Genomic DNA, 57,671 nt, shown 5'->3' on the forward strand with positions numbered 1-57,671 from the left:
CGCTAGGGGTGTTGAAGAAAAACAAAATTCATTTTACGCCTGCACTGCCTGAAAAAACTCAAGAAGCTATTCATCAGTTAGGTTTCGGTGTATTCAACAAGTTATTTGTCACCTTTGAACAGGCTTTTTGGCGTAAAAATTCACTCAACAACGTCAATAGTATGTATATTCATGAGTCTGATTATTGGCTAAATTTTATGGATGTAAGCGCGATTTACCAAAAACCAACGTTGCTGTTTTTATTTGGTGGGTTGTCCGCAAAATGGCTTGAAGAGTGTGATGAATACGCCGCATGGCATGAACTGCAACAATCGCTCAGTAAGGTATTTGATAATGTACCCGCACCTATACAGCTGATAAAAACCGAGTGGGAAAAAGATATTTACGCTTATGGCTCGTTTAGCTACCCCGCACCTAACTATTCAGCGGATCAAATTGCCCAATTAAAACAGCCTATTGATAACAAAGTTTTCTTTGCAGGAGAACATTTAGCACTATCAGGAGCTGGTACCGTACACGGTGCTTATCAATCGGGTATAGATGCCGCCAACAGCCTGCTTAATACGCTTTAATTATCGATTAAGCCTCTAACCCTTACTTTCGTTTTAGGGGCTTAACAATGCTATCTAGCCCTTCTATCTTCAGCCCAAGAGTTATCTCCATCAATTCCCCTAATCGCCCTGCAGGAAACTCCCCTTTTTTATAAAACCACAGCAAGTATTCCTCAGGAAGATCAATCAGGACACAACCTTTATATTTACCAAATGGCATCGATGTATTGGCTATATCGAGTAAGTCTTGTTTTTCCATTTATCCGCTCTTGTTTTAGATATAAAAAAAACGGCATTCACTGAATGCCGTTTCTCACTGTAACACTTTTTATCGTAATGACTACAGGATTAATCCAACCACCGCAGCAGATAAGAAGCTTACCAGCGTTGAACCGTACAGTAATTTCAGACCAAAACGTGCAACGGTATTACCTTGTTTTTCATCTAACCCTTTAATAGCACCAGCAATAATACCGATGGAAGAGAAGTTAGCGAATGACACTAAGAATACAGATAAGATACCCACAGAGCGGTCAGATAAACCCGATGCTACGGCTTTTAAGCCATCCATTGCCACGAATTCGTTGGTCACCATTTTCACTGCCATGATACCGCCAACTTGTAACGCTTCATTCGCAGGGATACCTAACATCCAAGCAAATGGATAGAACACATAGCCCAGCATAGTTTGGAAGCTAACATTGAAAATAGCAGAGCAGATTCCGTTAACCATCGCAATCAGGGCGATAAAACCAATCAGCATCGCAGAAACGATAATCGCAACTTTAAACCCAGCAAGAATATATTCACCCAGCATTTCGAAGAAGCTTTGACCTTCATGCAGGCTGCGCATTTGGATCTCTTTTTCCCCTTCTGGTGGGTACGGGTTGATCAGCGATAACACCACGAATGTACCAAACATGTTTAAGACCAAAGCGGCAACCACATATTTTGGATCTAACATGGTCATGTATGCACCCACGATGGACATTGAAACGGTAGACATCGCCGTTGCCGCCATGGTGTACATTCTTCTTTCTGACATGCTGCCTAATTGGTCTTTATAGGCAATAAAGTTTTCTGACTGACCCAACAGTAATGAACTTACTGCGTTGAATGACTCAAGTTTACCCATGCCGTTTACTTTCGACAGCACCGTACCGATGATGCGGATAACGAAAGGCAGGACTTTAATGTGCTGTAAAATACCAATCAGTGCAGAGATAAAGATAATTGGACACAATACTTGTAGGAAGAAGAATGCTAAGTTGCCTTCAATCATTCCGCCAAAGATAAATTTGGTCCCTTCTGCCGCATAACCCAATAAATGGGTAAATACGCCAGCAACACCAAGAACGAAAGACTCACCGATACCTGATTTTAAGAACAGGTAAGCGAGTGCAATTTGGATCACAAGTAATTGAATAACATAGCGAGGGCGGATCCCTCTACGGTTACTACTCGCTAAAATAGCGAGAGCGCCGATGATGACGATGGATAAAATAAAGTGCAGGATCGAGGTCATATTTGACTCCAACAAAGTTACGAATCAGTCTATGCGCATATTCTATGTAATAGACAACATTTAAATGAGATTAACGTCACATTAATATGAAAACTGACTCAGCCTATCTTTCAAAAGTCACGACCAGATCACGTTTCATGAGTAACACATTAATAACAACTGTAAAAATGTTAGCCAGAAAATAAGAAATGCCATTATCACGACGGACGATAATGGCATTGCGCATTAAATATAGGTCACGATTAGATATTCAGCAAACGAATTAATTCTTCTTCATCAATGACTTTTATCCCCAATTCTGTCGCTTTCGCTAACTTTGAACCCGCCGCTTCACCGGCAATCACCAAGTCAGTTTTTTTCGATACACTACCCGCGACTTTCGCGCCTAAGGCAATCAATCTATCCTTAGCTTCATCGCGAGAAAGCGTTGACATCGATCCAGTAAGTACGATTGTTTTTCCAGCAAATGGGCTATCGATGTCAGCACTGTTAATCACTTTCACTTCAGGCCAGTGGATGTTCGCGATGGTCAGTAAATCATGAATAACTTGGCGATTGTGCTCTTCGCGGAAGAAATGCACCACATGTTTTGCCACCACTTCACCAATATCTTGAACGGTTTTCAGTGATTCTTCATCCGCCGCCATCACCGCATCTAATGATGCATAATGTGCTGCGAGGTTCGCCGCTGTCGCCTCACCCACTTCACGGATCCCTAATGCATAGATAAAGCGAGCCAGTGTCGTTTGTTTGGATTTTTCGAGCGCATCAATGAGTTTTTGTGCAGATTTCGGTCCCATTCGTTCTAGGCCGGTTAATTTACCCGCTGATAATTGATAGAGCTGCGCCGCATTTTTCACATATTCCGCGTCGACCAGCTGCTCAATAATTTTATCCCCCATCCCATCGACATCCATCGCACGGCGAGAAACAAAGTGTTTCAGTGATTCTTTTAATTGAGCGCCACAGGTTAACCCACCTGTACAGCGAGCCACCGCTTCCCCTTCGATACGCTCAATATCTGAATTACAGACTGGGCAATGGGTTGGGAACAGAATTTCACGACTATCCGCAGGGCGTTTATCCAGCACGACACTCACGATTTGAGGAATAACATCCCCTGCTCGGCGGATCACGACAGTATCCCCAATGCGAACACCCAAACGGTCAATTTCATCCGCGTTATGGAGTGTGGCATTACTCACCACAACACCCGCAACTTGCACTGGCTCTAATCGAGCCACGGGCGTAATCGCCCCTGTGCGCCCCACTTGGAACTCGACATCTTTTAGTAATGTGATTTGCTCTTGAGCTGGGAATTTAAACGCCGTTGCCCAGCGTGGTGCCCGGGAAACAAAACCTAATTCTTCTTGAGTGGCAATATCATTCACTTTAATCACGACACCATCGATATCAAAACCGAGCGTCGGGCGAATTTTTTCAACATGGTGATAGAAATCGAGCACTTGCTGGCAACCAACACGTAGCTGTACATGCTCACTCACTGGCAGCCCCCACGCTTTAAATTGCATCAAGCGCTCGTAATGGGTATCTGGCAATGTTTTGCCTTCCACCAGCCCTACACCATAGCAGTAGAAGGTTAATGGGCGTTTAGCTGTAATACGCGGGTCTAACTGGCGAAGGGAACCCGCCGCCGCATTGCGTGGGTTAGCAAAAATCTTACCATCCGTTTTACGCGCTTCTTCGTTCATGGCCTCAAAGCCTTTTTGAGGCATAAAAACTTCACCACGAATTTCAACACGGGCAGGAATATTATCCCCCCGTAAACGCAGCGGAATCGCTTTGATCGTGCGTACGTTAGCCGTGATATTTTCACCAACAGTACCATCACCACGGGTAGCTGCTTGAACTAACTCACCATTTTCATACAGCAAGCTGACGGCTAAACCATCTAATTTGAGTTCGCAGCAAAATGTTAATTCAGTGTGGTTATGCAGTCGGTCTTTCACGCGTTTATCAAATGCGAGATAGCTTTCTTCATCAAACACGTTATCTAAAGAGAGCATGGGAATTTCATGGCGAACTGTATCGAATGCAGCTAATGGTGCTGCACCCACACGCTGGGTTGGAGAATCTGTGGTGATCAGTTCTGGATGCTGCGCTTCCAGGCTTTTAAGTTCCTGCATCAGTTTGTCATATTCCACATCAGGAATTTCTGGCGCATCCATAACATGATAGAGGTATTCGTGATGGCGCAATTGTTGTTTTAGCGCGTCTATTTTTTGCGTGAGTGCGTCTGGGATTTGTTTCGTCGTCATGTTTCACCAATAGATATAAAAAACCCCCTGAGTCGGGGGTTTTAATTAACTTAATGTATTTCGAATTCTTGCATGATACACCTCTATTTTTTGAGGTGTCAGTATTTTTCGTTCATCATCCAACACAACACCACCTGCATCTGATGCAATACGTTGTGCCGCTTGGAGCATTAATTTAAAGTTCTGGCTAGCTTCACCATAAGACGGCACCATCATAAAGATAGAGACGCCCGGTGTGGTGAAATCAGACATAGCTTCTGGGTCAAATGATCCTGGTTTCACCATGTTTGCCAGACTAAATAATACTGGACCAGATCCCGCTGGATGAACGTGACGGTGGAAGATATTCATGGCACCGAACTGGAAGCCCGCTTGAAGAATACTTTGCAGTAATGCTTCACCTTCAAGAACCTGCCCGTGATGCGCTGCAACATGCAGTACCAGAACAATTTCTTTTTCACTTGCAACTGCCGCTTTTTCTACTGATGCACTTGGTGCTTCATGCTCTACTTCACTATGAGGTTGAGCCACAGGTTGTACCGCTTCTTGATGAGCAGAGACTTGTGGTACAGACTCTGGCTGTGCAGAAACATGGATTTTCGGCTCTGTATGAATGCGTACAGGTTCTGAAACATGCTCTTGTAAATCAGCTTCATCTGCCATATTAATCGTCAATTGCTCAGGGGCATGGCGATTATCAACATGTGGAGCAAACACAGGCTCAGAAGCTGTTGGTTTAACTGGCTTTGAAGCAGGCTGTGGTGAGTGCTCCGCAGTTAAATTAAACTCAGGCTCAGCGTCACGTTGAATTGTATGGGGTTGAGAGACAGGCTCAGCACGCGGCTCCTCTTTCACCATATAGATAGGCTGATCTTCAACAGCGGCTTTTTGTACCGGTTGATTTTCAGTAAACAGAGCAGAATCATCATATTCTGATGAACTTTCCTGCGTGTCATTCTTTCTACGTTTTACAGGTCTGTCGCGAAATAACTTAGAGCGCTCTTTACGGCTGGTCCATAAACCATGCAGTAATAAAGCGACAATGGCTATCGCACCTACGACCACTAATATTAGACGCAAATCCTGCATCGCTGCTATCTCTAGTTGATGAATAATGATGCCATCACGGCGGAAACTACCTTAAGATTATTTCTCAATTGCTCTAAGTGCAACCCTCAGAACGATTTTCTTACAAGAAAGAGAATATTCCGCCTTCGTTTGCTGCTTTTTTAAACAAAATTATCACTAGTCAGTGTAATTTCATACCTATATGATACATGCTCACCCGCAAAGGAGATAATAAGAAGTATGACCCAATCGACATTTTCGCCACAAAAAAATCACTCTGGTTTTTATTACTTTTCACAAGGGTGGCGACTAATCACTCGTCCTGGCATTAAGCGTTTTGTTATTTTACCCCTATTAGCAAACATTCTGCTGCTTGGTGGCGCTTTTTGGTGGTTATACAGCAAGCTTGGCGGATGGATTGAGCAGGTTATGAGCTACATCCCTAGCTGGCTACAATGGCTTGACTATCTGATTTGGCCTGTTGCCGTCATTTCTATCTTACTGATTTTCAGCTATTTCTTTAGCACGATTGCCAACATCATCGCGGCTCCGTTTAACGGCTGGCTATCAGAGCATTTAGAAGCTGAATTGACCGGTAAGCCTGCACCTGATACGGGAATGGCAGAATTGCTAAAAGATGTACCGCGCATGATTAAACGCGAATTTGTGCGAATTGCTTACTATTTGCCACGAGCCATCGTGTTATTGGTGCTGTTCTTTATTCCCGGTATTGGACAAACTGTTGCACCCGTTTTATGGTTCCTGTTCGGCGCTTGGATGATGTCTATTCAATATTGCGATTACCCATTTGATAACCATCGAGTTGGGTTTAACGACATGAAGCAAGCACTCTCAAAAGACCGAGTGAATAATGTTCAATTTGGTGGTGCCGTCAGCTTATTAATGATGATCCCAATTTTGAATTTAGTCATCATGCCGGTTGCAGTTTGTGGCGCAACCTTAATGTGGATTGACCGTTATCGCGCTCGTTATGCTCGCTATTAGCCCTCATCAAAACTAACGCTTTCTAGGGATATGCAGGTACCTATCTGCATATCCTTCTCCACTGCTCCTACTCTCAAATTCGCCCGATATCAAACATTCCATCTTAGTTATAATAATGCAATTTTAAATAACCCATGGTTATATTCTAGCGTTAAATCATATTTGCAATAATCAGATGTTCGAGTATGTTGAATTCATATTCAATTTTGAAAACACACCTAATTCTTGGCTAACCGTTAATTTTAAGGATGTCCCATGAGCAAAATTTATGAAGATAATTCGTTGACCATTGGAAATACTCCATTAGTGCGTTTACAGCATTTTGGCAACGGTAATATTTTGGCAAAAGTGGAATCTCGTAACCCAAGCTTCAGCGTGAAATGCCGTGTGGGCGCGAACATGATTTGGGATGCAGAGAAAAAAGGCATCCTGACAAAAGATAAAGAACTGGTTGAGCCAACAAGCGGAAATACGGGGATTGCCCTCGCTTACGTGGCCGCGGCTCGTGGTTATAAACTAACGCTGACCATGCCAGAAACCATGAGCGTAGAACGCCGTAAACTTCTAAAAGCCCTTGGCGCTAATTTAATCCTGACTGAAGGCGCCAAAGGTATGAAAGGCGCTATTGCGAAAGCGGAAGAAATCGTCAACAGCAACCCAAGTAAGTATCTGCTATTACAGCAATTTAGTAACCCAGCCAACCCAGCCATTCACGAGAAAACGACCGGGCCTGAAATATGGAATGATACTGATGGCAACGTGGATGTCGTTGTTTCTGGTGTTGGAACTGGCGGGACTATCACAGGTATTGGACGCTATTTAAAGCAGACAAAAGGGAAAAAAGATGTGGTGATGGTTGCCGTTGAACCCGCAACTTCCCCAGTAATCACTCAAGCTCTTGCGGGTGAAGAAATTAAGCCGGGCCCCCATAAAATCCAAGGAATCGGTGCTGGTTTTATCCCTGGCAACTTAGACCTTTCTATTATTGATAAAGTCCTGCAAATTACTGATGACGAAGCAATTTCAACCGCTCGTGAGTTAATGGAAAAAGAAGGTATTCTGGCGGGTATTTCTTCGGGTGCTGCGATTGCGGCAGCCGCTAAACTTGCTGCACTACCAGAATATAAAGACAAAAATATTGTGGTCATTCTTCCATCTTCAGGAGAGCGTTACTTATCCACCGCACTGTTTGCAGATATTAATGCCGAATAATGATTGTTAGGTTAACATTACGTTAAAAAAGCACCAATTAGGTGCTTTTTTTGTGGGTGAGATCATAGATTAGCACGGATTGGGATGATTTATTATCCGGCATTTAGTATTAAACATAGTAATTATTTCACACCTCGAAATTAATCATTTTTTAGTCACTCATCTATTGAATGGCAAAATACCCACTAAAAGCGTTGTGTGAAATTTAAGCTAAATAAATGATAATTTGGTTGATACCAAACAAAGTAGAAAACCAAATGAATCGTTGATAATCTAAATTATACGCATGCTCAGCATATTTCATCTACAATAGGCTGTGTCATCATAAAAATCTTAAAATCACTGAGGAAATATTATGTTCCAGCAAGAAGTTACTATTACAGCACCTAACGGTTTACATACTCGTCCTGCGGCTCAATTCGTTAAAGAAGCAAAAGCGTTCACTTCAGACATTACTCTGAGTTCAGGCGGCAAGTCAGCTAGCGCAAAAAGCCTGTTCAAACTACAAACATTAGGTTTAACCCAAGGCACCGTAGTCACCATTTCTGCTGAAGGTGAAGATGAGCAACAAGCAGTTGAATTTTTAGTTAAACTGATGGGCGAATTAGAATAACGTTTCACTTTGCCATCTTGTTTTAACGTAATAATTCCCTGTCCCTGAATAATTTATTCGGGGACACCTGCTTAATCACTTATATCTACTGTTGTCTCTGCAACATCAAATCTCCTATCAGTAGTAAGGTAATATTATGATTTCAGGAATTTTAGTATCCCCAGGTTTTGCTTTTGGTCAGGCTCTCATCCTCAAAGAAGATCCTATTGTTGTCAGCACCCGTAAAATCACTGACGAGCAAATTGATAAAGAGATCCAAAACTTCATTGATGGACGTAACAAATCAGCTGAGCAGCTTAGCCTTATCAAAGATAAAGCAGAAAAAAATCTTGGTGCGGAAAAAGCTGAGATTTTTGAAGGTCATATCATGCTGCTGGAAGATGAAGAATTAGAGCAAGAAATTATTTCTCTCATCAAAGGCGATAAAAAAACCGCGGATGCGGCGGTTTACTCAGTCATTGAAGACCAAGCTCAAGCATTAGAAGCATTAGATGACGAATATCTGAAAGAGCGTGCCGCTGACGTACGTGACATTGGTAAACGCCTGCTCAGAAATATTCTTAATATGCCGATTGTCGATTTAAGCGCAATCACCGAAGAAGTTATTTTAGTTGCCCCTGATTTAACTCCATCCGAAACTGCTCAGTTAAACTTAGACAAAGTATTAGGTTTTATCACTGACCTCGGTGGTCGTACTTCCCATACCTCTATCATGGCTCGTTCACTGGAAATTCCTGCGATTGTCGGTACCACCGATGCGACCAGCAAAGTGAAAAGCGGTGATTTTATTGTATTAGATGGCGTGAACAACACCATTTACCTCAATCCATCTGAAAGCGAAATTGATAAGCTGAAAGCCTTCAGAAATGAATACCTACAAGAAAAAGAAGAGCTGGCGAAATTAAAAGATTTACCAGCAATGACCTTAGACGGTCATCAAGTTGAAGTCTGTGCAAACATCGGTACTGTGCGTGATGTCGCAGGTGCTGAGCGTAATGGCGCAGAAGGTGTGGGTCTATACCGCACTGAATTCTTATTCATGGACAGAGACGCTCTGCCAACAGAAGAAGAGCAATTCCAAGCGTATAAAGCTGTAGCAGAAGCCATGGGCAGCCAAGCAGTGATTGTACGTACAATGGATATTGGTGGTGATAAAGACTTACCTTACATGAACTTACCGAAGGAAGAGAACCCATTCCTTGGCTGGCGTGCAATTCGTATTTGTCTTGACCGCAAAGAAATTCTACACTCTCAATTAAGAGCTATTTTAAGGGCGTCTAAATTTGGTAAACTGCGTATCATGTTCCCGATGGTTATTTCTGTCGAAGAAGTTCGAGAACTGAAAGCAGAACTTGAGATGCTTAAAGAGCAGCTACGAGAAGAAGGCAAAGCCTTTGATGAAGCGATTGAAGTCGGTATTATGGTGGAAACGCCAGCTGCGGCAGTCATTGCACATCATTTGGCGAAGGAAGTTGATTTCTTTAGTATTGGGACGAATGATCTCACTCAATACACTTTAGCGGTTGACCGTGGTAATGAGCTGATTTCACACCTTTATAATCCGATGTCTCCAGCCGTCTTGAACTTGATTAAACAAGTGATTGACGCTTCTCACGCGGAAGGTAAATGGACGGGTATGTGTGGTGAATTAGCAGGTGATGAACGTGCGACCTTATTGCTGTTAGGCATGGGGCTGGACGAATTTAGTATGAGCGCAATCTCAATTCCTCGTATCAAAAAGCTTATTCGTAATGCGAATTTTGCAGATACTCAAGCGCTAGCGGAACAAGCACTTGCTCAACCAACAGCCGATGAATTGATGAAACTTGTCGATACCTTTATCCAAGAAAAAACGTTATGCTAACAGCAGCACATTAGTTCGGTCCCATATAAAACGATTAGGAGAAGGTCCATGGGTCTGTTTGACAAACTGAAATCACTAGTTTCGGAAGACAAGAGTAGCAGTGGCAATATTGAAATCATCGCGCCATTATCAGGCGAGATAGTCAATATTGAAGATGTACCAGACGTTGTGTTCGCAGAAAAAATTGTTGGTGACGGTATTGCTATCAAGCCTTCTGGCAACAAAATTGTGGCTCCGGTTGATGGTACAATCGGTAAAATTTTTGAAACTAACCATGCGTTTTCTATTGAATCTAATGATGGTATCGAACTGTTTGTTCACTTCGGTATTGATACTGTTGAACTCAAAGGCGAAGGCTTTAAACGTATCGCAGAAGAAGGTCAATCTGTGAAAAAAGGCGACGTTGTCATTGAGTTTGACTTAGCCCTGTTAGAAGAAAAAGCAAAATCAGTTCTGACTCCAGTTGTTATTTCAAATATGGACGAGATCAAAGAGCTGAATAAATTAAGCGGTACCGTGACTGTGGGTGAAACAGTCATTATGCGTATTAAGAAATAATTGCGCTAAACCTTAAAAAGCAGCTTAATAACAAACCACCAGCGACATTTTTGCCCTGGTGGTTTTTTGTTGGGTTCTATTTTCTAGACGTTCTATCAACAAACGTTTATTTATCAAAAACACCTGTCGACAAATAGCGGTCACCACGATCACAAATAATCGCCACAATCACGGCATGAGGGTTCTCTTTTGCTACTCGTAACGCACCCGCTACCGCACCACCTGAACTTACACCACAAAAAATACCTTCACGTTTTGCTAAAGCGCGCATCGTGTCTTCAGCTTCTTGCTGATTAATATCGAGTACAGTATCCACTAATTCGCTGTCAAAAATCCCCGGTAAATATTCTGGAGACCAACGGCGAATCCCTGGGATTTGGCTCTTTTCAGCGGGTTGTAAGCCCACAATTTCCACATCTTGTGATTGGCTTTTTAAGTAACGACTCACGCCAGTGATGGTGCCTGTTGTCCCCATACTAGACACAAAATGGGTAATTCGCCCTGCTGTTTGTTGCCAGATCTCGGGTCCTGTAGTTTTAAAATGGGCTAAAGGATTATCAGGGTTATTAAATTGGTCTAAAACCTTCCCTTCGCCTCGCTTTGCCATCTCTTGAGCTAAGTCCCTCGCCCCTTCCATTCCTACTGTCGTACTCACTAAAATAAGTTCTGCACCATAAGCTTGCATAGACGCTTTACGCTCTTGGCTCATGTTATCCGGCATTAACAGCTTCAGTTTGTAACCTTTCACCGCAGCAATCATCGCTAAAGCGATCCCTGTATTGCCACTGGTGGCTTCAATAAGCGTATCTCCCGGTTTGATCTCCCCGCGTTTTTCGGCTTCGTTGATCATCGAAAATGCCGCTCTATCTTTTACTGAACCGGCAGGGTTATTTCCTTCAAGCTTTACCCAGATTTCAGCATCCAAACCTTCCGTTAGACGTTGCAAGCGAACCAACGGCGTATGACCAATAAACTGTTCCAACGTTGACACTGTGTTTTTCCTTATAATAATTTTTTATTGATTGATAATATAATTAACAATTAATTCTAAAATCAATCATCCCTTATTAATCTACGCGCTTTTAGCTAGAGAGGGGAAAAATAATGGCTCTTTACCCTGATAAATTTGTGTTTGTTGGCTGCCGAGGTAGTAATTTTCGCCCCTTGTAGGAACAGTACGCGCATCCTGCCATACTACGGACAAGGTTTCCTCACTCCAACCTAAAGGTTGCACCGTTAATTGCCAAAAATGGCCGCGAGGGCCTGATTCAATGATCCTTACTGGCAATTGGTGTTGTTCATCCCTTTCTTTCTGCAAACGAATATCCCAAGGGCGAATAAATACATCGACCTCCCCTTGCTGAGCACTAACCTGCGCGAGTGGGAAGGTAAAGTTCGCTATCTGCAACTGTGAACCGCGGATCTGTCCAGGGATTTTGTTAACCTCCCCCATGAATTCAAGCACAAAACGCGTTTCCGGTGATTGCCAAATTTCATTTGGAGTACCGACTTGTTCAATATGCCCTTGGCTCATCACGACTATGCGATCTGCAACTTCCATCGCTTCCTCTTGGTCATGAGTCACGAATACACTCGTGAATTTCAACTCTTCATGAAGCTGACGCAACCAACGACGTAATTCAATACGCACTTGCGCGTCTAGTGCACCAAACGGTTCGTCTAACAGCAAAATTTGCGGCTCTACCGCTAATGCTCTTGCCAATGCTACCCGCTGTTTTTGTCCACCAGAAAGCTGAGAAGGAAAACGCTCAGCCAAATGGGCTAATTGCACCATCTCAAGCAGCGCCATTGCTTTTTGCTTAATCGCTGCTTTTGAGGGTCGCTGTTTTCGAGGTAATACCGTCAAACCAAACGCCACATTCTCGAATACCGTCATATGGCGAAATAGCGCATAATGCTGGAAAACGAAACCGACATGCCTATCTTTCGCATGGACTTGGCTTACATCTTGACCATGGAAACGTAACGAACCGTGGCTTTGTTGCTCTAGCCCCGCAATAATCCGCAACAAGGTGGTTTTCCCAGAGCCAGATGGCCCCAACAATGCCACCATTTCCCCTGAGCCGATATCCAATGAAATATTGTTCAGCACTGATGTTTTACCAAACAATTTACCAACATGATTAATTTCAATACTCATAATTAATGGACTCCTGACTCAGTTTGCTGCCGGCTTAAATGCCATTGCAAAGCACTTTTCACAATCAAGGTAATAATCGCTAATAACGCTAAAATAGCCGCAGCCGTGAACGCACCTACCGTATTGTAATCTTGATGAAGCAACTCAACTTGCAGAGGCAATGTGTAAGTTTCACCACGAATAGCGCCCGATACCACAGACACCGCACCAAATTCGCCAATGGCACGCGCATTGGTTAATACCACGCCATAAAGCAGCGCCCAGCGAATATTTGGCAGAGTGACTCGCCAAAACATTTTCCAACCTGACGCACCCAATAATGTTGCTGCTTCGTCCTCTTGGCTTCCCTGACTTAGCATCAATGGCACTAGCTCCCTGACGACAAATGGGCATGTCACAAAAATAGTCACTAACGCCATTCCCGGCCATGAAAACATCACCTGAATATCAAAGCCTTCTAACCAGCCACCAAACCAACTATTCGAACCGTAAAAGAGTAAATAGAGTAGCCCTGCCACGACCGGCGAAACCGCAAAAGGAATATCAACTAAGGTCAATAACAACTGGCGCCCTGGAAACTGAAAACGCGTCACCAACCACGCCAACATCACGCCAAAAACCAAGTTAACAGGCACTGTGATCAACGCGATAAGAATCGTTAACCCGATGGCATGGAGCATGTCTGGGTTGCTTAAGTTGACGAGTACTTCACCTAATCCCTTCTCAAATGCCGTGATAAAAATCCAGATAATTGGCACCACCAGCAGCAATACCGAGAAAAATAGCCCAATTCCAATGAGTGCCCATTTTCCCCAGTTGATATTTCTGCGTTGAGTGACTGGAAATGGTGTGACTTGTCCCATTAATGCCCTCCTAAGCGTTTACCAAAGCGGCTTTGGATTACATTCACCGTGAATAAAAGAAGCAGTGATACCGCTAAAATTACCGAGGCAATCGCACTAGCGGCAGGGTAATCAAACTGCTGCAATTGGCTGAAAATCATTAAGGAGACCACCTCCGTTTGCCACGCAATGTTTCCGGCGATAAAAATAATCGCCCCAAATTCACCAAGGCTGCGTGTAAAAGATAAAACGGTTCCCGCTATTAGTGCAGGAGAAACTTCAGGTAATACAACACGGCGGAACGTTTGCCAGCGTGTTGCACCTAGCGTTTGTGCAGCTTCTTCGTATTCAGGCCCTAACTCTTCCAGTACAGGCTGAACCGTTCTGACCACAAAAGGAATGCTGGTAAAAGCCATCGCGACGGCGATACCTAACCAAGTATTTACCACTTTGATATCGAACTGATGCAGATACTGTCCATACCAGCCCGATGTGGCAAATAAGGTCGCAAGAGTCAGCCCAGCGACCGCCGTAGGAAGCGCGAAAGGTAAATCCACCAATCCATCTAGGAACAAGCGACCAGGAAAGCGATAACGCGTTAAAATCCATGCCAGCAACATGCCAAAAACCGCATTAAATAGGCTTGCGACCAGAGCCGCCAATAAAGTTACTTTATAAGCAGCAACCACTTGAGGGTAACTGATCACAGCCCAATACTGCTGCCATGTCATATCGGAAAGCTGCACCACGAGAGCGCTTAAAGGCAATAACAAAATCAAACAGACGAAAAACAAGCTACTACCTAACGTCAGTCCGAAACCGGGTAAAAACCGCTTTCCTGATTTACGCATTAACGACGACCTTGTTCCATAAGTTGATCAAATTCCCCTCCCGTCGAAAAGTGGTCATTCATCACATTGTTCCAATTGCCAAATTGTGATTCCACCGTAAACAGCTGAGTTGACGGGAATTTGCTTTTATTCGCTTCCATCACCTGTTTGTCATTCACGCGGTAATTAAAGCGAGTAATAATATTTTGTGCCTCGGGGGTGTAGAGGTAATTTAAGTAGGCTTTTGCCGCTTTTTCTGTGCCATTTTTTTGCACATTTTTGTCAATCCACGCGACTGGGAATTCCGCCAAAATATCGACCGGAGGCACAATCACTTCGTAGTCTGATTCGCCATATTGGCTACGGATGTTATTCACTTCAGATTCAAAGCTAATTAAAACATCCCCTAACCCTCGCTCGATAAATGAGGTTGTTGCACCACGACCACCCGTATCAAACACTTCAACGTTTTTCAGGAATTGCTGCATTTTTTCACGCGTTTTTGGGCTATCTTTACCATTTTCTTGGTTAAATGCTCCCCATGCGGCAAGGTAGGTATAGCGACCATTTCCCGACGTTTTAGGGTTTGGAAACACCAGTTTCACGTCACTGCGTGCAAGGTCATCCCACGTTTTAATGCCTTTCGGATTGCCCTTACGAACTAAAAACGCCATTGTCGAATAATAAGGGGAGCTATTATTCGGTAAACGCGCTTGCCAATCTGCCGGGATTAATTGCCCTTTATCGTGGAGAATTTGCACATCAGTCACTTGGTTAAACGTCACCACATCCGCTTTTAGCCCTTGCAAAATGGCCAACGCTTGCTTCGATGAGCCCGCGTGAGACTGCTTGATTGTCAGTGGATCATTAGGGTTTTCCTGCGCCCACTGCTTTTCAAATTCAGGGTTTAACGCCGCAAATAGCTCTCTTGAAATATCATAGGAACTATTCAGTAATTCAGCCGCCGTCAGGGATGCGCTACTCATTAACGAAAACATCGCCAAACTCGCTAAGCCTGTATTTTTAAAAATTGATTTTTTCATATGATCCCTACTCGTGACTAAACCCAAACATAATCTAAAAAACAATGTATATGTTTTGGTTATAACTTTGTAGTTATCAATCATCTTTTGATATATCAAGTTGGAATAACAAAGAGGTTATAGCAATAAGCCATAAAATTCAGAGGAAATTTAAGATGTTAATGTAATGAGGAAGGTTCATTTAAGCCTAGAATAAAACGTTAAGAATAAACATGCATACTTGCCAAACCTAATTGCGGTGTGTATCGTGTGTATGTCAGTTGACGAAATGGAGGGATCTTGAAAAGTTCGGAGCTGATAAATTTGTTAGAAAATAATGGATGGAAATTAGAGCGAGTTAAAGGAAGTCATCACCAATTTTCTCATCCAGACTTTTCAATTGTTATCACAGTCCCGCATCCTCGAAAGGATTTAAAGATAGGCACACTTAATCAAATCCTTAAGGCGGCTAAACTGAAACATTAATTAAAGACGCGCTCTTTAACACGCTCCGAGCGCTATCTTTATGGAGACAAAACATGCTATACCCAGCCTTTATTGAAATTGATCATGATGGTAGTGCGAGTGGTTGGTTTCCAGATATTGAAGGTTGTACTTTTGCTGGCGACAATATTGAAAATGCTTACACTGATGCAAAATCAGCACTCGATGCCCACTTTGAATTATTAAGTGAAAAGGGGTTTGAAATTCCTGAGCCAAAATCTCAGCAAGAGCATCTAAATCGTACAAAAGATGAATATCAAAATGGTCTTTGGTTATTCGTTGATATCGACATGGATAAATATGATGGACGTGCAGAAAGGATTAATATTACGCTACCTCATCGCTTACTGCATCGTATTGATACGCTAGTTAAAGCCAATCCCGAGTATGGAAGCCGTAGTGGATTCATTGCTGCCGCAGCACGTAAAGAACTCCAAAAAACCGATCAGTAAACGCTTTCAAGCTGCCGCTATCCGCGACAGCTTGAATTATCGCGATAAGATTATAGGGATAATAATCTTTCAATTGATGGCGCGTAGTAATAGCTACCAGAAACGGCTTTCGTCATACGCAGCAGATCATCATATTTACCATCAGTTTCACCAAACATGCTCAGCAATTGTTGTTCAATATTATGGATGGTTGCGCAGTAGGCAATAAAGAATAAACCATGTTTACCGCTTGCTGTGCCGTATGGCAGGCTATGGCGCATCACAGAAAGCTCTTCGCCCTCTTCTTCAATCACTACGCGAGAAACGTGAGATGTTTTATTACGTGCATCTTCGTCTAATTCAACGCTATCGTGTTTAGTTCGACCAATCATTTTCTCTTGTTCATGTTCAGAGAAACGAGACCATTTTTTCAGGTCATGCTCATAGCGTTGTACCATGACATAGCTACCACCAATGTCATCGCCTTGATTAATCAACGTCACTTCAGCAATTTCTTCGCCTTGAGGGTTTTCTGTACCATCAATGAAACCGCTTAAATCTCTATCTTCAACCCAACGGAAACCATGAATTTCTTCAACCACTTCAATGGATGAACCAAATGCTTTTAGCGCGGCTTGCGCCAGAGAAAAGTTAATATCATGACGTAATGATTGAATATGAATAAACATATCGCGCTGAGTCGCAGGCGCTAGTCCTTTGCCGAGCGTGCGAAATGGCTTTAATTCTGGTGAAACAGCTGAGTGTCCGAGCTGCTTCCAAACATCTGAACCAAATGCAATCACTGCACCAAGACGATCATCAGGGAATTTTGCTTGTAGTTTGGTTAATTCATCAACAAAAATCTTGCACCCTGATTTCACCTCTTCGAGCGACCCGGTCACCATGGCTTCAATAAAAATACCAAAACGACTATGTTCCTTCAAAATACCACTTTGGGAATGAGACATGCATAAACCCCTTAGAATGAATAAATTACACAAACCTATACTTTAAATTAGTTTATCGCATTAATAATGATTTTCACCTTGTTTTAACGCAAGAGTTGGCCAGTCTAGGAAATATTAGAAGGGTCTGACGAGAGAAAAGAATAAATAGCAATATTATCAGTAGATTATAACCGTAAGTTATTGCCTATTAAATCGAATAACTTACGGCCTTTTGTCCAAAATTTTAGCTAAGTAACTTATTTATGCCAAATAATTTGCGACACTTTCCATGTTTTCAACACTTCATCGGCCGGCATTAAATTCTCAGGACCTTGCCATTTTCCGCTGAATTTATAAACCACTTTGCTACTTTGCGGTGCAACACACAGTACTGTCGGTACATTATCAACCGCTTCCCCTAAGGAACATGATCCGTAGGCCTTCTGGTAAATGTCGCTAAACTCAGTACCAATTTGGGTATCCCATTCAGTGAGCATATCAGGATCATTCACGACAATACGAGATACGGTGCCTTTTTCAGGACCAAAGACTTCGACTTCAACGTCTAAATCTTTCATAGCTTGAAACACCGAAACCATTTCTCCATTTTCAAGCTGCATGCCACCACGTATGGCATAGCGGTCATCAAGTTGATTATTAATCACATCACGTTCCATTGGCGTCAGACTTGTGATTGCCCCCACGCCCGCTTCTGAAATCATTAGAGGGCTATGAAACCATGTGGATGGTGAAAATAGGCTTTTACCAGCACAACCCGATAGCATCACCGCGCCACCAAGTAGAGAAACTTTAAATAGGGTTACGAATACGTTTTGGGACATATCATCCTCTTTAGCGGGTCATATAATGCATACTGAGACCGTCCATTTCATAAAAGATTCACGCTGTTTAGCCAAACCTTCAAGAAAATAATCACCAGCAGTTTAGAAATCCACTTCGTGAGTCAATCTTTTTGAATAGATCAAACGCTCAGCTTGCTCTTCTTCATACAACATTTTTTCAAACATGCAGATTGCCGAATCAGACTCTTCGTTGACCAACAATTCGATTCTGCCACAACCACGGGCAATCAATTTTTTCTCTAAACGACTCACTAACGCATTAGCAATACCGCGCCCGCGAAATTCAGGATGTACAGCTAAATACACAGCGGTACCACGAATTCCATCGTAGCCCCCCATAATGGTTCCGACCACTTCACCCGATACCTCGGCGACAAGGAAAAGATCGGCACCGCACTGTAGTTTACGCTCAATATCTAATTCAGGATCACCTGAAATTTCATTCAATTGACAGCGTTCCCACAGCGTAAGCACCTCTTCATAATCATTTTGGCGAAATATGCGTATTTCCATCATCTTGTCCGTTTGAGCTAAACTGTCTGCCATTATCACTGCTTTTGATACACAATCAATAATCAATATGCCTTTTTTACCTCAACGGGGTATACTTTACCCAATTTATTTCTCCCGACGGTTCTATTAAAAAACAATGAATTACCCAGATATTGAACGCATAAAAGCCTATTTGCAAAGCTTGCAAGATACCATCTGCCAAAAAATCACAGAATTAGATGGCAAAGAAACCTTCCTTGAACAAACTTGGGAACGTGCTGAAGGCGGTGGTGGACGCAGCCGAGTTTTAACCCACGGCGCACTTTTTGAACAAGCTGGCGTGAATTTCTCACATATCAAAGGTGAAAAAATGCCTGCTTCAGCGACAGCACATCGCCCGGAGTTAGCAGGACGTAGCTACCAAGCCATGGGCGTTTCATTAGTTATCCACCCTCTCAACCCTTATGTACCGACCACACATGCCAATGTGCGCTTTTTCATTGCTGAAAAAGAAGGTGCCGACCCCGTGTGGTGGTTTGGTGGTGGTTTCGATTTGACCCCCTATTATGGATTTGAAGAGGATGCTGTCCATTGGCATACCGTCGCTAATGAACTTTGTACGCCTTACGGAACGGAGGTTTACCCTAAATACAAGCAGTGGTGTGATGACTATTTCTTCTTAAAACATCGCAATGAGCCTCGTGGCATCGGCGGATTATTTTACGATGACCTTAACCAATGGGACTTTGAGTCTTGTTTTGCATTCACGCAAGATGTCGGCAATGGCTTTTTACAAGCTTATGTACCCATTGTCGAAAAACGTCGAGAAATCCCATGGGGTGAGCGTGAACGCCAATTCCAACTTTATCGTCGCGGACGCTATGTAGAATTTAACCTTGTTTGGGATAGAGGCACACTCTTTGGCTTGCAAAGTGGCGGGCGCACAGAGTCCATTTTGATGTCTATGCCGCCATTAGTACGTTGGGAATATGACTACCATCCAGAAGCCGGTAGCCCAGAAGCTAAGCTGTATACCGACTTTTTGATCACTGGTAAAGATTGGCTCACACACAATAAATAGTACAAACTTCTGTAATTAATCAGATTTCTATCTGCTAGTTTTGATAATAAAAATTAGCAGATATTGATTTAATTACTTAATTATCATGTAGTTACAATAAAATCACAACCGTTTATGATTCCATTTCGTCAAACAAAATGGAGTTATAAATGAATCAGATACTTGGTCGTTCACTATTATCACCTAGCTTAATCTCTCACTTCTATCAAGAAAGCCAATGCAATGATTTAAAATCAACCTTATTTCATATCAATGACATCATGAGCCGCACTTACACAGAAGAAGATGCGAACTATCAACGTCAATTACTGGCTAGCACTTGTAGCATCGCCGGCGGCACCTACAACCGAGTGATCCGTGATGCCCAACAACGTGTAGAAAATTACACTCACAACCACTCTAGCCTACCGATTTGTCGCCGCGAAGAAATGCCAGTTGATGAGCATATGGCGCATAACGATTTCGCCGTTATTATGCGAGAAGAAGATAAAGTGGCACCGACTGAACCAGCACATCGCGTGTTCGCTGCTATTGGATTGATCCGCTCATTCCTTAAGGAGAAACTCAATATTGATCAGATGTTTGGTTGTGATGCTGATATCAATGCGGTTATCCATTATGACAAAAACTATTCCAATGCATTTTGGAATTCTCAAGCTATTTTCTTTGGGGATGGTGATGGAACTATTTTTGGCCCGTTCTACAACGATATTGACATAATCGCTCACGAACTCGCTCATGGATACATTGGCTCACAAGCTGATTTTGACTATGTCGATCAATCTGGTGCATTAAATGAATCTGTTGCTGACGTATTAGGCATCATGGTGAAGCAATATGTTCAAAAGCAAACTGCGACACAGTCCAACTGGTTACTGGGCGAAAACTTATTTATTGATAAGAGAAAGGGACCTGCATTACGTTCAATGAAAAATCCGGGTACAGCATACTATTTCACTAAATCAAATAATGACCCGCAAGTGGGACATATGGATCAATATCGCGATTTACCTCGCTATGTCGATAATGGCGGTGTGCATATTAACTCAGGCATTCCAAACAAAGCCTTCTATTTACTGGCAACAAAAATAGGTGGTTATTCTTGGGAAATAGCAGGGAAAATCTGGGTTGCAGCGGTGTCAGATCCGAGCGTCTCGAATACGGCGACGTTTATTGAATTTGCTCAGGCAACAATTCGCTCAGCAAAAAATCTGTTTGGTGATCAAATTGAATTGGCAACTCGCCAATGCTGGCTAGATGTTGGGTTACGTGTTCAATAAAAATGAAGTGTAATAAGTAATTATTACGCCCTTGTCGGCCCACAAAGAGGCTGACTTTTATCTAAGACTTTGATCGAAAATCATAATAAAAAGGCCAAGTACACATGAGTTTTAGGTCACTCATCCTCAGCCTTTTCTCACTTCAATATCTTTTGCTTCATTCTTGCCCAATTAACGTTTTTTCTTTTTACGTCCTGGCTGGGTAAATTTCTTTTTCGGTGGTTCTGCATTAGCTTTCGGCTTTTGGCTACCCGCACCTTGCTTTCCTACTGCTTTCCCGCTACTGCTACGCGCTTGAGATTTTGCCGCTTTTTTAGGTTTAACATCGGACTCTGATTTTTCAATCAAATTAAACAACTCGATAAGCTCATCATCGGTTAAGTCGCGCCACTCCCCCGCAGGAATGCCCGTGAGCCTCACATTCATAATCCGCACGCGTTCTAACTTCGTAACTTCGTAGCCAAAATGTTCGGTCATACGACGAATTTGGCGGTTTAACCCCTGAACCAGCGTAATACGGAAAACAAACGGAGCCTCTTTTTTGACTTTACATTTCTTCGTCATGGTACCGAGAATTGGTACCCCCGCGCCCATGCCACGAATAAATTCATCGGTCACAGGCTTGTTCACGGTGACAATGTACTCTTTCTCGTGATCATTACCTGCACGTAAGATTTTATTCACTAAGTCGCCATGGTTCGTCAGGAAGATCAATCCTTGGGAATCTTTATCTAAACGACCAATAGGGAAAATACGGGTACTGTGATTCACATAGTCCACAATATTATCTTTTTCGCCACTTTCGGTGGTACTGACAATCCCAACAGGCTTATTCAACGCGATCAAGACTAAATCTTCTTCATTGCGCGGTTCAATTAACTGACCATTGACCTTGACCACGTCTCCCGCGGAAACTTGGTCGCCAATGCCTGCGCGTTTACCGTTAATGAACACATTGCCTTGCTCGATATAACGATCAGCCTCACGTCTAGAGCAGATACCGCTCTCGCTAATGTATTTATTCAGGCGTGTGGTTGAATTGATTTCCATGGTTTTCCTCAGTCATTAAAACAACTTAAATTTTAGGGCTGTGGCGAGCTAATAAATAATAGTAAAAAGCCGTAACAACCTAATTGGGTTACGGCTTTAGTCTGTTTATCGCGCTAACAGTTGGCGATTAGCGTTTTTTCAAGTGCTGCATCAGACGCTTACGTTTACGTAACTGGGTTGGTGTCAGTTTATTTTTCTTATCTGCATATGGGTTTTCACCCTCTTTAAACAGAATACGAATTGGCGTTCCCATTACATTTAATGAACGACGGAAATAGTTCATTAAATAACGTTTATAGCTATCTGGTAAATCAGAAACTTGGTTACCGTGGATCACAACGATTGGTGGGTTATGACCACCAGCATGCGCGTATTTCATCTTCACGCGGCGACCACGGATCAATGGTGGCTGATGTTCATCTTCCGCCATTTTCATAATACGTGTTAACAGTGCAGTACCAACCCGGCGAGTCGCTGATTCATACGCTTCTTGCACAGATTCAAACAAGTTACCCACGCCGCTACCATGTAGCGCAGAGATAAAGTGAATACGGGCAAAATCTACAAAGCCAAGACGAAGTTCCAGCATATCTTTGACATGCTCGCGATCTTCAGGCTTCATGCCATCCCATTTATTCACTGCAATCACTAATGAACGGCCTGCGTTCAAAATGAATCCTAGTAACGATAAATCTTGGTCAGAGATACCTTCACGAGCATCGATAACCAGCAAGACCACGTTAGCATCTTCAATCGCTTGCAGCGTTTTGATCACTGAGAATTTCTCTACAGTTTCAGTCACTTTACCGCGCTTACGTACCCCAGCGGTATCGATGAGAATATATTCACGCTCATCACGCTCCATTGGGATATAAATACTGTCACGGGTGGTACCCGGCATATCAAAGACGACCACACGGTCTTCACCGAGAATACGGTTAGTTAGGGTCGATTTGCCCACATTTGGGCGCCCTACGATAGCCAGCTTTATTGGCAATGTACTCGGGTCAAAATCATCTTCTTCGTCTTCGGAGAATTCACCTTCTGCTTCCAGCTCAGCCCAATACGCAGCATTCGCTTCTTCGTCAGTAAGTTCGATTTCTTCGTCTTCAACCTCAATAAAAGGTTTTAAAGAGTGTTCAATTAACTGAGTGACACCACGACCATGAGAGGCAGCAATAGGGTAAATTTCCCCAAGACCCAGTGAATAGAAATCACCAACAACGATATTGGCATCAATACCATCAGTTTTGTTGGCAACTAAATACGTTTTTTTCTTGCGGCTGCGTAAGTGCTTAGCGATGCCTTCATCCGCTGGCATTAAGCCTGCTCTTGCATCTACCATGAAAAGAACAACGTCAGCTTCTTCAATCGCTTGAAGCGACTGAGCCGCCATATGGGTTTCTACGCCCTCTTCAGTACCATCGATACCACCAGTGTCGATAATAATAAATTCGTGCCCTTCAACTTCTGCACGACCATATTTACGATCACGGGTCAGACCGGGAAAGTCCGCTACAAGTGCGTCACGGGTACGGGTTAATCGGTTAAATAACGTGGATTTTCCTACGTTTGGACGCCCAACCAGCGCTACGACGGGTATCATTCTTCAGTGCCTCACAACTTTAATTAACTAATAGAATTCTGAGGCTAAACTCAGAAAACAAAAAACGAAACGGCCCCTGTATTCAGGAACCGTTTATTTTATCGATAAATTGTCTGCTTGTCAGAAAATTAACGTGTTAACAGGTAAACTGTTCCGTTTCTTGTCTGAACCATCAGTTTATCACTCGCAATGACTGGGCGGCTGTGGATCCCTGAACTGTTCAGTTTATTTTGAGCCACAAAGCCACCTGTGCTGGTATCTAACCAGTGCAGATAACCTTCTTTGTCACCCACAACAATATAGCCGTTATAGACTTCTGGCGCAGATAATCCACGGTTTAGTAACTGATCTTGAGTCCATAATGTCACGCCGTCGCTCTTACGAACAGCCAGCACGCGGTCAGTTTGGTCAACTAAATACAGGTTATCACCCGATAACACCATGTCATTGATGGAGCCTAAATCACGCTTCCATAACATTTGACCTGAACGCATGTCCAGTGCCGCCAATGTGCCGTTATAAGCAATCGCGTACACTTTGCCATCATCAATCACAGGCGTCATATCTACATCGTTCAGACGACCAATTTCTGTTGAACTGGTGACTAAAGAGATGCGTTGTTGCCAAATTAATTGACCTTGAGACAGCAGGACGGCACTCACTCGACCATTATCACCACCAACGATAGCCGCACCAAATGCAATCGCAGGCGCAGACTCACCGCGTAATGACAGTGATGGGGTATCCATATTCACTGTCCACTTAATCGCGCCTGTCGCTGTATCCAGCGCTTGTAATTGACCATTGCTCGTGTGGATGACCACCATGTCGCCACTCACGACAGGCTTGGACAAGGCTTCGCCTGCCACTTCCACATCCCACAACACTTCACCATTTTCTTTATTTAGCGCGATAACTGTACCACGCTCAGTACCGATGAAAATTTTGTCATCAGAAATGGTCAAGCCACCAGACAGTAACGCAGATAAATTGGCAGAAAGAAAACCAGTACGTTTTGATAAATCGACAGACCACAGTTCTTTACCGCTATCAAGTTCTAGCGCTTTAACTAAGCCTTTACGATCCGCAGCGTAAATTGCTGAACCATCCCAAACAGGAGAAAGTTCAGAATAGAACTGCTCAACACCATTACCGACGGATTTATCCCAAACAATAGAAGGTGTAAATTGATTCTCAACCTGTGGTAATGGCGCCATCACAATAGAATCAGTTTCGCTGGAACAACCGGCAAGTAAAGCTGAAGCAACCAGGCCTACCAAAAGAGTTTTGCGCAACTGCATAGTGTGTCGTTTCCTTTCTTCTTATGAATTAGATACGTTGTTCAATTTCAGAGTCAAAATACCTCTGAGTGATTGAGAACCTTCACTTTCTAACCCCTGAGTGTATGCCGCTTTAGCGCCGGATTTATCACCCTTATGGAGTAAAGCATCCCCACGGACATCCTGTGCCGTAGCTTGCCATGACTTACCTTGGATCTTAGCAACAGAGGCGATAGCTGCATCCGCATTACCGAGTGCAAGTTGGATACGCGCTAAACGCAGGTTAATCACATCTTGCAAATCAGCGGTTTTTGCTTTCGCTAATGCGTCAGTCAATGCTTTCTCAGCACCTGCTAAATCGCCTTTATCAGCAAAAACTTGCGCCAGTTCCAGCCCAGTCATTGAACTGTAAACGTCGTTAGTTTCTGCTGCAAATTTTTGTGCAGCTTGAATACCTTCCGCTGAACCTGAACGTAACTGAGTATTGACGGCCTCGTATTTTGCTGCACTTTCTTGCAACACATTCGACTTGTGTGATTGCCAATAGTTCCAACCAAATACACCACCGACACCAATAACCAGTCCAACCACTAAAGCAACGCCGTTGTTAGCGAAAAAACGTTTGATCGCCTCAACTTGATCTTGTTCGTTTGTATAGACTTCCACTTGTCTCTCCTTAACCTAACAGCGTGGCGATACGCGATGCCATTAGTTGCTGTGAAATAGTTTCTTGCTCACCAGTACGTAAATCTTTCAACGTCACTTGGCTATTATTGATTTCGTCTTCACCTAAGATCAGAGCAATTTTTGCCCCTTGCTTATCGGCACGCGCGAGCTGCTTCTTAAAGTTACCACCGCCGTGGTTAGTCATTAAACGCAGAGTTGGCAGTTCATCACGTACTTTTTCTGCAACTAACAATGCAGCTTGTTGGCTATTTTCACCAAAAGAAGCCAGATACACATCGGCAACGGAGGTATCTGCGATGAACTCTGGGTTCACTTCTTGAACCAGCAGAACCATACGTTCCATACCCATTGCAAAGCCAACTGCAGGTGTTGCACGACCGCCCAGTTGTTCTACTAGACCATCATAACGTCCACCCGCACAGACCGTACCTTGGGAACCTAGCGCAGTTGTCACCCACTCAAACACAGTGCGGTTATAGTAGTCTAAACCACGCACCAAGCGTTGGTTAACACGGTATTTAATACCCGCGTTATCTAATAATTTGCACAGTCCATCAAAATGCTCGCGAGATTCCGCATCCAGATAATCAAACAGCGCTGGCGCATCATTTAATAATGCTTGAACGTCTTGATTTTTAGAATCCAGCACACGCAGAGGATTGCTATACATACGACGTTTGCAATCTTCATCCAACTTATCTTTGTGCTGTTCCAGGAAAGCGACTAACGCATCACGGTAGTTTGCGCGAGCTTCTAATGAACCGATTGAGTTGAGTTCCAGCGTAACATGCTCGCTGATCCCAAGTGCACGCCACCAGCGGGCAGTCATTAAGATCACTTCCGCATCAATATCGGGGCCTGCCAGACCAAACACCTCAGCACCTAGCTGATGGAATTGGCGATAGCGGCCTTTCTGTGGACGCTCATAACGGAACATTGGCCCTAAATACCATAAGCGCTGTTCCTGATTGTACAGCAAACCATGCTCAATACCGGCACGGACACAACCTGCGGTATTTTCTGGGCGCAGTGTGAGGCTCTCTTCGTTACGGTCGTTGAAGGTATACATCTCTTTTTCAACAACGTCAGTCACTTCACCAATCGCCCGTTTAAATAACGGGGTCTGCTCTACAATCGGGGTACGAATTTCGCTAAAACCATAACCCTGTAAAATATTCTTCAATGTTGCTTCGATTTTTTGCCACACTCGAGTATCTGCTGGCAAGTAGTCATTCATGCCTCGGATGGCTTGGATATTTTTTCCCACTTTATTTCTCTATTTTCAGAATTACATAAGGTCGATTATAAGAGCGAAATGTCATCAGGTTCAATCAACAAACTGCAAAACCACCGTGGAATCGGGAATTATCTGTTGATTTTGGTCGCTATGGCGTAATTTTAAGAAAAAATGACCGTGATTAACACTGCTAATCACGGTGATAAATAAAAAACTGACTCATGATGAGCCAGTTTCTAAATATTATTTATCTATCTGATTAACATTTATTCGCATGCTCTCGTCTAGCATTGCCGCTTTGGCTCGAATTTTAGCTTCTAGCTGATCAATAATGTTGTCATTATCAAAGCGCTCTTTTTGACGAATACCATCTTCGTAGAATCCACTCTTGGTTTTCGCACCCGCGACACCCAATGTGGACACTTCAGCTTCACCAGGACCATTCACTACACAACCGATGATAGACACATCCATTGGCGTGATAATGTCTTCAAGTCGCTGCTCTAACGCGTTCACCGTGCCAATCACGTCAAACTCTTGGCGTGAACATGTTGGGCAAGCAATAAAGTTGATACCACGGGAACGAATACGCAGTGACTTCAGAATATCAAAGCCTACTTTCACTTCTTCAACAGGATCGGCAGCAAGCGAAATACGCAGTGTATCCCCGATACCTTCAGAGAGCAGCATACCTAAACCGATAGCTGACTTCACAGAACCTGAGCGCGCACCGCCCGCTTCAGTAATACCTAGATGAAGTGGTTGGTCAATTTTTTGAGCAAGCAGACGATATGAGCCCACAGCAAGGAATACATCAGAGGCTTTCACACTGACTTTAAATTGATCAAAGTTCAATCTATCCAAAATATCCACATGGCGCATGGCTGATTCAACCAACGCTTCTGGTGTCGGTTCACCGTATTTTTCTTGAATATCTTTTTCCAGCGAGCCGCCATTCACCCCAATTCGAATAGGAATATTGTAATGACGAGCGCAGTCAACCACTTGGCGAATTCGCTCTTCACTACCGATATTTCCAGGGTTGATACGCAAGCAATCAACACCATATTCTGCCACTTTTAAGGCAATACGGTAGTCAAAGTGAATATCAGCGACCAGAGGGACATCAACTTGCTGTTTGATTAATTTAAAGGCTTCTGCGGCATCCATCGTGGGTACTGATACGCGCACAATATCTACCCCAACACGTTCAAGGGCTTTAATTTGGCGAACAGTGGCTTCGACATCGGTTGTACGGGTATTGGTCATTGATTGAACAGCGATAGGTGCGCCGTCGCCAACAGGAACATTACCGACATAAATACGGGTGGATTTGCGTCTTTTGATTGGTGATTCGTTATGCATTTTTGTTTAATTCTCCGAACATCCATGTGCTCATTTTAATACCATGGCGCTCTTTAATATCATGGCATAGTGTATGGTCATTGCTTTAACGCGCCCCACTATACACAAGAAAGCAAACTATAAACTATCACAAAGAGTGTTTTAGGATATAGTTTGCTTCTTTAATTTCGTAATATTTTTATGCTTCTGGCAACTTAAATTTCGCGGAACGTTTCGCTTTGATAAAGCGGCTTAAATCAACGTTTTTACCTTGGAATTGCACCGTCACATTGGCTGGCGCACCGATATTTAAACGATAAGGTTGTGCACCATCCAGCTCTAATTTATCGCCGCCATTTTTCATGCCGCTAAATAAAACTTTATTGTTTGCGTCACGAATTTCTAACCAGCATTGACCAGAGAAACTTAACGTTAAACCATTACCTGTTGCGGCTGGCATATCCGTTGTTTGAGAAACATCTGCTTGGGCTCTGTCAACAGAAGGTGTTGTTTGCGGCGCATTTGGCAGCGGGATCGTTCTCACCCCTTCTGCATCTGTATTCGTTGCTGTTTGGGTATTCGTTGCTGTTTGGGTGTCCGTCAATACTGGTGCAGGATCGACCAGTGGGTCGGTTTGTACAGTGCTATTGTCAGTCGCAAGTGGCATATCAACCGCAATATTGTTTACGGGTTCACTAGTATCTTGTTGAACCAAGGCTTCATTTTGGTTAGCCATCGACAACAAATCTTTCTGTTGAGCATTATGATCTTGCCACCACCAAACGCCAATCATCGCAATTAAAACAATCACGATCAGCCACGTCAATTTCATTAGCCAACCTTCGCGTTTTTTACGCTTTTTGCCTAATGAGTAGCTTTGCATTGGGGAAACATTCGGGGACTGTGCGGGAACATCACTTTTTAACAGAGACGTAATTTCATTTTCAGGGATACCAACCATTCGTGCATACAAACGAATGTAACCACGTAAAAACGTAGGCTCTACGCCCGCAGGATGAATATCTTGTTCTATTTCCTTTACCGTACTCACTTTAAGACACAGTCGCTCCGCAACTGTTTCTTGCGTTAGTCCCATACGCTCGCGAGCGCGGGATAATAATTGCCCTACAGTGATAGAAGTTTGTTCGGTATTATTTTCGATAGTCATTAGCTGGCAACACTATTTCCAAGTTTAATAAATATAAAGCAGATTTTACGCTACTTTACCCGTCTGATTACGTCATAGTTTCCAACAACAGTAGAGAAGATATGCCGCTTTAATTATTGTAGGCGAACCAGGGCGTTTTGCCTAACCATAAAACGCCCCGAATTATAACCTAACTCACTGATTAGATATTATCTATATATCAGACTGATTTTACCTGGATAGGTTCCCCAGCAAGGCGTTTTTTCAAGGTACGTTTCGTCCTATCAATAACATCCCCTGCCAGTTGCCCACATGCAGCATCAATATCATCACCACGAGTCTTGCGAACTATAGTCGTAAAACCGTATTCCATCAATACCTTAGAGAATCTATCAATTCGGCTGTTGGAGCTGCGACCATATGGCGCTCCTGGGAACGGGTTCCATGGGATCAAGTTGATTTTGCTTGGTGTGTTTTTCAAACATTCCGCGAGTTGGTGGGCTTGTTCAACGCTATCGTTAATATGATCAAGCATCACATATTCAACCGTGACACGTCCCGCATTCGCATTGGATTTCGTTAAATAACGATTCACACTAGCTAAGAATGTTTCGATATTATATTTCTTATTGATTGGTACGATGTCATCACGCACATCGTCCGTTGGTGCATGCAGAGAAATAGCCAGCGCAACATCAATCATATCGCCTAACTTATCCAGTGCAGGAACCACGCCTGAGGTGGAAATTGTTACGCGGCGTTTTGATAGACCGAAACCAAAATCATCTAACATGATTTCCATCGCAGGAACCACGTTATTTAAATTCAATAACGGCTCCCCCATCCCCATCATCACCACGTTGGTGATAGGACGGCGGCCGCTAGACTTCAACGAACCGATGATTTTAGCCGCACGCCAAACCTGCCCGATGATTTCAGAAACGCGTAAGTTACGGTTAAAACCTTGCTGGGCTGTAGAACAGAATTTACATTCCAGTGCACAGCCAACTTGAGAAGAAACACACAGTGTTGCGCGATCAGCTTCAGGGATATACACCGTTTCAACCAGTTGATCACCGACTTTAATAGCCCACTTAATCGTGCCATCGGATGAACGTTGTTCATCAGCCACTTCAGGTGCTCGGATCTCAGCGACTTCGGTTAATTTCGCGCGTAGCACCTTGTTGATATCGGTCATTAGCTCGAAATCATCGTAGCAATAGTGGTAAATCCACTTCATAACTTGGTCTGCACGGAACGGTTTTTCGCCGAGCTCAGCAAAAAATTCGCGCATCTGCTTGCGGTTTAAATCGAGCAGGTTAATTTTTTGACCGCTTTTTTCTGGCTGCCCATTTTTTTCTGGCATAGCAGATACAGCAGAAGGAGTTGCACATTGTGCATTGGTAGTCATATCAGACATTGAGTTTGCCTCGTTATTACACTTTCGGCAGTGCGAAAAGCACGACGTAAATTGGGATTGCGATTAGTCGGGACGACTAAAAAATAAATCACCCTGTTAACGCGATGATTAACAGGGCGACATATTGTACAAATATTATAACAATAATGCTAATGCATTATTGAGAACGCCTTAGCGTGGGCAGATTTCGTCAGCAGTGAAGAAATATGCGATTTCACGTGCAGCAGACTCTTCTGAATCTGAACCGTGAGTTGCGTTTTCAGTGAAGCTGTCCGCGTAGTCAGCACGTAAAGTACCTGCTAATGCGTTGTCTGGGTTAGTTGCGCCCATCAGGTCACGGTGACGTTGGATTGCGTTTTCGCCTTCTAACACTTGTAACATGATTGGACCAGAAGTCATGAATTCAACCAGACCATCAAAGAAAGGACGACCTTTGTGCTCAGCGTAGAAGCCTTCAGCTTGTTCACGAGTCAGGTGCATCATTTTAGCAGCAACGATTTTGAAGCCTGCGCTTTCAAAACGGTTGTAAATTGCACCGATGACGTTTTTCTTAACTGCGTTTGGTTTGATGATAGAAAATGTACGTTGAACAGCCATAAATAACCTCTTAGCGATTGACTTGACTTTTACTCTTTATTCTCTGCTTTGTTTCTCTTATTTAACCCAATGTTTCCACTAGAATTTCAAGAGGGGCATATGAAGAACCAAGAATATGTGCCTGTTGTAGTTTTTTATATTGTTTCTATTCCTGATGTTAGGAAGCAGAAAAATAGGGCGTTGATTATAGGGGCTTGGATTACAATTTCCTACAGTCACATCAACATTTTGTTAATCTTTTCATAGCAAAAAATGCTAGATTTTTAATTAAGTCGTCGTTTTATGCTATTACTTCACCTTAAAGTTGATAGCGGTGACCTGTCCGCTCATATCTAAGACAGATATTTGGTAGTTTCCACTTTTTTCGAGCGTCAGCAAAATTGCCCCATTTTGCTCGGTATTGTTCACTTGCTCGCCGTTTAAAAACCACCATTTTTGCCCTTGTCCACCTTGAGTGAGTAAACGCAGGTCTAAACTGGTTTTTCCGGGTAAACGTTGGAGAACCTCCCCTTCGCGGATACCTGAAATTAATAATGGTGGCATTTCAAGATTTAACGGCGGACAAACGGCATCCGGCTTAGGCAGTCGATTTATTCGTTTTTCACTTACAGGCAACCACGACTCTACGGTAATCGGCCATAAATGGATCTCTTTTTCTTGGGCATTTGGGCAATCTGGCGCAACTTGTAGCCCCTGCTCATTCACCCACACTTTTTGTCTGAGTCCAAGAGAGGATTCTTGATCCCGTGCCATTAGCGTTGGTGGAATCGTATTATCTAAAATCCAGCTCAAACGGCGCTGGCGACAATTACTATCTTCTTTCAGTAATGAGGTTCCCCCTGGCCAGCAGATCACGGCTTGGCTAACGCTCGCGGGTCTTGAATCTTTCGGAAGCACTTCTCGAGATTGATAAATTCGCGTCAGCAGCATGTTATTTACTTGGTTCATAATTGGAATTGCTGTGGCATAGCCAAGCTGCCCTGCAACTGGCGTTGCATCAGGACGCCCAACCCAAACACCAATCGTATAACGTGGGTTCACACCAATAGCCCAAGCATCGCGGTATCCGTAACTAGTCCCTGTTTTCCATGCAAGATTTGGCTGTCCCGATAAATTAGCATCAGGGACTGGGCGGGCTTCTCCTGCCATAATCCGGCGAACAATCCATGCTGCCCCCGGAGACATTAACTTGCGGTCGCGGATAACATCTGTTGGTCGATAACGCAGTGGAGAAACTTCTCCTTGGCGAGCAAATGCACTGTAAGCTGACACTAAGTCTTCCATTCGTGCCGCCGTTCCCCCGAGGATCAACGACAAGTTAGGTTCTCCGCCAACTGGAAAACGCAGTTCTGTGCCCACATTACGTAATTGCGCCGCAAAACGCTTACTGCCATAGACATCCAGCAGTTGCACAACGGGCAAGTTTAATGAGCGCACTAACGCATCACTCACACTGACAGGGCCATTAAAGCCGCTATCAAAGTTACCGGGACGATAATCATTAAATCGACGAGGAACATCCTGCAACAGTGATTCGGCGTGGATCAAACCATCATCCATTGCCAGCGCATATAAAAATGGCTTGAGTGTTGAGCCCGGTGAGCGCCACGCACTGATCATATCCACATGACCAAAGCGACTATCATCCTGAAAATCAATCGACCCGATATACGCTTTCACGCTCATATCCGTGTGATCAACCACCAGCAATCCTAAGGAAGTTTGCTTAGGTAATTGGTTTTTCCAGTTCATCGCCATATCTTCAAGCTGCTTTTGCAGGCTAGCATCAATGGTAGTTTCCACGATGGATTCTTGGGAATCTTTGACCATCCGACGCGCCAGTAATGGTGCTAAATGCGGATTTTTACGTGGGGCAAGCCAGATTTGCTCTTGCTTGATTTCATTGACTTTTTCAGTGCTCCAAACTTGGTATTCAGCCAGTCTGTCGAGTACTTTATCTCGTGCTGCTTGCGCCCGTTCTGGGTATCTGTCAGGTCTTAAACGGCTTGGCGCTTGTGGTAAAACCGCAAACAATACCGCTTCACTTGCGGTCAATTTTGCAGGGGATTTATTCAAATAGACCCAGCTGGCAGCACCTATGCCCTCAATCGTCCCCCCATAAGGTGCTCGGTTAAGATACATTTCGAGGATTTCATCTTTAGAATAGTGATATTCCAGCTGTGCAGTACGCCATAACTGTTTGAGTTTGCCACCAAACGTGCGCTCATGTGGGTCAATCAGCCTTGCCACCTGCATTGAGATGGTACTGCCCCCAGAGACAATGCGTCCTGAGCTCACTAACTGCCCTGCCGCCCGCATTAACGAAAATGGGTTAACCCCCGGATGCTGGTAAAAATGGCGATCTTCATAGGTTAATAACGCGTCAATATATTCCGGCGAAACCTCGTCCAACTTAACAGGGAAACGCCAAATACCTTCTTTATCGGCAAAACGCCATAACGGAGTCCCATCCCCCGCGACGACCGTGCGTGCCATTTCAATCTGCTTGATTGGCAAAGGCCAAATTTTATCTGCTGCTAAAAAGGCCAGTGGCAATACCACGACCAAAACCAGTAGCGTCCACCCAATGCGACGTAGCCATCTCTTCATTCGTCAATATACCGAGAGTTATTATTTGTTTTTATGATACTAAAAAAAGAGGGAAACACACGCTTCCCTCTTTATCTTCATCTAATTCAATGATTCTCTAATTTAATATTAATTAACGAACCACTTCCAACTGACCATCGGAGTAACCCGTTGCACGCCATTCTGGCACATACATGGATTCCACCTGTGGCACTGGTTTGTTATACACACCCGGCGTAACCGCGCGAGCTAAGTAAACCAGTGTGGTTGGACGATATTGCTGAACTTCCACTGCCGCCACAAAACGGTCATCACGGTATTCCATGTGACGAATTTGCGATTGCTGCATATCATCAATCATCTCTTGCAGATTTGGCGCTGATTCACTGAGGTTAGCGCTGCTATTGGCTAAGTTTTGGTTTTCCAACTCTAAGCCCGCAGGTAATAAATCCACCACCAATGCATCAGGGACAGTTTGGTTGGCATTCACTTCCAACTTCACCACTACCATTTCGCCGCTTCTTAATCTATCGATTGAAATACGGTTGCCTTTCATATCGTAGTAACTGCGTTTGATATCCAGCACATTTGAATATGGCTTCGGTGAACGCATCGGATAGCCGACAACATTCAAACGAGTATACAGTGTGCTGGTACCGCTGTTTTCAACACTATAACCATTCACTAGCTGTTGTTTAGTTAAGAACTCACTCACTGGTTTATCTGAAACCAATGGAGGCTCTTGACCATTCACTAGCGCTTTCCATGGTGTTTCTGTCTCATTGGCATAGAAACGACCCGCTAAGTACAGGGCATTGCTCTCTTGAGTCGAGAAATACTTCTGCGAAGTCAGATTGTTAGACAGCGTTTGCAATTTTTGGTCACGAGATTTTGGCATTAAGTTATATTCATTCAGTAATGCCACGATCATCGCATCATCACGGATAGCTGAGCCGTAATCACCAATACTGCTGTAACGTGCACTTTGTTTCTTCATACCATCAATAATGGCACTTTCACCACGCGCTTTATCACCCATCAGGTTTAATGCAACCCCCAGTTGAACTAACGCTAAACCGCTGGTCGCATTGTTAGCTTGACCATAGATTTGACGCAGTGCCCCTAATGGTGCTTTTTGCTGAGTTGCTAGCACTAAGCCCGCATAGGCTTGGATCGCAAAACGGGATGCGTCTGGCTGATCCGTGTACGGATAACTCACTTGACTACCATCTTGCAGGTAACTTAACAGGCGTGCGTTAGCGTTATTCAATGCACTTTGCGGTACGGAGAAACCACGTTGGTTCGCTTTGTTTAAGAAATCCGTCGCATACGCAGTTAACCAATACTCTTCACGCCCCATTTTATCCCATAGAGAGAAGCTACCGTCATCACGCTGCATGCTCAGTAAGTGCGGGATGCCTAACTCAATCGCTTTATGGCGATCTGCGTCAGTTTGTGAATTAATACCCAGTTTTTGCAGTTCAGCTTGTGTCGAGAACAGTGATGGATACAGCCCGCTCACTGTTTGTTCTAAACAGCCGTATGGATACGCAAACAGCTCACGAATATAGCGTGCAATTTGCAGCGGCGGACGGCTCGTTAACAGCACTTGCCCTTCCAGCGTATCTTGCTGTAAATAAGCAAAATCGTTGGTTGGTAATGACCAAATTTCACCCGGTTCGATCGCGGTAGCAAATGCCACGGTTTCGGCTGGTTGTGCTGGACGCACGCCAACTTTCCAACTGTTTTTGTACTCTTTCTCCGCTTCCCCTTCGACTTTTACGCCGTTGATAGTCATGGAGACTTCGCCTTCACCAAAGCCATAATCAGCACTGACTGGCAATGTCACTGTGGTACGTTTGCCTTTGGTCAGTTCAATATCACGAGTTGGTGCACCGTCTAATTTCACCATGCCCGACGCTTTAAATGTGACGGTCACATTCTGCGTGTTGTCGGTCATATTGGTAAGATCTAACGCGAAGTAAGATTTATCGCCACCCGCCATAAATCGAGGCATCGACATTTGCGTCACTAATGGTGCCGCAACAACGACCTTACTGTCTGCATGACCAAAATCTTTTTGGTTCCATGCTTGTGCCATTAAACGCAATTCGCCATTAAAATCAGGAATTGCCAGCGTAATTTCGCCTTCGCCATTTTTGTCTAAGATGACAGGTTGCGCTTGTTCCGCAATGATTTGTACCTCTGTCAGAGGCTTCATGCCACCACGCTCCAGCGCTGCATCTTCACCATCACCACCAAAGCGCAGGTTGGCTAACTTACCTTGACCTTCAATTAAGTGACCATACACATCATATTGGTCAACGCTGTAGCGTTTACGCCCAAAGAAAGCATCGTATGGGTCTGGTGTTTTGAAATCGGTGATATTCAGGACGCCCGTATCCACCGCAGACAGCAACACGTTCACTTTTTCAGGCAGTGGCTTGCCATCTTGAGCAGTAGCTTTGATCTTCACTTTCAGATCTTCATTTGGACGCATTTTTGTCGGTGCGTTCAGCGCCAGTGAAATCTTACGATTTTCATCAGCTAGCGGCAGATGCAATACCCCAACAGCGCGTTTAACGGTCGCCTCTTTGGAGTCATCTCCTGGGCGAACAACCACCGCAGAGATATATAAATCATGGCGCGCCCACTCTTTATTCACCGGCACTTCCACATCTAACCCGCCCGCTGGAACATCAATTTCCTGCCACCATAATGGCGCGCTACTCGATTCAAGCAGAATGTAACCTTTACCTGCTTTTGGCGCTTCGATACGGACTTTGGCTTTTTCACCCGGTAAGTATGCTGGCTTGTTCAAGCTTAATTTCACTTGGTCAGGGCGAACAGAACCGCTGCCTCCGGTATTATCTTGCCAAGAGAAGCCTGCCCAGAATTGAATGCTGCTGACTAACTCATTTTCAGGGTTGGTAATTTCTAAACGGAATGAGCCCCAATCCACTGGGAATGAGATCTTCGCGGTGCCATCTTTGGCGATAGAAATATTTTCATTCGCCACCACGAGATCTTTCTGATCGTAGTTAGAAACCCAACCACCGCTTTCTGACCAGCTCCAGTAGTAATCGCGACGCTCATACACTAAACGCGCAGTCAGGTTTTCCGCTGCCAGTTTGTGCCCTGCCATATCTGACATGACAATTTCAAACTCAGCTAATGAATTTTCATCGACGTTATAACGCTTCGCGTAGCGGTCTGTACGGTAATCGTAGATCTCTTTTTTCTCAAAGAGAGGACGAATACCCACTAATTTTTTCGCTGGCCAAATCGCTTGCTCAGCACGGCGAGTCACAGGACGACCGCCTGCTTCTAATAAGCTAGCTTGCAGAACTGCTGTAATTGGAGAGCGCGTTGATTCCCAGTTGCTTTGCGGTAAGGAGATCACTGTTTCACCGCTACCATCTAAGGTTAAGTCAAACTCATCCAGCTTACGCGGTAAGCCTTCTTCATTCGTCGCACCGAATTCAAAGCCTGGCAATTTCGCAACCGCTTCACGATTAGCTTTCAGCAACACTTGACCTTGCAACTGATTATCCGCTGCTGGGGCGCCGTAGAGGTAACGACCTTTAATGTCAAAGTCAACGGGCTGCGAACTTAATACTGGCTTTTCACTACCTGTAATATCCAGCGCCATACGCTCTGGCATAAAATCTTCAACATTGAATTTGTAATAACGCAGTGGTGAACCATCACCTAAATCAAAACGCAGCGACCAACCACCCGTTTCAGCATTTTTCGGGATCTCTAGCTGATACTGATACAAACCATCTTGTTTTTCATCCCCTTGCCATACAAAGCTCTTGTAGACCTGACCATCCGTCTTTAAGACATCCACTTTGACTGGCTGAGATTTCACTGGCTGACCATCACCATCACGCAGTAAACCATTCACTAGCAGTAATTCGCCCGGACGATATAAATCACGAGGACCGAACACAAAGAACTGTTTTGCATAGCCTGAAGGACCTGAAATATCAAACTCAGACAGGTCTAATGCGGGTTGAGTCAAGTCAATCATACTGGTTTGCCCTTCGTGGGTTGCCAGTAATAATTTGCCGCCAGCCAGTTTGTCTAACTGAGCATGACCGTCACCATCAGTCGTGCCTTTGGTCACTAATTGACCTTTTTCATCCAAAATCCGCAGCTCGACGCCTTTAATCGCCGAACCTTTGGCTAATGATTGGGTGAAAATATCCACACGATCATGGTAGCTATGTAATGACACGCCGATATCACTAAGCGTAAAGACTGTCGCAGGGAATTGATAACTGTAGCTACCCGCTTTTTGCATGATCGCTAAATAAACGCCATCTTGTTGCAACTCTTTGATATCTTTTAATGGCAACAGAATGGATTGGCGGGTGTTTTTATCTGGGTTTAAATCGAAACGCCCGGTATAGGCTAATTCGACTTTGTCGAGGAATTCATCGGAATACCAATATTCATAGTTACTGCGGTATTGCCACATCGCGAGGAATTGCGGTAATTGTTTTTCATCGACACGGAAGAAATTTACGTCGATTTTATCCACGTTCAGCGCGATGACAGGCAAGCCTTGGGCAACTTTGCTTGGCAGTAAAGAGCCTTTACTTGCGAACCCAACGGTTGGAATAATTTGCGCCGTTTGGAATTTCTTCTCAAAGCTGTTGTTGATGGTACGTTCGTTGACCGCTTTCACTCCCGGATTAACCGAAAGGTTTAATTCTTTCGATGGCGGTAAATGGCGGAAGCGTAATTCCATCTGGTTATCAGATAACTCCCAATCTCCATCCAGCTTGCCTGATTTCACATCCACCAGATTCAAATATTGACCAAAGTTTTGATTTGGTTGTAAAGGCACCGAGAATGTCACGACCATGGCGCTTGCACCATCTAGCTGCAATTCCGAGGCATCCAAAATTTCCAGATCTTTCCCGGCATATTTCTTCGCTAACTCGTCATTGGAAAGCTTAGGCGCAGCCTGTTTTTGTTCTGCAACGGGCGCCGTTTTGGTACTCGTTTCTGCCGCTGAGGTTGAGACATTACCCTCTTTTTTCGTGGTATCGTCAGTATTATCGCAGCCCGCTAATGCCATAACGGACGCTAAGGCTAATGCTACATAACGCTTTTTCGTTTTTAGACCCGCCAATGAAGTCCAACTTGATTGTTGTTTCATTACCGCCCCATCCCTTATTAAGTTAATTTATTATGTTCATGAAGCCCAAGAAAATCCTTGAACTTAAATACGTTGCGATGATTGAGCTTAGTGTGTAATCCGCAATAATAAGTATGCGCATTAATTGAATACATAATTTAACAGAATGTAACACCAACACCTATCAGACAAAACGGAAAAAACAGCATGAAAAAATAAAGACGCGGAGAAGTCCGGTCTTTATTTTGAGTAAGGAGAGAATTAGGTATTTTTGATGGGAATACTGTCGCGCAAAAAGCTGCCTAAGCGGCGTTGATAAAATGGCGCAACGTGCTGGGTAATAAAGTGGCTTAACCCTTTTTCGTCTTCGTTAACGATGCAAAAATCAATGGATTCATCCTCATCAATATATTCGCATGCGGTTGCGCCAGCTTCTTGAATAATTTCATCGATATTTTCTGCGCCTGGAACAAATTCCAACGCTATCATCAAAATATCATCAAATTGTTCATCTTCTGCTTCTTGGACCGAAACAATAAACGCGCGTCGTACGACTTTATGTTGTTTAAAAAATTCACTGAGCGCCGCTGTCAATTCTTCAGGTTCTTGTTCGAGAACGCTTAATTTTAATGAAGAGCCTTCTGGCACCGTGAGTTCAGTAAACTGAACATCGGATTGCGAGTCTGTTGTTAGGTTTTGGGATTGTTGCGTCATTCAATATCCTCTACAACCAAAAATAATATCGTCTAAATTCAAAAACCATTCATGTTAAAGAAAAAATCGCAGGCTGCATTGACTGCACCACTGCGATTTCATTATAACGCGAATTATTTTGATTTTTTGAGAAGTAAGTTAGCTAATGTTCTCACACCAATACCGGTTGCCCCTTCAGCCCATAAGCTCACTGGCGATTTACGGTAAGTTGCTGAACAATCGATATGTACCCAGTTTTGACGATAATTTTCAACAAAGTGAGACAAGAAGGCTGCCGCAGTGCTTGCACCCGCAGTATGCGAAGGCGCTGCAATATTGTTCAGGTCAGCAAAACCAGAAGGCAGTTGTTGACGATGGAATTCAGCTAATGGTAAGCGCCAGAATAACTCGAACTCTTCATCTGATGCTGACATTAATTCTGCCACTAATTTGTCATCAAAGCTCAGTACCGAGTGGTAGTCATTACCCACAGCTGTTTTCGCAGCCCCAGTTAAGGTTGCCGCATCGATTAATAACGTTGGTTTCTCTTTGCTTGCATCAATTAAACCATCCGCTAAGACTAAACGCCCTTCAGCATCTGTGTTCATGATTTCAACAGATTTGCCATTACGATAACGGATAATATCCCCTAATTTAAAGGCATTGCCGCTAACCATGTTGTCTGCGATACACAGGAATAATTTTACGCGTTTGTTTAAACCACGCGTGATCGCCAGCGCTAAAGAACCCACTAATGTTGCTGCGCCGCCCATATCTGCTTTCATTGAGTTCATTGAAGCAGATGGCTTAATGCTATAACCCCCTGAATCGAAGGTAATGCCTTTACCGACTAAACAGGCGAATACAGGCGCTTTCTCATCTTTACCTGGGTTGTAATCCAATGCCAGCAATACTGGAGGACGGCTAGACCCACGACCCACAGTATGAATACCTGCATAACCTTGCTCTAATAGGTCATCGCCTTTGACAATGCGGTAGCTGATATCTTGAGCGCCTACTTTGCACAGTAAATCGATTGAACGTTGAGCCAGTTGCTCTGGACCTAATTCTTCTGCTGGCGCATTGATAATATCGCGAACCCAATCAATGGTATTGATGCGCTGTTCTAATTCTTTGCGATCCGCTTCTTGCAATGCTGGCCATTCGATAGTTCTCGCCCCTTTTGGTGCGCGGAAACCTTGCCAAAATGCCCAACTTTTTTCTAAGTCCCAACCTTCGCCTGTTAATGAAACATTGCGAATGCCTTGGCTATCTAACTTACGACCAGCACTTTGTACAGCACACAGCTTACCCGGATGCTTAAGGTGGATAGTCATGCCTTTATCGTTTGAACTTAATAGAGCGCCTTCACCCCAGCATGGTGCCGCAGCTTCGCATGTAATCATGACTGGCATAATTTGTTTGGTCATTATTCTTCTCACTTTATCCACTAAGTTGATTATTGCGGGATCTTGAATTTAGCTTATCACTTTCTGCTATCAATCTTTGCTAATTCGCCAACTACACCCTAAAAATGGCAACGTTATTGAGTTTAGTTTCTATCAGACTAATAGGTTCTTTTGAATCATTTTAATTTCTTATGCAGTCTGTTACAGACGAAAAAAAACCGGATGCAACCTATTCAGCGCTATCCGGTTTTTTATCCACGAAACTTATTCGTACTCGTCCAGCCAGACTAATAGAATAGCTTCGAGGATTTTTTCGTTAGATTTTTGCGGGTCATCCTCAAAATCTTCTAAGTCGCAGATCCATTGATGCATATCCGTGAAACGCACGGTTTTTGGGTCTGTATCCGGGTAAGCATCATAGAGCGCTTCACCGATTTCACGACTGTTTGTCCATTTTAGGCTCATATTCTTTCCAAATTATACAAAGTCAGTTTTTGGGATTATACCGCTCTAAATAGTTCGCGCTGTAGCTAGGCGGCAAAATAGTTAATCCCTAGGAGCATACACAAGTATGTGACTAGGGTTAACGAATGTAGCCAACAACGCTACAGTGCGAACTATGACGAGCCTAGGCGGTAAAGCAGATAATCCCTAGAAACATACACAAGTATGTGACTAGGGTTAACGAATGCAGCTAACAACGCTACAGTGCGAAATATGACGAGCATCAGTGCTCGCGAGCGTGGTTAATCGTATACTTCGGAATATCCACAACGAGGTCTTCATCCGCAACACGTGCTTGACAGCTTAAACGGCTTTCTGGCTCTAGGCCCCAGGCTTTGTCTAGCATGTCATCTTCGAGTTCGCTGCTTTCTTCGAGAGAGTCAAAGCCTTCACGAACGATGCAGTGACAGGTTGTACATGCACAGGATTTTTCGCAGGCATGGTCGATTTCAATTCCATTGCGCAGTGCTACGTCTAAAATAGATTCGCCCTCTTGCGCTTCGACTACAGCACCTTCCGGACATAACGTACTATGAGGTAAAAAAACGATTTTAGGCATAATTATATCTCATCCACAGAATGGCCTGACAGCGCCTGGCGAATAGATGCATCCATTCGGCGAGCGGCAAATTCTTGGGATTTCTTATCCAGTTGTTTAATTGCATTTTCAATAACAGTAGGGTCTGTACCTTCTACTGCTTGGATTAACTCATTGACCGCATTATCAATTTCTGACTCTTCGGTTGGAGTCAGTAAATGTGCATCTTGCTCTAATGCGCTCGTTAAACTTTCAAGCACTCTTGCCGCTTCAACTTTTTGCTCCGCTAGGCGGCGCGCATTTAAATCATCTTGCGCGTTAGTCATTGAATCTTTAATCATGGTTGAAATTTCGGTGTCAGTTAAACCGTAGGATGGCTTAACTTGAATCGATGCGGCAACACCCGTGGATTTTTCCATGGCACTCACACTGAGTAAACCATCTGCATCCACTTGGAATGTGACACGAATATGTGCGCCACCTGCCGCCATTGGCGGAATGTCACGCAGCGTAAAGCGCGCTAATGAACGGCAATCCGAAACCATTTCACGCTCACCTTGTACAACGTGAACGCTCATGGCGGTTTGTCCATCTTTAAATGTTGTGAACTCTTGCGCACGAGCGACAGGGATGGTGGTATTTCGTGGGATCACTTTTTCCACCAAACCGCCCATGGTTTCCAAACCTAATGATAGCGGGATAACATCCAATAGCAGCATGTCGCTGTCTGGCTTATTACCCACTAAAATATCTGCTTGAATTGCAGCGCCGATAGCCACGACTTTATCTGGGTCGATGGAGGTTAATGGTGTACGACCAAAAAACTCACCCACTTTTTCACGAACTAATGGTACGCGAGTCGAACCACCGACCATTACCACATTTAAGACGTCATCATTTTCTACGCCAGCATCTTTTAAGGCACGGCGACATGCCATTAATGTGCGTTTAATATGGGTTTCAATCAGCGATTCAAACGTTTCACGGCTCACTGTACCCTGCCAATTTGGCAAAGTGATTGTCGCGGAATCAGCGTCACTTAATGCGATTTTTGTTTCGGTGGCAATGTTCAATAATTGGCGCGTTAAATGGTGATCACCCTGAATGGAAAGCCCCGCTTGCTGTGCAATCCACTGCGCTAATACGTGGTCAAAATCATCGCCACCCAACGCCGTGTCACCACCTGTTGCCAACACTTCAAAGACACCGCGGCTCAGGCGTAAAATCGACACGTCAAATGTGCCGCCACCTAAATCATAAACGGCGATAACCCCTTCTTGACCGGAATCTAAGCCATAAGCAATCGCGGCGGCAGTAGGTTCATTCAATAAACGCAAAACATGCAAGCCCGCCAAACGAGCTGCATCTTTGGTGCCTTGACGCTGGGCATCGTCGAAGTAAGCTGGAACCGTGATCACCACGCCATCCATTTCACCGCCAAGAGTTTGCTCTGCGCGTTTTGCCAACGTTTTTAAAATGTCAGCAGAAACTTGAATAGGATCCACTTGCCCTGCTGCCGTTTGAATAAATGGTAAACCATTTTCGCTAGCAGTTAGCTGATAAGGTAAATCCGGGTAACGTTTTTGAATATCTGCTAATGAACGCCCCATCATGCGTTTCACCGAAATCACGGTGTTGACAGGATCTTGTTCGGATAACTGTTTCGCTTCCCAACCCACAATGCGGTTATCTGCTTGATAATTGACTACAGAAGGAAGCAAATAGCGCCCTTTTTCATCGGGCAATGCAGCAGCTTCACCACTACGAACAGTGGCAATCAGAGAGTGTGTTGTACCAAGATCGATCCCTGCAGCCAACTTGCGTTGGTGCGGCGCGGCAGTCATTCCTGGTTCGCTAATTTGCAATAAAGACATAATCGTTTTCTCTTAAAAGTCGTCTAGTAACCGTTCTTCGAGTTGCTCAGCTTGTTGCTGTAACTTATCGAGAAAACGCAATTTTCGGACGGTATCAGCGGCTTTTTCCCACTGCATCGCATCGAGTTCTGAAACCATCAAAGCGCTGCGCGTCTGCTGCATTTGTTTGACATTTTTCATAAAGGCAGACACCCGTTCAAGGGCTTGTGGGCTATTTTCGATGTTATCTAACTCTTCGCGTAATTCGAGTTGCTCCATCAGAAATGCGGTGTCATGCATGGTATGTTGTTCGTTATTTATATCAAAACCATGTAGTAACAGCATATATTCCGCACGTTTCAGCGGATGACGAAGGGATTGATATGCCGCATTGATAGTTGCAGCATGTTGTAGTGCTTGCATTTTTTCCTGTTCTGAACAGGTTGCAAAGCGATCGGGATGATATTGTCGCTGTAATTCTTGAAAGCGATGTGTGAGTTGCTCACTATCAATCGCGTAATTAGGGGTTAACCCAAAAAGAGTAAAGTAATCCATAAGTGCTCAGTTTCTCGAACCGGGTACCAATGTAGCTAAGCTTAGCTAAAGATCATGTGGTCATTAACGCCACGTTAGTTACATTGGTCAAAATCATGCTCATTTGAAGACATTATACGTGAAAACTTTCACCGCATCCGCATTCACTGTTAACGTTAGGGTTATTAAATTTAAACCCTTCGTTTAAGCCTTCTTTTACGAAATCCAGCTCAGTGCCGTCTAAATAAACCATGCTTTTGCCATCGACGATGACTTTAACACCTTTGTCTTCAAAAACGGTGTCTTCTTCATTAATTACATCAGCGAATTCAAGCACGTATGCCATTCCCGAGCAACCTGAAGTTCTTACACCCAAACGCAAGCCTTCACCTTTACCACGATTATTCAAAAAAGATTGAATTCGTTGCGCTGCACTTTCAGTAAGAGAAATCGACATTGCAAACCTCACTTTAGAAACAAACAAGGCAGATGCTAGAAATTATTAGCATCCGCCTTCAAATCATCGGTACAACTCATTATATTTAAAGTTGCATAATAAATACATCTTTAATTAATTTGAGTTTAACTATCAGTCGTGGGCTGTCTATTTTTGTTGTTTATATGCTCTAAGGTACAGCCCTTACTAACTGATATTTATCTATTATTTGCCTTGGCGTTTGCTTTTGTAATCAGCAATAGCAGCTTTAATTGCATCTTCAGCCAGAATTGAGCAGTGAATTTTCACTGGCGGTAATTCTAACTCTTCTGCGATCGCTGTATTTTTGATTGACTCAGCTTCGTCTAAGCTTTTGCCTTTCATCCACTCAGTTACCAGTGAACTTGATGCAATTGCAGAGCCGCAACCATAGGTTTTAAAGCGTGCATCTTCGATGATACCGTCATCATTTACTTTGATTTGTAACTTCATAACGTCACCACAAGCAGGTGCACCTACCATACCGCTACCCACGCTTGGATCATTGTTATCAAATGAACCGACGTTACGTGGATTTTCATAATGATCGATAACTTTTTCGCTGTAAGCCATTTTTAAACTCCTGAAACTGTCTGATTAATGGTGAGACCATTCGATGCTGTTGAGATCTACGCCTGCTTTAAACATATCCCATAAAGGAGACAGCTCACGTAAGTGACCGATCGCACCATGAATTTGTTTAATTGCATAGTCAATTTCTTCTTCAGTCGTAAAGCGACCGAAAGAGAAGCGAATTGAGCTATGAGCCAGTTCGTCATTCATACCTAAAGCACGCAGCACGTATGAAGGTTCTAAGCTTGCAGAAGTACATGCTGAACCAGAGGAAACTGCTAAATCTTTCAGCGACATCATTAATGACTCACCTTCAACATAGTTGAAGCTGACGTTCAGAATGTGCGGCGCACCATTTTCTAAGTCACCGTTCAGGTACACTTCTTCGATATCTTTAATACCGTTCCATAAACGTAAGCGTAAACCACGCAGACGTTCAGATTCTTGAGCCATTTCTTCTTTAGCGATACGGTAAGCTTCGCCCATGCCCACGATTTGGTGAACAGGTAAAGTCCCTGAACGCATACCACGTTCATGACCACCACCGTGCTGCTGTGCTTCCAAACGAATGCGTGGTTTACGACGAACATACAGTGCGCCAATACCCATTGGTCCGTACAGTTTGTGTGCAGAGAATGACATCAGGTCAACTTTTAACGTTGACAGGTCGATAGGTAATTTACCAACACTTTGAGTGGCATCAACGTGGAATACGATACCACGGCTACGGCATAATTCGCCGATTGTAGCGATGTCCTGAACAATACCGATTTCGTTATTCACGTGCATGATTGACACTAAAATGGTGTCTTCGCGCATTGCCGCTTCTAACTCTTTCAGGTCAATTAAACCGTTGCTTTGAGGTGCTAAGTAAGTCACTTCAAAACCTTCACGCTCTAATTGACGGCATGTATCCAGAACTGCTTTATGTTCTGTCTTACAAGTAATGACGTGCTTGCCTTTTTTCTGATAGAACTGGGCAGCGCCTTTGATAGCTAAGTTATCAGATTCTGTTGCACCTGATGTGAAGACGATTTCACGAGGATCAGCATTCACTAATTCAGCGATTTGATTACGAGCAATATCTACCGCCTCTTCAGCTTGCCAGCCGAAACGGTGTGAACGAGATGCTGGGTTACCAAAATTCCCATCCATTGTTAGACATTGCATCATTTTTTCAGCAACGCACGGATCGACAGGCGTAGTTGCTGAATAATCTAGATAAATCGGTAATTTCATTGCTCACATACTCCAAAGGACAAGACAACTTTGCCTTTAATTTTTTAATGATCCCAATGGTGCAAGCCGCTATAGGTTGGGCTTTTTCACCATTTGGTGATCGACTGCAATTTATAATCTATTTTATATTAGGCACGAACATTGATAATGGATTCTGGCGTAATGCCGTTCGGCATTGTTTTACGCTTTTCATTATCTTGCCTATCAGCAACATCCAGAACTTCTTGATTCTTAACCAGCTCATCTAGGCTGATGCTGCTGAGAAAACTGGTGATTCTATCACTTAGGTCACGCCATAATGCGTGAGTTAAGCAGCGGTCGCCATTTTGACAACCTTCTTTATTACCCTGACAACGGGTTGCATCTACGGATTCATCAACCGCAGCAATTACTTCAGCAACAAAGATTTGGTCAGCATCACGCCCAAGCAGATAACCGCCACCAGGACCGCGAACACTAGAAACTAAATCGTTTTTACGTAAACGAGAGAAGAGTTGCTCAAGATAAGAGAGGGAAATTCCCTGACGTTCAGAAATGTCAGCTAAAGGTACTGGACCTGTCTGAGAGTGTAACGCGACATCTAGCATCGCAGTTACTGCGTAACGCCCTTTGGAAGTGAGTCTCATAACATAAATACTCCGTGGTAAAATATGCAGCAATTGTGACATACCCGAGTAATTTGGTCAACTATTTACCTGACTAATTTACTCAAGTATTATGCTCACTTTACCACGGCATTAACCTCATTTTTTCGCCCATTTTTCCATTGATGTCAAAATGCCGCGAAGAATGTGCAACTCTTGGGTTTCAACATGGGCACGGGTAAATAAACGTCGCAGTTTATTCATAATTAACCCTGGATGCGCCTTGCGAATAAAGCCCGATTCATTCAATACGCTTTCAAGATGAACATAGAAACGTTCTAAATCTTCAGCCGGTGGGTATTCTACCTCATCATCGGTCGATGTTTGCGTATTTTTTTCAGCAATTGCCAAATACGCCATGCGGATCTCGTAGCTAACTAATTGAACCGCCATTGCCAAATTCAACGAACCATATTCTGGATTGGTCGGAATATACAAATGGTAATTACATTTTTGCAATTCTTCGTTGGTTAAACCGACGCGCTCACGACCAAAAACAATCGCGACGGGTGACTCTTTTGATTGTTCAACAGATTTCACGCCACATTCACGAGGCTCGACCATTGGCCAAGAAAGTGTACGAGAACGTGCGCTGGTACCAATGACTAATTTGCACCCTTCTAATGCTTCATCGAGAGATTTTACGATTTTTGCATTACCAATGACATCACTTGCTCCCGCGGATAACGCAATAGCATGGGAATCAGGTTCGACGAGTGGATTAACTAAATAGAGATTTGAAAGCCCCATAGTTTTCATTGCTCGAGCGGTTGAGCCCATATTGCCAGTGTGTGAGGTTTCAACAAGAACGATACGAATATTTTCTAGCATGGTTTATACGTTGTCATGAAAAATTAATCGCAAGAGTCTAACACAAAATTGCTTATTGTGACGAACATCTATATACTTTGCGTCTCTTGATTTTCGTTCTTTAACATCCCAGTGGAAAATACCCATGCATCCGATGCTTAACATCGCCATACGTGCTGCACGTAAGGCTGGTAATTACATAGCTAAAAACTATGAAGATCCTCAGAACGTAACAGTAACCCAAAAGGGTGCTAACGATTTCGTCACTAACGTTGACCGTGACGCTGAACAAATCATCGTTGATATTATTCGTAAATCTTACCCAGACCACACTATCATCACTGAAGAAAGTGGTGAGTTATTAGGTAAAGATGATGATATTCAATGGGTAATTGATCCACTGGATGGCACCACCAACTTCACAAAACGTTTCCCTCACTTCTCAGTTTCTATCGCTGTGCGCGTAAAAGGTCGTACAGAGGTTGCTGCTGTCTATGACCCAATGCGTAACGAATTATTTACTGCAGTACGTGGACAAGGCGCTCAAATGAACGGCTACCGTTTACGTATGGCTGAGAAGCGCGACCTTGAAGGCGCAGTTGTCGCAACAGGCTTCCCATTCAAACATAAGCAACACGCTTCTATCTACATGAACATCATGGGCAAAATGTTTGACCAATGTGCAGATTTCCGTCGCACAGGTTCAGCAGCTCTGGATTTATGTTACGTGGCGGCAGGCCGTGTAGATGCATACTTTGAAATCGGTTTAAAACCATGGGATTTCTTAGGCGGTGAACTGATCATGCGTGAAGCTGGCGGGATCATGACTGACTTCGTAGGTGGTCATAACTATTTAGCATCGGGTAACTTAGTCGCAGGCAGCCCACGCGTTGTTCGCGATATTCTGGCTGCAATGAAAGATGAATTATCTGAAGCATTAAAACGTTAATTTAACCCTCGTTAAATTTGCTAAAAAGGGCGCTAGTGAAAACTAAGCGCCCTTTTTATTATTGCGTTACGACAACTTCAATCTAAGACTGAGCCGTCACTTTTGGTCGAATAAATAGCGCAGGCACAGCCAAGAGCGCCATCAAATAGAACACAACGCCATGTTGTTCAGGCATACGTTCATAAATATAACCGACCATAATCGTGATCACCGCAAGCCCTCCCCCAGTCGCTAATGCAGAATAAGCGCCTTGTAGCGGAATGATTTCATTTTCTTTACGCGCACTAATAAAGCGCATTGCCGCTAAGTGGCAAACGGTGAAGGTTCCGCTATGTAAGATTTGAACAATAATTAAAACTGGTAATGCGGTAAATGCCCCCATCATTCCCCAGCGGACAATCCCACAAACAGCGGATAATAAGAGTAAATTACGTGCGCTCCAACGTCGGAATAATCGATGGCTCAGCATAAAGACAATCACTTCTGCCACCACACCCAGTGACCATAAATTACCGATCACTAAATCGGAATAACCCGCTTCTTTCCAGAACAGTGAAGCAAATCCATAATACGCAGCATGAGCACCTTGCAATAACGTTACACAAATTAAAAACAACAGCACGTTTTTATCGGCAATCAGCTGTTTGAAGGAGACCTTATTTGCGCCATCTATTTTTGCCACACCTGCGGGCATAATTGCCGGTTTTAGCATCGCCCCCAGTAATAAAGCGGCGCAGCTTACCACCAACGCTACCATGATAGAGGTATGTCCCCACACGCCAGCGAAATAGCCCATCGACGATGAGCCAATAATAAAGGCGATGGAGCCCCAAACACGGATTTTGCCATAATCAAAAGTAAACTGTTTTTGCCATGTTCCTGCCAGTGAATCCCCTAATGGCACCATAGGCGCAAAAAAGAGGTTAAACCCTATCATGACAAACATCAGCCACGCCCAATGGGAGCCGAACGAAAATCCAATGGAGAAAATCAGGGAAAGCGCCGCCAGTAATCGTAATGCATTAATCAGCTTGGAAGGCTCTTTGACTTGGGGGGTGATAAACATAGCACCGAGAAAACGCGCCGCAAGCCCGATACCTAACAACAGCCCTATCATTTCTGCATCTATTCCCTCACCTTGTAGCCATACTGACCAAAATGGTAAGAAAATACTGTAGGCAAAAAAGTAGGTAAAATAATCAATCGCTAGCCAACGCGTTGATGGAATAACCATCACTCCTCCCTTATTTTCATATCCCCCTCTCGATGAAGGGGTTTACAACTGACAACAAAAAAACCCGCTTTTACAAAGTGTAGAAGCGGGTTTATCGTGCTAATTCAGCTTACTTTATGGGCATATCGCCATTATGCATAAACTGGGTATTTTTTGCAGATAGCTAATACTTTCTGTTTAACAGCTTCAATGGTCGCTTCGTCATTGAGGTTATCCAGAATATCACACATCCAGCCCGCTAGCTCGCGTGCATCTGCTTCATTGAAGCCACGACGTGTAATTGCAGGAGAACCGATACGTACACCAGAAGTCACAAATGGGCTCTTCGGATCATTAGGTACGCTGTTTTTGTTTACAGTAATATTTGCGCGACCCAGTGCAGCGTCAGCGTCTTTACCTGTGATATCTTTGTCAACTAAGTCAACCAAGAACAGGTGGTTTTCAGTACCGCCAGATACCACTTTAAAGCCACGTTTTTGGAAAACTTCCACCATTGCTTTCGCATTTTTAGCGACTTGCTGCTGGTAAGTTTTGAACGCAGGTTCCATCGCTTCTTTCAGTGCTACCGCTTTACCTGCGATAACGTGCATCAGAGGACCGCCTTGCGAACCTGGGAATACCGCAGAGTTCAAACGCTTGTACAGGTCTTCGTCGCCGCCTTTAGCTAAAATCAGACCACCACGTGGACCCGCTAATGTTTTATGCGTAGTTGTAGTAACTACGTGAGCATGTGGAACTGGGTTAGGATAAACACCCGCTGCTACTAGACCCGCAACGTGAGCCATATCAACGAACAGGTAAGCACCGATGCTGTCTGCGATTTCACGCATTTTAGCCCAATCAACCACACCAGAATATGCGGAGAAGCCGCCGATGATCATTTTAGGTTGATGTTTTTTCGCTTGAGCCGCGATATCGTCGTAATCGATTTTACCGCTTTCATCGATACCGTAAGGAACGATGTTATACAGTTTACCGGAGAAGTTTACTGGGGAACCGTGAGTTAAGTGACCGCCGTGTGCAAGGTTCATACCTAATACTGTGTCACCTGGTTGCAGCAGCGCCATATAGACGGCAGCGTTAGCTTGTGAACCTGAGTGTGGCTGTACGTTTGCGTAGTCAGCACCAAATAACTCTTTTGCGCGGTCGATAGCTAATTGTTCAACCACATCAACGAATTCACAACCACCATAATAACGTTTAGTTGGATAACCTTCCGCATACTTATTGGTCAGCTGAGAGCCTTGAGCCTGCATAACTCGTGGGCTGGTATAGTTTTCAGAAGCAATTAATTCAATGTGTTCTTCTTGACGTTGTACTTCTTTTTCCATTGCTTCCCACAGTTGTGGGTCGTAATCTGCAATATTCATTTCACGCTTTAACATTCGCTTCTCCTGCCTCAGCAATTCAATAAGGTAACAATCAATTCAACTTAATGACTGACAGTGTAAACTCTTTTTCGTCGTTGAGATAGCCCCTAAGAAAAAATATACGCAAACGATTGCATTAATTTTTTTGCTTTCAGATACCTTTAAACAACACAAAATATAATAGCGCACATTTCAATAATACCGAGACGAATATCTAACTTTGCTAGCTACTTCTAATTTTGCGGTGAATTCCCCCACTTTTTGATGCGTTAATTATTTACATTTCCCGCTAAATACTATAAGTTGCATACAAAATACATGTTTATAAATTTATAATATTATGAAAATAATTCAGGAGTACCTGTATGCTTGATCAACAAACTATCGCCACAATTAAATCCACCATCCCTGCCATCGCAGCAACTGGCCCTAAATTAACCGCTCACTTTTATGACAGAATGTTCAAACAACATCCTGAGCTAAAAGATATTTTCAATATGAGAAATCAAACGAATGGCGATCAGCGTGAAGCCCTATTCAACGCTATTTGTGCCTATGCTATCCATATTGAAACCCCTGAAGCATTAATTGGTGCAGTGGAGAAAATTGCGCAAAAACACGCCAGCTTAAATATCAAACCAGAACATTATCCAATTGTCGGGGAAAACCTGCTTGCTGCGATTGATGAGCTACTGAGCCCGGGTCAGGAAGTATTGGACGCATGGGGAAGAGCTTATGGCGTACTGGCGGATATTTTCATTAACCGTGAAAGCGCGATTTACCATGAAAATGCGGAAAAATCTGGCGGATGGGAAGGTTTACGTGAATTTAAAGTCACTAAAAAACAGCCTCAAAGTGCCGTTATCACCAGTTTTGAACTCACTCCAATAGATGGTAAAGCGGTGGCGGATTATCGTCCAGGGCAATATATTACTGTGTATCTGAATGAAAATAGTTTTGAAAATCAAGAGATTCGCCAGTATTCACTCACTACTGCGCCAAATGGGAAAACCTACCGTATTGCGGTGAAACGTGAAGAGCAAGGCATCGTTTCAGGCTTCTTACATCAAAATCTCAATGAGGGTGATATTGTTCGTTTAGCGCCACCTTGCGGTGACTTTTACCTTGATGTAGAACCGAAAACGCCAGTGACTTTAATCTCTGCTGGCGTCGGTTTAACACCAATGCTCAGCATGCTTAACCACCTCACTATGCACCAACATCAAGCACCTGTGAATTGGTTGCACGCCGCTGAAAATGGGGATGTACACGCTTTTAATCAAGAAGTTAGCCAGTTGATGTCACAGCATACCCAAGGTCATTCAGCGGTCTGGTTTAATCAACCAGCACCACAAGATCAACAGGGTAAAGATTACCAATACCGTGGATTACTGGATTTAACGCAAGTCAAAGAGAAAGTGCTTCAGCCAAATATGCAATTCTATTTCTGTGGACCAGTTGGCTTTATGCAGCATGTTGGAAAACAGCTAATTGAAATGGGTGTCACTGCCGATAATATTCATTATGAGTGTTTTGGTCCTCATAAAGTATTACCATTAAATTAATCGCAGTTATTCATTATAGTGAATTGTTTTTAAAGATTTAGTTTATATAAATTTTTAATTTTTGCGGTAACGGATTCGCATATAAATATATTATCATCCCATGTAAGATATATTTATCCCGTTACCGCATTTTTCATTCTAGTTAACTTGCTAGCCCAAAAACTAACCGCCAACTAGAACAAAATTAAATCGCTTCTTCGTCCTGCTCACCTGTACGAATACGAATGACGCGAGCAACATCATACACAAAGATTTTTCCATCACCGATTTTGCCGGTTTGCGCCGTTTGCATAATGGTTTCTACACAGCTTTCTACAATATCGTCCGGCACAACGATTTCAATTTTTACCTTTGGTAAAAAATCCACCATATATTCTGCACCGCGATACAGTTCAGTGTGACCTTTTTGGCGACCAAAACCTTTAACTTCAGTCACCGTCATACCGGTGATCCCCACTTCGGCTAACGCTTCGCGCACATCATCAAGTTTGAATGGCTTTATAATTGCATCAATTTTTTTCATTTTCAGTTCCTGTTATGACCAGTTTTTGCGGCCAAAACCTGAGGTAATCGGATAACGACGATCTTTACCGAAATTACGCATTGTGATCCGCGGTCCAACAGGAGCCTGACGGCGTTTATATTCGTTAATATCGACAAGACGCACAACTTTGCGAACAATTTCTCTATCAAATCCGAGCTTGATAAGGTCAGCCACAGATAAATCTTTTTCTACATAACCGTCTAAGATGGCATCTAACACATCGTATGGCGGTAAACTATCTTGGTCTAATTGCCCTGGAGCCAGCTCCGCTGAAGGTGGTCTATCAATCACGCGCTGCGGAATTGCTGGCGATATTGTATTACGATATTTAGCCAGTTCAAAGACCAGCGTTTTTGGCACATCTTTCAGGACATCAAAGCCCCCTGCCATATCGCCATACAACGTTGAATACCCAACTGCAGATTCACTTTTATTGCTAGTCGTCAGCACTAAACGGCGGCGCTTATTGGACATCGCCATTAAGATCACGGCGCGACAACGGGCTTGTAAATTCTCTTCCGTGGTATCCGGTTGAGTCCCTTCAAACATCGGCTGCAATTGTGCCATAAAGGCATCAAACATCGGTTCGATGGAAACGATATCAAACTCAACACCCAGTAATTCCGCCTGCTCTTTAGCATCATGAATGCTCATTTCAGAGGTGTAACGGAACGGCATCATGACCGCTTGAACGCGATCTTTACCGATAGCATCCGCCGCAATCGCCACAGTTAATCCTGAATCTATCCCGCCAGATAATCCTAAAATCGCGCCATTAAAGCCATTTTTGTTGATGTAATCGCGGGTTGCTAGAACTAATGCTTGATACACCTGCGCGATTTGAGACGCTTCAGGTTGCTTCGGCTGCTCAGTCACTAGTTTTACATCTTCAAATGTAACTGTTGCCACTTGCTCTGCAAATTCAGCCATTTGGTAGACTTGCTTGCCTTTATTTGCCAGCACTTTCGAGCCGCCATCAAACACGAGCTCGTCCTGTCCACCCACTTGGTTAAGATAAACAATCGGCAAACCGGTACGCTGAGCATGTTCCACCAGCAAGTCACTGCGAATGTGTTCTTTATTTAAATCATATGGTGAGGCATTGATGGTAAGCACCAATTCAGCCCCCGCCCCTTTCACCGCATCAATCGGCTCGTCATACCAAATATCTTCGCAAATCAGTAAACCGAGCTGATAACCTTTGAATTCCACCACGCAGGTTTTTTCCGCCGCAGTGAAATAACGAGGCTCATCAAAAACACCGTAATTAGGTAGTTCTTGCTTAAAGTAACGGGCTAATAGCTTGCCTTGGTAGAAAAATGATAATGCGTTATAAATTTCATTCTCTTCGTACCACGGATGACCCACGATAATCCCGCATTGGCCGCTAGCTTGTTGTAAACGTTTTAATTGTGTGGTGCATCGCTCTTCAAAATCGTGGCGGAAGAGTAAATCTTCAGGGGAGTACCCTGTTAGAGCCAACTCAGAAAACATGACGATATCAGTATGTTCAGCCTGTTCTTCAACAGTTTGCAACATACGATCGCAGTTGCCTTCGATGTCGCCAACCAGCCAGTTAAGTTGTGCCAGTGAGATATTAAGCTTACGGCTCATAACGTGTTTGTTCTCCCTTAATCCTTTAGGCTATAAAGGTTTTATTCTTTAAAATCATTCGCTTCTAAATCGTGACGCCCAAGTAATTTATAAAACTCGGTACGGTTGCGTCCCGCCATGCGCGCAGCTTGGGTCACGTTGCCTTTGGTCATCTGCAATAGCTTACGCAGATAATTTAATTCGAATTGGTTACGCGCCTCAACAAAAGTCGGTAGCGCCGTATTTTCTCCTTCCAGCGCTTGGCTAACGAGAGCTTCGCTGATCACTGGAGAGGTCGTCAATGCGACACACTGCTCAATCACGTTCACTAACTGGCGGACGTTTCCGGGCCAGCTTGCGGTCATCAAGCACTTCATCGCATCACTCGAAAAACTACGAACAAATGGTTTATGGCGGCTCGCAGCTTCACGTAATAAATGATTAGCTAATAATGGAATATCTTCCGCGCGTTCATTCAATGCAGGGATCCGCAGGTTCACTACATTCAAGCGATAATAGAGATCCTCACGGAACTCGTTTTTTTCCATCGCTTTCGGTAGGTTACGGTGGGTCGCAGAAATAATGCGGACATCAATATCTAAATCGCGGTTGCTACCTAGCGGGCGAACCTTACGTTCTTGCAAAACACGCAGTAATTTGACTTGCAGCGGCATTGGCATATCACCAATTTCGTCTAAAAAGAGCGTTCCACCGCTGGCAGCAAAAAATAGCCCTTCACGGCTACTGACTGCACCGGTAAACGCACCTTTAGCATGCCCAAACAGTTCAGACTCAAGTAATTGTTCAGGTAATGCGCCACAGTTAATTGCGATAAACGGTTTATGAGCACGTGGGCTCACTTTATGAATCGCTTGCGCTAATACTTCTTTACCCGTACCACTTTGCCCATTAATCAGCACGCTCACATCCGATTGTGCCACCATATGAGCCTGTTCAAGCAAACGGATCATTAGCGGGCTACGCGTGACAATGCCAGCGCTCCACTCTTCATCACTAATCGGTGTGGAAGATAATGCTAATGCTTCATCAATGGCTTTATAAAGCGCGTCTTTATCAACGGGTTTGGTTAAGAAACTAAATACCCCGCGCTGCGTTGCCGCAACCGCATCAGGAATCGAACCATGAGCAGTGAGAATAATCACCGGAAGATTAGGATGGGCTTTTTGCACTTCATCAAACAGCGCCATGCCATCCATTTCATCCATTCGTAAATCACTAATCACGAGATCGACTTTTTCTTTCTGGAGTAATTTTAGTGCTTCAGGTCCACTTTCCGCTGTAGAGACTTTAAAACCTTCACTACTCAAACGCATACCAAGCAGTTTTAGCAGGCTAGGGTCATCATCCACCAAAAGTAAGTTAGCTGACTTACGACCGGTCATTGTGCTTTATTCTCCGAGGAATTCTGTTCGGCTGAAGCTGGCCTCGTTTCTGTTGGCGCAGCAACAGCGGCTTCATCTTCTTTTTCAACTTCATTCGCATTTTTCTTGCGAGAAGAGAGCTGTCGCTCAATATCCGTTAAGTTTTCTAACTTGCGGGAAGTATTATTAAGCTCAAAACGCAACTTGGCATTATCTTCTTTTAGGCGGTCAAGCTTTGCATCCATCTCTTGCTGCATACGTTTATAACGTGCATTCGCATCTGCAAGGTTGATCGCTTGAACCTGCTGTTCGCGCCACAATTGCAATAATGGGCGAATTGGCGTTGGGAAGCTCAAACTATAGGTGTTGATGCTATCGAGCATTTGGCGACGTTCAGCGATTGTAGGCTCCGCTGAACCTAATAGAATGTTTTTAGTAAATGAAGTAGACCAATCATTCACTTCAATCTTTTTCGCTTCAGCACGCGCTTTGTCAGCATCCATTCTGTCCACACAGCCCATCATG

52 protein-coding genes (1 of these 52 running past the window's edge) are annotated in these 57,671 nt (G+C 43.8%); 12 read left to right on the forward strand and 40 right to left on the reverse strand.

What is annotated here, in order from left to right; translation table 11 throughout:
- Positions 1-572: flavin monoamine oxidase family protein (locus GKR71_RS03945; protein ID WP_195848959.1), on the forward strand; the 572-nt coding region annotated here is incomplete at its 5' end.
- A gap of 22 nt (positions 573-594) precedes the next feature.
- On the opposite strand, the gene GKR71_RS03950 is transcribed toward GKR71_RS03945, so the two are convergent.
- The 4 genes from GKR71_RS03950 to zipA form a co-directional block, all read right to left on the reverse strand.
- Positions 595-810: a DUF3820 family protein gene (locus GKR71_RS03950; protein ID WP_108478551.1), complete on the reverse strand. Its 216-nt coding sequence runs from the start codon at positions 808-810 to the stop codon at positions 595-597.
- 81 nt (positions 811-891) lie between these two features.
- Complete coding sequence (locus GKR71_RS03955; RefSeq protein WP_036949543.1) at positions 892-2,076, reverse strand: NupC/NupG family nucleoside CNT transporter; 1,185 nt, start codon at positions 2,074-2,076, stop codon at positions 892-894.
- 242 nt (positions 2,077-2,318) lie between these two features.
- Positions 2,319-4,355 carry an NAD-dependent DNA ligase LigA gene (gene ligA, locus GKR71_RS03960; protein ID WP_154609819.1) on the reverse strand — a complete coding sequence of 679 codons (2,037 nt, stop codon included), beginning with the start codon at positions 4,353-4,355 and terminating at the stop codon, positions 2,319-2,321.
- 45 nt (positions 4,356-4,400) lie between these two features.
- Complete coding sequence (gene zipA / locus GKR71_RS03965; RefSeq protein WP_036949539.1) at positions 4,401-5,444, reverse strand: cell division protein ZipA; 1,044 nt, start codon at positions 5,442-5,444, stop codon at positions 4,401-4,403.
- 219 nt (positions 5,445-5,663) lie between these two features.
- Here zipA and cysZ point away from each other — a divergent pair, with 219 nt between their 5' ends.
- The 5 genes from cysZ to crr all read left to right on the forward strand — a co-directional run bounded on the left by cysZ (position 5,664) and on the right by crr (position 10,675).
- Entirely contained in the window at positions 5,664-6,428 is a 765-nt protein-coding gene (cysZ, locus tag GKR71_RS03970; protein WP_154633962.1) for a sulfate transporter CysZ, read from the forward strand.
- Positions 6,429-6,683: 255 nt separating this feature from the next.
- Positions 6,684-7,640: a cysteine synthase A gene (gene cysK, locus GKR71_RS03975; protein WP_036949535.1), complete on the forward strand. Its 957-nt coding sequence runs from the start codon at positions 6,684-6,686 to the stop codon at positions 7,638-7,640.
- 355 nt (positions 7,641-7,995) lie between these two features.
- Positions 7,996-8,253: a phosphocarrier protein Hpr gene (ptsH, locus tag GKR71_RS03980; protein WP_006658608.1), complete on the forward strand. Its 258-nt coding sequence runs from the start codon at positions 7,996-7,998 to the stop codon at positions 8,251-8,253.
- Between the two features lie 136 nt (positions 8,254-8,389).
- Positions 8,390-10,117, forward strand: a complete 1,728-nt coding sequence (gene ptsI / locus GKR71_RS03985; protein ID WP_036949533.1) for a phosphoenolpyruvate-protein phosphotransferase PtsI — start codon at positions 8,390-8,392, stop codon at positions 10,115-10,117.
- A gap of 48 nt (positions 10,118-10,165) precedes the next feature.
- On the forward strand, positions 10,166-10,675 hold the full coding sequence (gene crr / locus GKR71_RS03990; RefSeq protein ID WP_154633963.1) for a PTS glucose transporter subunit IIA: 510 nt from the start codon (positions 10,166-10,168) through the stop codon (positions 10,673-10,675).
- A gap of 106 nt (positions 10,676-10,781) precedes the next feature.
- Here the strand turns inward: crr and cysM are convergent, their stop codons facing one another.
- The 5 genes from cysM to GKR71_RS04015 all read right to left on the reverse strand — a co-directional run bounded on the left by cysM (position 10,782) and on the right by GKR71_RS04015 (position 15,551).
- Positions 10,782-11,666: a cysteine synthase CysM gene (cysM, locus tag GKR71_RS03995; RefSeq protein ID WP_108478548.1), complete on the reverse strand. Its 885-nt coding sequence runs from the start codon at positions 11,664-11,666 to the stop codon at positions 10,782-10,784.
- Positions 11,667-11,747: 81 nt separating this feature from the next.
- Positions 11,748-12,836 carry a sulfate/thiosulfate ABC transporter ATP-binding protein CysA gene (gene cysA / locus GKR71_RS04000; RefSeq protein WP_036949529.1) on the reverse strand — a complete coding sequence of 363 codons (1,089 nt, stop codon included), beginning with the start codon at positions 12,834-12,836 and terminating at the stop codon, positions 11,748-11,750.
- A gap of 2 nt (positions 12,837-12,838) precedes the next feature.
- Complete coding sequence (gene cysW, locus GKR71_RS04005; RefSeq protein ID WP_036949527.1) at positions 12,839-13,699, reverse strand: sulfate/thiosulfate ABC transporter permease CysW; 861 nt, start codon at positions 13,697-13,699, stop codon at positions 12,839-12,841.
- On the reverse strand, positions 13,699-14,529 hold the full coding sequence (gene cysT / locus GKR71_RS04010; RefSeq protein ID WP_036949525.1) for a sulfate/thiosulfate ABC transporter permease CysT: 831 nt from the start codon (positions 14,527-14,529) through the stop codon (positions 13,699-13,701). The genes cysW and cysT overlap by 1 nt, the downstream gene beginning before the upstream one ends.
- The gene (locus tag GKR71_RS04015) at positions 14,529-15,551 is read right to left on the reverse strand and encodes a sulfate ABC transporter substrate-binding protein (protein WP_036949523.1); all 1,023 of its coding nucleotides are present in this window, start codon (positions 15,549-15,551) and stop codon (positions 14,529-14,531) included. The genes cysT and GKR71_RS04015 overlap by 1 nt, the downstream gene beginning before the upstream one ends.
- Before the next feature lie 279 nt (positions 15,552-15,830).
- Between GKR71_RS04015 and GKR71_RS04020 the strand changes: the two genes are divergently transcribed.
- Both GKR71_RS04020 and GKR71_RS04025 read left to right on the forward strand, forming a co-directional pair.
- Positions 15,831-16,016, forward strand: a complete 186-nt coding sequence (locus GKR71_RS04020; protein WP_071992125.1) for a type II toxin-antitoxin system HicA family toxin — start codon at positions 15,831-15,833, stop codon at positions 16,014-16,016.
- Positions 16,017-16,069: 53 nt separating this feature from the next.
- Positions 16,070-16,486 carry a type II toxin-antitoxin system HicB family antitoxin gene (locus GKR71_RS04025; RefSeq protein ID WP_036949521.1) on the forward strand — a complete coding sequence of 139 codons (417 nt, stop codon included), beginning with the start codon at positions 16,070-16,072 and terminating at the stop codon, positions 16,484-16,486.
- A gap of 50 nt (positions 16,487-16,536) precedes the next feature.
- Here GKR71_RS04025 and GKR71_RS04030 read toward each other — a convergent pair whose 3' ends face one another.
- From GKR71_RS04030 to GKR71_RS04040, 3 genes are all read right to left on the reverse strand, one after another.
- Complete coding sequence (locus GKR71_RS04030) at positions 16,537-17,433, reverse strand: Dyp-type peroxidase (protein WP_036949519.1); 897 nt, start codon at positions 17,431-17,433, stop codon at positions 16,537-16,539.
- 236 nt (positions 17,434-17,669) lie between these two features.
- Entirely contained in the window at positions 17,670-18,254 is a 585-nt protein-coding gene (locus tag GKR71_RS04035; protein WP_108478546.1) for an RpoE-regulated lipoprotein, read from the reverse strand.
- A 102-nt stretch (positions 18,255-18,356) separates the two neighbouring features.
- Complete coding sequence (locus GKR71_RS04040; protein ID WP_036949558.1) at positions 18,357-18,788, reverse strand: GNAT family acetyltransferase; 432 nt, start codon at positions 18,786-18,788, stop codon at positions 18,357-18,359.
- Positions 18,789-18,924: 136 nt separating this feature from the next.
- On the opposite strand from GKR71_RS04040, the gene hemF reads away from it, so the two are divergent.
- Positions 18,925-19,848 carry an oxygen-dependent coproporphyrinogen oxidase gene (gene hemF / locus GKR71_RS04045; protein ID WP_036949516.1) on the forward strand — a complete coding sequence of 308 codons (924 nt, stop codon included), beginning with the start codon at positions 18,925-18,927 and terminating at the stop codon, positions 19,846-19,848.
- A gap of 149 nt (positions 19,849-19,997) precedes the next feature.
- On the forward strand, positions 19,998-21,128 hold the full coding sequence (locus GKR71_RS04050; RefSeq protein WP_154609821.1) for a M4 family metallopeptidase: 1,131 nt from the start codon (positions 19,998-20,000) through the stop codon (positions 21,126-21,128).
- A gap of 171 nt (positions 21,129-21,299) precedes the next feature.
- Here the strand turns inward: GKR71_RS04050 and rluF are convergent, their stop codons facing one another.
- The 22 genes from rluF to trmJ all read right to left on the reverse strand — a co-directional run bounded on the left by rluF (position 21,300) and on the right by trmJ (position 48,530).
- Positions 21,300-22,178 (reverse strand): 23S rRNA pseudouridine(2604) synthase RluF, encoded by an 879-nt coding sequence (rluF, locus tag GKR71_RS04055; RefSeq protein ID WP_154633964.1) that lies wholly within the window; start codon positions 22,176-22,178, stop codon positions 21,300-21,302.
- Between the two features lie 127 nt (positions 22,179-22,305).
- Positions 22,306-23,784 (reverse strand): ribosome biogenesis GTPase Der, encoded by a 1,479-nt coding sequence (der, locus tag GKR71_RS04060; protein WP_036949510.1) that lies wholly within the window; start codon positions 23,782-23,784, stop codon positions 22,306-22,308.
- Positions 23,785-23,912: 128 nt separating this feature from the next.
- On the reverse strand, positions 23,913-25,085 hold the full coding sequence (bamB, locus tag GKR71_RS04065) for an outer membrane protein assembly factor BamB (protein ID WP_036949508.1): 1,173 nt from the start codon (positions 25,083-25,085) through the stop codon (positions 23,913-23,915).
- Between the two features lie 21 nt (positions 25,086-25,106).
- Positions 25,107-25,730, reverse strand: a complete 624-nt coding sequence (locus tag GKR71_RS04070) for a YfgM family protein (RefSeq protein WP_036949506.1) — start codon at positions 25,728-25,730, stop codon at positions 25,107-25,109.
- Positions 25,731-25,740: 10 nt separating this feature from the next.
- Entirely contained in the window at positions 25,741-27,018 is a 1,278-nt protein-coding gene (gene hisS / locus GKR71_RS04075) for a histidine--tRNA ligase (RefSeq protein ID WP_036949504.1), read from the reverse strand.
- Positions 27,019-27,231: 213 nt separating this feature from the next.
- Complete coding sequence (gene ispG, locus GKR71_RS04080) at positions 27,232-28,353, reverse strand: flavodoxin-dependent (E)-4-hydroxy-3-methylbut-2-enyl-diphosphate synthase (protein ID WP_036949502.1); 1,122 nt, start codon at positions 28,351-28,353, stop codon at positions 27,232-27,234.
- Positions 28,354-28,531: 178 nt separating this feature from the next.
- Positions 28,532-29,500: a cytoskeleton protein RodZ gene (gene rodZ, locus GKR71_RS04085; protein ID WP_036949501.1), complete on the reverse strand. Its 969-nt coding sequence runs from the start codon at positions 29,498-29,500 to the stop codon at positions 28,532-28,534.
- A 199-nt stretch (positions 29,501-29,699) separates the two neighbouring features.
- Entirely contained in the window at positions 29,700-30,845 is a 1,146-nt protein-coding gene (locus tag GKR71_RS04090; protein ID WP_410431076.1) for a bifunctional tRNA (adenosine(37)-C2)-methyltransferase TrmG/ribosomal RNA large subunit methyltransferase RlmN, read from the reverse strand.
- A gap of 225 nt (positions 30,846-31,070) precedes the next feature.
- Positions 31,071-31,496 (reverse strand): nucleoside-diphosphate kinase, encoded by a 426-nt coding sequence (ndk, locus tag GKR71_RS04095; RefSeq protein ID WP_036949497.1) that lies wholly within the window; start codon positions 31,494-31,496, stop codon positions 31,071-31,073.
- Between the two features lie 288 nt (positions 31,497-31,784).
- Positions 31,785-34,106 (reverse strand): peptidoglycan glycosyltransferase PbpC, encoded by a 2,322-nt coding sequence (pbpC, locus tag GKR71_RS04100; protein ID WP_154633965.1) that lies wholly within the window; start codon positions 34,104-34,106, stop codon positions 31,785-31,787.
- A 112-nt stretch (positions 34,107-34,218) separates the two neighbouring features.
- Positions 34,219-39,258 (reverse strand): alpha-2-macroglobulin family protein, encoded by a 5,040-nt coding sequence (locus GKR71_RS04105; RefSeq protein ID WP_036949493.1) that lies wholly within the window; start codon positions 39,256-39,258, stop codon positions 34,219-34,221.
- A 240-nt stretch (positions 39,259-39,498) separates the two neighbouring features.
- Positions 39,499-39,951, reverse strand: a complete 453-nt coding sequence (locus GKR71_RS04110; RefSeq protein ID WP_036949492.1) for an enhanced serine sensitivity protein SseB C-terminal domain-containing protein — start codon at positions 39,949-39,951, stop codon at positions 39,499-39,501.
- Between the two features lie 113 nt (positions 39,952-40,064).
- The gene (gene pepB / locus GKR71_RS04115) at positions 40,065-41,360 is read right to left on the reverse strand and encodes an aminopeptidase PepB (RefSeq protein ID WP_036949490.1); all 1,296 of its coding nucleotides are present in this window, start codon (positions 41,358-41,360) and stop codon (positions 40,065-40,067) included.
- Between the two features lie 243 nt (positions 41,361-41,603).
- Positions 41,604-41,804: a Fe-S cluster assembly protein IscX gene (gene iscX / locus GKR71_RS04120; protein ID WP_006661301.1), complete on the reverse strand. Its 201-nt coding sequence runs from the start codon at positions 41,802-41,804 to the stop codon at positions 41,604-41,606.
- 262 nt (positions 41,805-42,066) lie between these two features.
- The gene (fdx, locus tag GKR71_RS04125; protein ID WP_036949488.1) at positions 42,067-42,402 is read right to left on the reverse strand and encodes an ISC system 2Fe-2S type ferredoxin; all 336 of its coding nucleotides are present in this window, start codon (positions 42,400-42,402) and stop codon (positions 42,067-42,069) included.
- Positions 42,403-42,404: 2 nt separating this feature from the next.
- Positions 42,405-44,255 carry a Fe-S protein assembly chaperone HscA gene (gene hscA / locus GKR71_RS04130; protein WP_154633966.1) on the reverse strand — a complete coding sequence of 617 codons (1,851 nt, stop codon included), beginning with the start codon at positions 44,253-44,255 and terminating at the stop codon, positions 42,405-42,407.
- 12 nt (positions 44,256-44,267) lie between these two features.
- Positions 44,268-44,789 (reverse strand): co-chaperone HscB, encoded by a 522-nt coding sequence (gene hscB / locus GKR71_RS04135; protein ID WP_036949485.1) that lies wholly within the window; start codon positions 44,787-44,789, stop codon positions 44,268-44,270.
- A 112-nt stretch (positions 44,790-44,901) separates the two neighbouring features.
- On the reverse strand, positions 44,902-45,225 hold the full coding sequence (gene iscA / locus GKR71_RS04140; protein WP_036949483.1) for an iron-sulfur cluster assembly protein IscA: 324 nt from the start codon (positions 45,223-45,225) through the stop codon (positions 44,902-44,904).
- A gap of 204 nt (positions 45,226-45,429) precedes the next feature.
- Positions 45,430-45,816, reverse strand: coding sequence for a Fe-S cluster assembly scaffold IscU (gene iscU / locus GKR71_RS04145; protein WP_036949481.1), 387 nt, complete (start codon positions 45,814-45,816; stop codon positions 45,430-45,432).
- A 24-nt stretch (positions 45,817-45,840) separates the two neighbouring features.
- On the reverse strand, positions 45,841-47,055 hold the full coding sequence (locus GKR71_RS04150; protein WP_154633967.1) for an IscS subfamily cysteine desulfurase: 1,215 nt from the start codon (positions 47,053-47,055) through the stop codon (positions 45,841-45,843).
- Between the two features lie 128 nt (positions 47,056-47,183).
- Positions 47,184-47,681 (reverse strand): Fe-S cluster assembly transcriptional regulator IscR, encoded by a 498-nt coding sequence (iscR, locus tag GKR71_RS04155; RefSeq protein ID WP_036949477.1) that lies wholly within the window; start codon positions 47,679-47,681, stop codon positions 47,184-47,186.
- Positions 47,682-47,798: 117 nt separating this feature from the next.
- A complete protein-coding gene (gene trmJ, locus GKR71_RS04160) occupies positions 47,799-48,530 on the reverse strand; it encodes a tRNA (cytosine(32)/uridine(32)-2'-O)-methyltransferase TrmJ (RefSeq protein WP_036949475.1) in 732 nt (243 codons plus the stop codon).
- 124 nt (positions 48,531-48,654) lie between these two features.
- Here trmJ and suhB point away from each other — a divergent pair, with 124 nt between their 5' ends.
- Positions 48,655-49,458, forward strand: a complete 804-nt coding sequence (gene suhB / locus GKR71_RS04165) for an inositol-1-monophosphatase (protein WP_108478536.1) — start codon at positions 48,655-48,657, stop codon at positions 49,456-49,458.
- An 82-nt stretch (positions 49,459-49,540) separates the two neighbouring features.
- Here suhB and GKR71_RS04170 read toward each other — a convergent pair whose 3' ends face one another.
- Both GKR71_RS04170 and glyA read right to left on the reverse strand, forming a co-directional pair.
- Entirely contained in the window at positions 49,541-50,692 is a 1,152-nt protein-coding gene (locus GKR71_RS04170) for a 3-phenylpropionate MFS transporter (RefSeq protein WP_036949471.1), read from the reverse strand.
- A 131-nt stretch (positions 50,693-50,823) separates the two neighbouring features.
- The gene (gene glyA / locus GKR71_RS04175; protein WP_036949469.1) at positions 50,824-52,077 is read right to left on the reverse strand and encodes a serine hydroxymethyltransferase; all 1,254 of its coding nucleotides are present in this window, start codon (positions 52,075-52,077) and stop codon (positions 50,824-50,826) included.
- 350 nt (positions 52,078-52,427) lie between these two features.
- On the opposite strand from glyA, the gene hmpA reads away from it, so the two are divergent.
- Positions 52,428-53,627, forward strand: a complete 1,200-nt coding sequence (gene hmpA / locus GKR71_RS04180; RefSeq protein ID WP_036949467.1) for an NO-inducible flavohemoprotein — start codon at positions 52,428-52,430, stop codon at positions 53,625-53,627.
- A gap of 184 nt (positions 53,628-53,811) precedes the next feature.
- Here the strand turns inward: hmpA and glnB are convergent, their stop codons facing one another.
- The 4 genes in view from glnB to qseG are tightly spaced (at most 41 nt apart) and all read right to left on the reverse strand, a layout consistent with a single transcriptional unit that may run on beyond the window.
- Positions 53,812-54,150 (reverse strand): nitrogen regulatory protein P-II, encoded by a 339-nt coding sequence (gene glnB, locus GKR71_RS04185; RefSeq protein WP_004921424.1) that lies wholly within the window; start codon positions 54,148-54,150, stop codon positions 53,812-53,814.
- Between the two features lie 12 nt (positions 54,151-54,162).
- Positions 54,163-55,785 (reverse strand): NAD+ synthase, encoded by a 1,623-nt coding sequence (locus GKR71_RS04190; RefSeq protein WP_154609825.1) that lies wholly within the window; start codon positions 55,783-55,785, stop codon positions 54,163-54,165.
- A gap of 41 nt (positions 55,786-55,826) precedes the next feature.
- Positions 55,827-57,167, reverse strand: coding sequence for a two-component system response regulator GlrR (gene glrR, locus GKR71_RS04195; RefSeq protein ID WP_036949464.1), 1,341 nt, complete (start codon positions 57,165-57,167; stop codon positions 55,827-55,829).
- Positions 57,164-57,671 carry the 3' portion of a two-component system QseEF-associated lipoprotein QseG gene (gene qseG, locus GKR71_RS04200; protein WP_154633968.1) on the reverse strand. The gene runs 305 nt beyond the window's last position, so the window shows 508 of its 813 coding nt (coding positions 306-813); its start codon lies off the right edge, out of view; its stop codon occupies positions 57,164-57,166. The genes glrR and qseG overlap by 4 nt, the downstream gene beginning before the upstream one ends.

This window comes from Providencia sp. wls1922, from assembly GCF_009706505.1.
GTDB classification, from domain to species: Bacteria; Pseudomonadota; Gammaproteobacteria; order Enterobacterales; family Enterobacteriaceae; genus Providencia; species Providencia lanzhouensis.

What these genes read in the sequence shown, in the direction of transcription:
- GKR71_RS03950 (WP_108478551.1), bottom strand. Translation starts at nt 810, where the DNA reads ATGGAAAAACAAGACTTACTCGATATAGCCAATACATCGATGCCATTT.
- GKR71_RS03955 (WP_036949543.1), bottom strand. Translation starts at nt 2,076, where the DNA reads ATGACCTCGATCCTGCACTTTATTTTATCCATCGTCATCATCGGCGCT.
- ligA (WP_154609819.1), bottom strand. Translation starts at nt 4,355, where the DNA reads ATGACGACGAAACAAATCCCAGACGCACTCACGCAAAAAATAGACGCG.
- zipA (WP_036949539.1), bottom strand. Translation starts at nt 5,444, where the DNA reads ATGCAGGATTTGCGTCTAATATTAGTGGTCGTAGGTGCGATAGCCATT.
- cysZ (WP_154633962.1), top strand. Translation starts at nt 5,664, where the DNA reads ATGACCCAATCGACATTTTCGCCACAAAAAAATCACTCTGGTTTTTAT.
- cysK (WP_036949535.1), top strand. Translation starts at nt 6,684, where the DNA reads ATGAGCAAAATTTATGAAGATAATTCGTTGACCATTGGAAATACTCCA.
- ptsH (WP_006658608.1), top strand. Translation starts at nt 7,996, where the DNA reads ATGTTCCAGCAAGAAGTTACTATTACAGCACCTAACGGTTTACATACT.
- ptsI (WP_036949533.1), top strand. Translation starts at nt 8,390, where the DNA reads ATGATTTCAGGAATTTTAGTATCCCCAGGTTTTGCTTTTGGTCAGGCT.
- crr (WP_154633963.1), top strand. Translation starts at nt 10,166, where the DNA reads ATGGGTCTGTTTGACAAACTGAAATCACTAGTTTCGGAAGACAAGAGT.
- cysA (WP_036949529.1), bottom strand. Translation starts at nt 12,836, where the DNA reads ATGAGTATTGAAATTAATCATGTTGGTAAATTGTTTGGTAAAACATCA.
- cysW (WP_036949527.1), bottom strand. Translation starts at nt 13,699, where the DNA reads ATGGGACAAGTCACACCATTTCCAGTCACTCAACGCAGAAATATCAAC.
- cysT (WP_036949525.1), bottom strand. Translation starts at nt 14,529, where the DNA reads ATGCGTAAATCAGGAAAGCGGTTTTTACCCGGTTTCGGACTGACGTTA.
- GKR71_RS04015 (WP_036949523.1), bottom strand. Translation starts at nt 15,551, where the DNA reads ATGAAAAAATCAATTTTTAAAAATACAGGCTTAGCGAGTTTGGCGATG.
- GKR71_RS04025 (WP_036949521.1), top strand. Translation starts at nt 16,070, where the DNA reads ATGCTATACCCAGCCTTTATTGAAATTGATCATGATGGTAGTGCGAGT.
- GKR71_RS04030 (WP_036949519.1), bottom strand. Translation starts at nt 17,433, where the DNA reads ATGTCTCATTCCCAAAGTGGTATTTTGAAGGAACATAGTCGTTTTGGT.
- GKR71_RS04035 (WP_108478546.1), bottom strand. Translation starts at nt 18,254, where the DNA reads ATGTCCCAAAACGTATTCGTAACCCTATTTAAAGTTTCTCTACTTGGT.
- GKR71_RS04040 (WP_036949558.1), bottom strand. Translation starts at nt 18,788, where the DNA reads ATGGAAATACGCATATTTCGCCAAAATGATTATGAAGAGGTGCTTACG.
- hemF (WP_036949516.1), top strand. Translation starts at nt 18,925, where the DNA reads ATGAATTACCCAGATATTGAACGCATAAAAGCCTATTTGCAAAGCTTG.
- GKR71_RS04050 (WP_154609821.1), top strand. Translation starts at nt 19,998, where the DNA reads ATGAATCAGATACTTGGTCGTTCACTATTATCACCTAGCTTAATCTCT.
- rluF (WP_154633964.1), bottom strand. Translation starts at nt 22,178, where the DNA reads ATGGAAATCAATTCAACCACACGCCTGAATAAATACATTAGCGAGAGC.
- der (WP_036949510.1), bottom strand. Translation starts at nt 23,784, where the DNA reads ATGATACCCGTCGTAGCGCTGGTTGGGCGTCCAAACGTAGGAAAATCC.
- bamB (WP_036949508.1), bottom strand. Translation starts at nt 25,085, where the DNA reads ATGCAGTTGCGCAAAACTCTTTTGGTAGGCCTGGTTGCTTCAGCTTTA.
- ispG (WP_036949502.1), bottom strand. Translation starts at nt 28,353, where the DNA reads ATGCATAACGAATCACCAATCAAAAGACGCAAATCCACCCGTATTTAT.
- rodZ (WP_036949501.1), bottom strand. Translation starts at nt 29,500, where the DNA reads ATGACTATCGAAAATAATACCGAACAAACTTCTATCACTGTAGGGCAA.
- GKR71_RS04090 (WP_410431076.1), bottom strand. Translation starts at nt 30,845, where the DNA reads ATGCCAGAAAAAAATGGGCAGCCAGAAAAAAGCGGTCAAAAAATTAAC.
- ndk (WP_036949497.1), bottom strand. Translation starts at nt 31,496, where the DNA reads ATGGCTGTTCAACGTACATTTTCTATCATCAAACCAAACGCAGTTAAG.
- pbpC (WP_154633965.1), bottom strand. Translation starts at nt 34,106, where the DNA reads ATGAAGAGATGGCTACGTCGCATTGGGTGGACGCTACTGGTTTTGGTC.
- GKR71_RS04105 (WP_036949493.1), bottom strand. Translation starts at nt 39,258, where the DNA reads ATGAAACAACAATCAAGTTGGACTTCATTGGCGGGTCTAAAAACGAAA.
- GKR71_RS04110 (WP_036949492.1), bottom strand. Translation starts at nt 39,951, where the DNA reads ATGACGCAACAATCCCAAAACCTAACAACAGACTCGCAATCCGATGTT.
- pepB (WP_036949490.1), bottom strand. Translation starts at nt 41,360, where the DNA reads ATGACCAAACAAATTATGCCAGTCATGATTACATGCGAAGCTGCGGCA.
- iscX (WP_006661301.1), bottom strand. Translation starts at nt 41,804, where the DNA reads ATGAGCCTAAAATGGACAAACAGTCGTGAAATCGGTGAAGCGCTCTAT.
- fdx (WP_036949488.1), bottom strand. Translation starts at nt 42,402, where the DNA reads ATGCCTAAAATCGTTTTTTTACCTCATAGTACGTTATGTCCGGAAGGT.
- hscA (WP_154633966.1), bottom strand. Translation starts at nt 44,255, where the DNA reads ATGTCTTTATTGCAAATTAGCGAACCAGGAATGACTGCCGCGCCGCAC.
- hscB (WP_036949485.1), bottom strand. Translation starts at nt 44,789, where the DNA reads ATGGATTACTTTACTCTTTTTGGGTTAACCCCTAATTACGCGATTGAT.
- iscA (WP_036949483.1), bottom strand. Translation starts at nt 45,225, where the DNA reads ATGTCGATTTCTCTTACTGAAAGTGCAGCGCAACGAATTCAATCTTTT.
- iscU (WP_036949481.1), bottom strand. Translation starts at nt 45,816, where the DNA reads ATGGCTTACAGCGAAAAAGTTATCGATCATTATGAAAATCCACGTAAC.
- GKR71_RS04150 (WP_154633967.1), bottom strand. Translation starts at nt 47,055, where the DNA reads ATGAAATTACCGATTTATCTAGATTATTCAGCAACTACGCCTGTCGAT.
- iscR (WP_036949477.1), bottom strand. Translation starts at nt 47,681, where the DNA reads ATGAGACTCACTTCCAAAGGGCGTTACGCAGTAACTGCGATGCTAGAT.
- trmJ (WP_036949475.1), bottom strand. Translation starts at nt 48,530, where the DNA reads ATGCTAGAAAATATTCGTATCGTTCTTGTTGAAACCTCACACACTGGC.
- suhB (WP_108478536.1), top strand. Translation starts at nt 48,655, where the DNA reads ATGCATCCGATGCTTAACATCGCCATACGTGCTGCACGTAAGGCTGGT.
- GKR71_RS04170 (WP_036949471.1), bottom strand. Translation starts at nt 50,692, where the DNA reads ATGGTTATTCCATCAACGCGTTGGCTAGCGATTGATTATTTTACCTAC.
- glyA (WP_036949469.1), bottom strand. Translation starts at nt 52,077, where the DNA reads ATGTTAAAGCGTGAAATGAATATTGCAGATTACGACCCACAACTGTGG.
- hmpA (WP_036949467.1), top strand. Translation starts at nt 52,428, where the DNA reads ATGCTTGATCAACAAACTATCGCCACAATTAAATCCACCATCCCTGCC.
- glnB (WP_004921424.1), bottom strand. Translation starts at nt 54,150, where the DNA reads ATGAAAAAAATTGATGCAATTATAAAGCCATTCAAACTTGATGATGTG.
- GKR71_RS04190 (WP_154609825.1), bottom strand. Translation starts at nt 55,785, where the DNA reads ATGAGCCGTAAGCTTAATATCTCACTGGCACAACTTAACTGGCTGGTT.
- glrR (WP_036949464.1), bottom strand. Translation starts at nt 57,167, where the DNA reads ATGACCGGTCGTAAGTCAGCTAACTTACTTTTGGTGGATGATGACCCT.